67 protein-coding genes and 1 pseudogene (1 of these 68 cut by a window edge) are annotated in these 53,307 nt (G+C 70.6%); 10 read left to right on the top strand and 58 right to left on the bottom strand.

Features of this window, described 5'->3' with window-relative positions:
* The first annotated feature begins 82 nt into the window (after positions 1–82).
* The 3 genes from nth to EAO71_RS19945 are packed head-to-tail and all read left to right on the top strand — an operon-like array spanning position 83 to position 2,918.
* Positions 83–901 carry an endonuclease III gene (gene nth, locus EAO71_RS19935; RefSeq protein WP_147978940.1) on the top strand — a complete coding sequence of 273 codons (819 nt, stop codon included), beginning with the start codon at positions 83–85 and terminating at the stop codon, positions 899–901.
* A gap of 47 nt (positions 902–948) precedes the next feature.
* Positions 949–1,671: an NUDIX hydrolase gene (locus EAO71_RS19940; RefSeq protein WP_147978941.1), complete on the top strand. Its 723-nt coding sequence runs from the start codon at positions 949–951 to the stop codon at positions 1,669–1,671.
* A 47-nt stretch (positions 1,672–1,718) separates the two neighbouring features.
* Complete coding sequence (locus EAO71_RS19945; RefSeq protein ID WP_147978942.1) at positions 1,719–2,918, top strand: MarP family serine protease; 1,200 nt, start codon at positions 1,719–1,721, stop codon at positions 2,916–2,918.
* A gap of 18 nt (positions 2,919–2,936) precedes the next feature.
* Here EAO71_RS19945 and EAO71_RS38955 read toward each other — a convergent pair whose 3' ends face one another.
* The 6 genes from EAO71_RS38955 to EAO71_RS19975 form a co-directional block, all read right to left on the bottom strand.
* Positions 2,937–3,125, bottom strand: coding sequence for a hypothetical protein (locus EAO71_RS38955; RefSeq protein WP_147978943.1), 189 nt, complete (start codon positions 3,123–3,125; stop codon positions 2,937–2,939).
* A 106-nt stretch (positions 3,126–3,231) separates the two neighbouring features.
* Positions 3,232–4,167: an alpha/beta fold hydrolase gene (locus tag EAO71_RS19955; RefSeq protein ID WP_147978944.1), complete on the bottom strand. Its 936-nt coding sequence runs from the start codon at positions 4,165–4,167 to the stop codon at positions 3,232–3,234.
* Positions 4,164–4,640 carry a phage holin family protein gene (locus EAO71_RS19960; RefSeq protein WP_147978945.1) on the bottom strand — a complete coding sequence of 159 codons (477 nt, stop codon included), beginning with the start codon at positions 4,638–4,640 and terminating at the stop codon, positions 4,164–4,166. Before EAO71_RS19960 ends, EAO71_RS19955 begins: the two co-directional genes overlap by 4 nt.
* Positions 4,641–4,695: 55 nt before the next feature.
* Positions 4,696–6,093 carry a Na+/H+ antiporter NhaA gene (gene nhaA / locus EAO71_RS19965; protein WP_147978946.1) on the bottom strand — a complete coding sequence of 466 codons (1,398 nt, stop codon included), beginning with the start codon at positions 6,091–6,093 and terminating at the stop codon, positions 4,696–4,698.
* A gap of 242 nt (positions 6,094–6,335) precedes the next feature.
* On the bottom strand, positions 6,336–8,291 hold the full coding sequence (acs, locus tag EAO71_RS19970; protein WP_147978947.1) for an acetate--CoA ligase: 1,956 nt from the start codon (positions 8,289–8,291) through the stop codon (positions 6,336–6,338).
* Positions 8,292–8,485: 194 nt separating this feature from the next.
* Positions 8,486–10,864 (bottom strand): bifunctional SulP family inorganic anion transporter/carbonic anhydrase, encoded by a 2,379-nt coding sequence (locus EAO71_RS19975; protein ID WP_147978948.1) that lies wholly within the window; start codon positions 10,862–10,864, stop codon positions 8,486–8,488.
* A 352-nt stretch (positions 10,865–11,216) separates the two neighbouring features.
* Between EAO71_RS19975 and EAO71_RS19980 the strand changes: the two genes are divergently transcribed.
* A complete protein-coding gene (locus EAO71_RS19980; RefSeq protein ID WP_147978949.1) occupies positions 11,217–12,545 on the top strand; it encodes a polysaccharide deacetylase family protein in 1,329 nt (442 codons plus the stop codon).
* A 46-nt stretch (positions 12,546–12,591) separates the two neighbouring features.
* On the opposite strand, the gene EAO71_RS19985 is transcribed toward EAO71_RS19980, so the two are convergent.
* Positions 12,592–13,578: an ATP-binding protein gene (locus EAO71_RS19985; protein WP_147978950.1), complete on the bottom strand. Its 987-nt coding sequence runs from the start codon at positions 13,576–13,578 to the stop codon at positions 12,592–12,594.
* A 102-nt stretch (positions 13,579–13,680) separates the two neighbouring features.
* Here EAO71_RS19985 and EAO71_RS19990 point away from each other — a divergent pair, with 102 nt between their 5' ends.
* Positions 13,681–14,517, top strand: a complete 837-nt coding sequence (locus EAO71_RS19990; protein WP_147978951.1) for a Fic family protein — start codon at positions 13,681–13,683, stop codon at positions 14,515–14,517.
* Between the two features lie 444 nt (positions 14,518–14,961).
* Here the strand turns inward: EAO71_RS19990 and EAO71_RS19995 are convergent, their stop codons facing one another.
* Positions 14,962–15,819, bottom strand: a complete 858-nt coding sequence (locus tag EAO71_RS19995; RefSeq protein ID WP_147978952.1) for an HAD family hydrolase — start codon at positions 15,817–15,819, stop codon at positions 14,962–14,964.
* A gap of 493 nt (positions 15,820–16,312) precedes the next feature.
* Here EAO71_RS19995 and ssd point away from each other — a divergent pair, with 493 nt between their 5' ends.
* Positions 16,313–17,479: a septum site-determining protein Ssd gene (gene ssd, locus EAO71_RS20000; protein WP_147978953.1), complete on the top strand. Its 1,167-nt coding sequence runs from the start codon at positions 16,313–16,315 to the stop codon at positions 17,477–17,479.
* Positions 17,476–18,084, top strand: a pseudogene (locus EAO71_RS20005) (ATPase, T2SS/T4P/T4SS family); the annotation flags it as partial. The gene ssd and the pseudogene EAO71_RS20005, both read left to right, overlap by 4 nt.
* Positions 18,085–18,496: 412 nt before the next feature.
* On the opposite strand, the gene EAO71_RS20010 reads toward EAO71_RS20005, so the two are convergent.
* Entirely contained in the window at positions 18,497–18,970 is a 474-nt protein-coding gene (locus EAO71_RS20010; RefSeq protein ID WP_147978955.1) for a hypothetical protein, read from the bottom strand.
* 191 nt (positions 18,971–19,161) lie between these two features.
* Positions 19,162–19,623: a hypothetical protein gene (locus tag EAO71_RS20015; RefSeq protein WP_261992194.1), complete on the bottom strand. Its 462-nt coding sequence runs from the start codon at positions 19,621–19,623 to the stop codon at positions 19,162–19,164.
* 132 nt (positions 19,624–19,755) lie between these two features.
* Here EAO71_RS20015 and EAO71_RS20020 point away from each other — a divergent pair, with 132 nt between their 5' ends.
* The gene (locus EAO71_RS20020) at positions 19,756–20,874 is read left to right on the top strand and encodes a helix-turn-helix domain-containing protein (RefSeq protein ID WP_147978956.1); all 1,119 of its coding nucleotides are present in this window, start codon (positions 19,756–19,758) and stop codon (positions 20,872–20,874) included.
* Positions 20,875–20,887: 13 nt separating this feature from the next.
* Positions 20,888–21,469 carry an HD domain-containing protein gene (locus EAO71_RS20025; RefSeq protein WP_147978957.1) on the top strand — a complete coding sequence of 194 codons (582 nt, stop codon included), beginning with the start codon at positions 20,888–20,890 and terminating at the stop codon, positions 21,467–21,469.
* A gap of 51 nt (positions 21,470–21,520) precedes the next feature.
* Here the strand turns inward: EAO71_RS20025 and EAO71_RS20030 are convergent, their stop codons facing one another.
* The 47 genes from EAO71_RS20030 to EAO71_RS20240 all read right to left on the bottom strand — a co-directional run bounded on the left by EAO71_RS20030 (position 21,521) and on the right by EAO71_RS20240 (position 51,133).
* Entirely contained in the window at positions 21,521–21,844 is a 324-nt protein-coding gene (locus tag EAO71_RS20030) for a putative phage holin (protein ID WP_261992195.1), read from the bottom strand.
* Positions 21,837–22,061 (bottom strand): DUF7620 family protein, encoded by a 225-nt coding sequence (locus EAO71_RS40300; protein ID WP_459112784.1) that lies wholly within the window; start codon positions 22,059–22,061, stop codon positions 21,837–21,839. Before EAO71_RS40300 ends, EAO71_RS20030 begins: the two co-directional genes overlap by 8 nt.
* Positions 22,024–22,329: a hypothetical protein gene (locus tag EAO71_RS20035; RefSeq protein ID WP_147978958.1), complete on the bottom strand. Its 306-nt coding sequence runs from the start codon at positions 22,327–22,329 to the stop codon at positions 22,024–22,026. The genes EAO71_RS40300 and EAO71_RS20035 overlap by 38 nt, the downstream gene beginning before the upstream one ends.
* Before the next feature lie 41 nt (positions 22,330–22,370).
* Complete coding sequence (locus EAO71_RS20040; protein WP_147978959.1) at positions 22,371–22,715, bottom strand: hypothetical protein; 345 nt, start codon at positions 22,713–22,715, stop codon at positions 22,371–22,373.
* Positions 22,712–23,518, bottom strand: coding sequence for a CHAP domain-containing protein (locus tag EAO71_RS20045; RefSeq protein WP_147978960.1), 807 nt, complete (start codon positions 23,516–23,518; stop codon positions 22,712–22,714). The genes EAO71_RS20040 and EAO71_RS20045 overlap by 4 nt, the downstream gene beginning before the upstream one ends.
* A 63-nt stretch (positions 23,519–23,581) precedes the next feature.
* Positions 23,582–24,079 (bottom strand): hypothetical protein, encoded by a 498-nt coding sequence (locus EAO71_RS20050; RefSeq protein ID WP_147978961.1) that lies wholly within the window; start codon positions 24,077–24,079, stop codon positions 23,582–23,584.
* A complete protein-coding gene (locus tag EAO71_RS20055) occupies positions 24,076–24,525 on the bottom strand; it encodes a hypothetical protein (protein WP_147978962.1) in 450 nt (149 codons plus the stop codon). Before EAO71_RS20055 ends, EAO71_RS20050 begins: the two co-directional genes overlap by 4 nt.
* A 14-nt stretch (positions 24,526–24,539) precedes the next feature.
* Positions 24,540–26,405 carry a LamG domain-containing protein gene (locus EAO71_RS20060; RefSeq protein ID WP_261992196.1) on the bottom strand — a complete coding sequence of 622 codons (1,866 nt, stop codon included), beginning with the start codon at positions 26,403–26,405 and terminating at the stop codon, positions 24,540–24,542.
* Positions 26,402–29,635 carry a hypothetical protein gene (locus EAO71_RS20065; RefSeq protein ID WP_147978963.1) on the bottom strand — a complete coding sequence of 1,078 codons (3,234 nt, stop codon included), beginning with the start codon at positions 29,633–29,635 and terminating at the stop codon, positions 26,402–26,404. Before EAO71_RS20065 ends, EAO71_RS20060 begins: the two co-directional genes overlap by 4 nt.
* 135 nt (positions 29,636–29,770) lie before the next feature.
* A complete protein-coding gene (locus EAO71_RS20070) occupies positions 29,771–30,217 on the bottom strand; it encodes a hypothetical protein (protein WP_147978964.1) in 447 nt (148 codons plus the stop codon).
* 12 nt (positions 30,218–30,229) lie between these two features.
* Positions 30,230–30,748: a hypothetical protein gene (locus EAO71_RS20075; RefSeq protein ID WP_147978965.1), complete on the bottom strand. Its 519-nt coding sequence runs from the start codon at positions 30,746–30,748 to the stop codon at positions 30,230–30,232.
* A gap of 13 nt (positions 30,749–30,761) precedes the next feature.
* On the bottom strand, positions 30,762–31,748 hold the full coding sequence (locus tag EAO71_RS20080) for a phage tail tube protein (RefSeq protein WP_147978966.1): 987 nt from the start codon (positions 31,746–31,748) through the stop codon (positions 30,762–30,764).
* 2 nt (positions 31,749–31,750) lie between these two features.
* Complete coding sequence (locus tag EAO71_RS20085; RefSeq protein WP_147978967.1) at positions 31,751–31,951, bottom strand: hypothetical protein; 201 nt, start codon at positions 31,949–31,951, stop codon at positions 31,751–31,753.
* Positions 31,952–31,977: 26 nt separating this feature from the next.
* On the bottom strand, positions 31,978–32,445 hold the full coding sequence (locus EAO71_RS20090; RefSeq protein ID WP_147978968.1) for a hypothetical protein: 468 nt from the start codon (positions 32,443–32,445) through the stop codon (positions 31,978–31,980).
* Entirely contained in the window at positions 32,445–32,993 is a 549-nt protein-coding gene (locus EAO71_RS20095; protein ID WP_147978969.1) for a head-tail connector protein, read from the bottom strand. The genes EAO71_RS20090 and EAO71_RS20095 overlap by 1 nt, the downstream gene beginning before the upstream one ends.
* Positions 32,994–33,006: 13 nt before the next feature.
* Entirely contained in the window at positions 33,007–33,240 is a 234-nt protein-coding gene (locus tag EAO71_RS20100; protein ID WP_147978970.1) for a hypothetical protein, read from the bottom strand.
* Between the two features lie 67 nt (positions 33,241–33,307).
* Positions 33,308–34,522, bottom strand: a complete 1,215-nt coding sequence (locus EAO71_RS20105; protein WP_187282715.1) for a phage major capsid protein — start codon at positions 34,520–34,522, stop codon at positions 33,308–33,310.
* Between the two features lie 89 nt (positions 34,523–34,611).
* Positions 34,612–35,349, bottom strand: coding sequence for an HK97 family phage prohead protease (locus EAO71_RS20110; RefSeq protein ID WP_147978972.1), 738 nt, complete (start codon positions 35,347–35,349; stop codon positions 34,612–34,614).
* Positions 35,346–36,650 (bottom strand): phage portal protein, encoded by a 1,305-nt coding sequence (locus tag EAO71_RS20115; RefSeq protein ID WP_147978973.1) that lies wholly within the window; start codon positions 36,648–36,650, stop codon positions 35,346–35,348. Before EAO71_RS20115 ends, EAO71_RS20110 begins: the two co-directional genes overlap by 4 nt.
* A 13-nt stretch (positions 36,651–36,663) precedes the next feature.
* A complete protein-coding gene (locus EAO71_RS20120; RefSeq protein ID WP_261992197.1) occupies positions 36,664–38,151 on the bottom strand; it encodes a terminase in 1,488 nt (495 codons plus the stop codon).
* Entirely contained in the window at positions 38,135–38,416 is a 282-nt protein-coding gene (locus EAO71_RS20125) for a hypothetical protein (protein ID WP_147978974.1), read from the bottom strand. The genes EAO71_RS20120 and EAO71_RS20125 overlap by 17 nt, the downstream gene beginning before the upstream one ends.
* 253 nt (positions 38,417–38,669) lie before the next feature.
* The gene (locus EAO71_RS20130) at positions 38,670–39,116 is read right to left on the bottom strand and encodes an ATP-binding protein (protein ID WP_147978975.1); all 447 of its coding nucleotides are present in this window, start codon (positions 39,114–39,116) and stop codon (positions 38,670–38,672) included.
* Position 39,117: 1 nt separating this feature from the next.
* Positions 39,118–39,396 (bottom strand): HNH endonuclease, encoded by a 279-nt coding sequence (locus EAO71_RS20135; RefSeq protein ID WP_147978976.1) that lies wholly within the window; start codon positions 39,394–39,396, stop codon positions 39,118–39,120.
* A 15-nt stretch (positions 39,397–39,411) separates the two neighbouring features.
* Complete coding sequence (locus EAO71_RS20140; RefSeq protein ID WP_147978977.1) at positions 39,412–39,675, bottom strand: hypothetical protein; 264 nt, start codon at positions 39,673–39,675, stop codon at positions 39,412–39,414.
* A 55-nt stretch (positions 39,676–39,730) separates the two neighbouring features.
* Positions 39,731–40,723 carry a hypothetical protein gene (locus EAO71_RS37785; protein ID WP_187282716.1) on the bottom strand — a complete coding sequence of 331 codons (993 nt, stop codon included), beginning with the start codon at positions 40,721–40,723 and terminating at the stop codon, positions 39,731–39,733.
* A gap of 125 nt (positions 40,724–40,848) precedes the next feature.
* Entirely contained in the window at positions 40,849–41,070 is a 222-nt protein-coding gene (locus EAO71_RS20150) for a MerR family transcriptional regulator (protein ID WP_147978978.1), read from the bottom strand.
* 165 nt (positions 41,071–41,235) lie between these two features.
* Positions 41,236–41,880: a hypothetical protein gene (locus tag EAO71_RS20155; RefSeq protein WP_147978979.1), complete on the bottom strand. Its 645-nt coding sequence runs from the start codon at positions 41,878–41,880 to the stop codon at positions 41,236–41,238.
* 11 nt (positions 41,881–41,891) lie between these two features.
* Entirely contained in the window at positions 41,892–42,191 is a 300-nt protein-coding gene (locus tag EAO71_RS20160) for a hypothetical protein (RefSeq protein ID WP_147978980.1), read from the bottom strand.
* 11 nt (positions 42,192–42,202) lie between these two features.
* On the bottom strand, positions 42,203–42,367 hold the full coding sequence (locus EAO71_RS37790; RefSeq protein ID WP_187282717.1) for a hypothetical protein: 165 nt from the start codon (positions 42,365–42,367) through the stop codon (positions 42,203–42,205).
* Entirely contained in the window at positions 42,361–42,777 is a 417-nt protein-coding gene (locus EAO71_RS20165) for a LuxR C-terminal-related transcriptional regulator (protein ID WP_147978981.1), read from the bottom strand. Before EAO71_RS20165 ends, EAO71_RS37790 begins: the two co-directional genes overlap by 7 nt.
* A complete protein-coding gene (locus tag EAO71_RS20170; protein ID WP_147978982.1) occupies positions 42,774–43,127 on the bottom strand; it encodes a DUF6907 domain-containing protein in 354 nt (117 codons plus the stop codon). Before EAO71_RS20170 ends, EAO71_RS20165 begins: the two co-directional genes overlap by 4 nt.
* Complete coding sequence (locus tag EAO71_RS20175) at positions 43,127–43,522, bottom strand: hypothetical protein (RefSeq protein WP_147978983.1); 396 nt, start codon at positions 43,520–43,522, stop codon at positions 43,127–43,129. Before EAO71_RS20175 ends, EAO71_RS20170 begins: the two co-directional genes overlap by 1 nt.
* Positions 43,519–43,794, bottom strand: coding sequence for a hypothetical protein (locus EAO71_RS20180; RefSeq protein ID WP_147978984.1), 276 nt, complete (start codon positions 43,792–43,794; stop codon positions 43,519–43,521). Before EAO71_RS20180 ends, EAO71_RS20175 begins: the two co-directional genes overlap by 4 nt.
* Positions 43,791–43,916: a hypothetical protein gene (locus EAO71_RS38960; protein WP_261992198.1), complete on the bottom strand. Its 126-nt coding sequence runs from the start codon at positions 43,914–43,916 to the stop codon at positions 43,791–43,793. Before EAO71_RS38960 ends, EAO71_RS20180 begins: the two co-directional genes overlap by 4 nt.
* A 106-nt stretch (positions 43,917–44,022) precedes the next feature.
* Complete coding sequence (locus EAO71_RS20185) at positions 44,023–44,268, bottom strand: hypothetical protein (protein WP_147978985.1); 246 nt, start codon at positions 44,266–44,268, stop codon at positions 44,023–44,025.
* 47 nt (positions 44,269–44,315) lie between these two features.
* The gene (locus EAO71_RS20190; RefSeq protein ID WP_147978986.1) at positions 44,316–44,969 is read right to left on the bottom strand and encodes a hypothetical protein; all 654 of its coding nucleotides are present in this window, start codon (positions 44,967–44,969) and stop codon (positions 44,316–44,318) included.
* Positions 44,970–44,972: 3 nt separating this feature from the next.
* Positions 44,973–45,200, bottom strand: coding sequence for a hypothetical protein (locus EAO71_RS20195; RefSeq protein WP_147978987.1), 228 nt, complete (start codon positions 45,198–45,200; stop codon positions 44,973–44,975).
* Between the two features lie 11 nt (positions 45,201–45,211).
* The gene (locus tag EAO71_RS20200) at positions 45,212–45,751 is read right to left on the bottom strand and encodes a single-stranded DNA-binding protein (protein WP_147978988.1); all 540 of its coding nucleotides are present in this window, start codon (positions 45,749–45,751) and stop codon (positions 45,212–45,214) included.
* Between the two features lie 154 nt (positions 45,752–45,905).
* Positions 45,906–46,445, bottom strand: a complete 540-nt coding sequence (locus tag EAO71_RS20205; RefSeq protein ID WP_147978989.1) for a hypothetical protein — start codon at positions 46,443–46,445, stop codon at positions 45,906–45,908.
* 83 nt (positions 46,446–46,528) lie between these two features.
* A complete protein-coding gene (locus EAO71_RS20210; RefSeq protein WP_147978990.1) occupies positions 46,529–46,774 on the bottom strand; it encodes a hypothetical protein in 246 nt (81 codons plus the stop codon).
* Positions 46,775–46,923: 149 nt separating this feature from the next.
* Positions 46,924–48,525: a YfjI family protein gene (locus tag EAO71_RS20215; RefSeq protein WP_147978991.1), complete on the bottom strand. Its 1,602-nt coding sequence runs from the start codon at positions 48,523–48,525 to the stop codon at positions 46,924–46,926.
* Positions 48,522–49,385: a toprim domain-containing protein gene (locus tag EAO71_RS20220; protein ID WP_147978992.1), complete on the bottom strand. Its 864-nt coding sequence runs from the start codon at positions 49,383–49,385 to the stop codon at positions 48,522–48,524. Before EAO71_RS20220 ends, EAO71_RS20215 begins: the two co-directional genes overlap by 4 nt.
* Positions 49,386–49,466: 81 nt before the next feature.
* Positions 49,467–49,715: a hypothetical protein gene (locus EAO71_RS20225; RefSeq protein WP_147978993.1), complete on the bottom strand. Its 249-nt coding sequence runs from the start codon at positions 49,713–49,715 to the stop codon at positions 49,467–49,469.
* Positions 49,712–50,035 (bottom strand): hypothetical protein, encoded by a 324-nt coding sequence (locus tag EAO71_RS20230; protein WP_147978994.1) that lies wholly within the window; start codon positions 50,033–50,035, stop codon positions 49,712–49,714. Before EAO71_RS20230 ends, EAO71_RS20225 begins: the two co-directional genes overlap by 4 nt.
* Positions 50,032–50,187, bottom strand: a complete 156-nt coding sequence (locus EAO71_RS37795; protein ID WP_187282718.1) for a hypothetical protein — start codon at positions 50,185–50,187, stop codon at positions 50,032–50,034. Before EAO71_RS37795 ends, EAO71_RS20230 begins: the two co-directional genes overlap by 4 nt.
* Positions 50,184–50,822, bottom strand: a complete 639-nt coding sequence (locus EAO71_RS20235; RefSeq protein WP_147978995.1) for a DUF6907 domain-containing protein — start codon at positions 50,820–50,822, stop codon at positions 50,184–50,186. The genes EAO71_RS37795 and EAO71_RS20235 overlap by 4 nt, the downstream gene beginning before the upstream one ends.
* A gap of 20 nt (positions 50,823–50,842) precedes the next feature.
* A complete protein-coding gene (locus tag EAO71_RS20240) occupies positions 50,843–51,133 on the bottom strand; it encodes a DNA-binding protein (RefSeq protein ID WP_410093979.1) in 291 nt (96 codons plus the stop codon).
* A gap of 90 nt (positions 51,134–51,223) precedes the next feature.
* Between EAO71_RS20240 and EAO71_RS20245 the strand changes: the two genes are divergently transcribed.
* A complete protein-coding gene (locus EAO71_RS20245; protein WP_147978996.1) occupies positions 51,224–52,135 on the top strand; it encodes a helix-turn-helix domain-containing protein in 912 nt (303 codons plus the stop codon).
* A gap of 8 nt (positions 52,136–52,143) precedes the next feature.
* On the opposite strand, the gene EAO71_RS20250 is transcribed toward EAO71_RS20245, so the two are convergent.
* Positions 52,144–53,307, bottom strand: the 3' portion of a protein-coding gene (locus EAO71_RS20250) for a recombinase family protein (RefSeq protein ID WP_147978997.1). Its footprint extends 321 nt past the window's final position; the window shows 1,164 of its 1,485 coding nt (coding positions 322–1,485); its start codon lies beyond the right edge, outside the window; its stop codon occupies positions 52,144–52,146.

Consider the following 53,307-nt stretch of genomic DNA (forward strand, 5'->3'; position numbering starts at 1 on the left):
CTCCCTCCACCGGGGGGCGGGCGCCCCCGGCCCCCCGCCGTTCGGCGGCACGTCGCTGCGCTGTCCGGCGTAGCCTTCGGGCATGGCAGAGAGCAACGTCCGCACGGCGAAGCCGAAGAAGCCCGCCGCCAGGCCCGAGTCGCGGCTCGCGATGGTCCGCCGCGCCCGGAAGATCAACCGGGAACTCGCCGAGGTCTACCCCTACGCCCACCCCGAGCTGGACTTCCGCAACCCCTTCGAGCTCCTCGTCGCCACGGTGCTCTCCGCCCAGACCACCGACCTGCGGGTCAACCAGACCACGCCCGCGCTCTTCGCGAAGTACCCGACCCCCGAGGACCTGGCCGCGGCCGTCCCCGAGGAGGTGGAGGAGCTGATCCGGCCGACCGGCTTCTTCCGCGCCAAGACCAAGTCGATCATGGGGCTGGCCGCGGCCCTCAGGGACGACTTCGGCGGTGAGGTCCCCGGCCGCCTCGACGACCTGGTGAAACTGCCCGGCGTGGGCCGCAAGACCGCCTTCGTCGTCCTCGGCAACGCCTTCGGCGTGCCGGGCATCACCGTCGACACCCACTTCATGCGCCTCGTCCGCCGCTGGAAGTGGACCGAGCAGGAGGACCCGGTCAAGATCGAGGCCGAGATCGCCACGATCTTCCCCAGGAGCGAGTGGACGATGCTCTCGCACCGGGTGATCTTCCACGGCCGCCGGATCTGCCACGCCCGCAAGCCCGCCTGCGGCGCCTGCCCGATCGCCCCGCTCTGCCCGGCGTACGGCGAGGGCGAGACCGACCCCGAGAAGGCGCGCAAGCTCCTGAAGTACGAGAAGGGCGGCTATCCGGGCCAGCGGCTGAACCCGCCCCCGGACTATCCGGGCATTCCCGCCTCCCCTCTGGGAGCGGGCGCATGAGGGAACGAACCCGCACGTCGATCGCGTTGTGAACCACGGGGGTGCCTATGACGCGCACGGAAGAAGACAGGGAATCGGCCCACGGCCGGACGCACGGACCCGCGACCGCGGGCATGCTCCGGGCCGACGGGCTTCCCGACTGGCTCGCCCCGATCGACCGGATGGCCCGCACCGTCCGGCCCGAGCAGCTCAGCCGCTTCCTGCCGCCCGAGACCGGCGGCCGTCAGTCGGCCGTCCTGATCCTGTTCGGCGAGGGCGAGCAGGGCCCCGAGCTGCTCCTCATGGAGCGCTCCGGCACCCTGCGCTCGCACCCCGGCCAGCCCTCCTTCCCCGGCGGCGCCCTCGACCCCGAGGACGGCGACCCGGAGGACGGCGGCCCGCTGCGGGCCGCGCTGCGCGAGGCCGAGGAGGAGACCGGCCTCGACCCCTCCGGGGTCCAGCTCTTCGGCGTGCTGCCGCGGGTCTACATCCCGGTCAGCCGCTTCGTGGTCACCCCCGTCCTCGGCTGGTGGCACACCCCCACCCCGGTCGGGGTGGTCGACCCCGCCGAGACCGCCCGGGTCTTCACCGTCCCCGTGGCGGATCTCACGAACCCCGCCAACCGCGCCACGACGGTCCATCCGAGCGGCCACCAGGGCCCCGGATTCCTGGTCGCATCCGCTCTGGTCTGGGGTTTCACCGCCGGAGTGATCGACCGGCTGCTGCACTTCGCGGGCTGGGAGCGTCCATGGGACCGGTCCAAGCAGGTCCCGCTGGACTGGCGCTCATGACAGGCTGACCCAGGGCGACCCCGGACGAATCTGCGAGGCTATAGACGGTGAACGTGCTGGACATCCTGCTGCTGCTCGCCGCCGTGTGGTTCGCGATCATCGGCTACCGCCAGGGTTTCGTGGTCGGCATCCTGTCCGTCGTCGGCTTCCTCGGCGGCGGTCTCGTGGCCGTCTTCCTGCTCCCGGTCATCTGGGACCAGCTGACGGACAACTCGCAGGTCTCGACGACGGCGACCGTCCTCTTCGTGATCGTGGTCATCGTCTGCGCCTCGGTCGGGCAGGCGTTCACCACCCATCTCGGGAACAAGCTGCGCCGCCACATCACCTGGTCGCCGGCGCGCGCCCTGGACGCCACCGGCGGCGCGCTCGTCAACGTCGTGGCGATGCTGCTGGTCGCCTGGCTCCTCGGCTCCGCCCTGGCCGGCACCTCGATGCCCACGCTCGGCAAGGAGGTGCGCAGCTCCAAGGTGCTCCTGGGAGTGGAACAGGTGATGCCGGATCAGGCGTCCACCTGGTTCGCGAACTTCACCTCGACCCTCGCCCAGAACGGCTTCCCGCAGGTCTTCAGCCCCTTCGCCAACGAGCCCATCACCGCGGTCCGGCCGCCGGACCCGGCGCTCGCCGGCAGCCCGGTCGCCGCCCGCGCGCAGCGCTCCATCGTGAAGGTCGTCGGCACCGCGCCGACGTGCGGCAAGGTCCTGGAGGGCACCGGCTTCGTCTTCTCGGACCGCCGGGTCATGACCAACGCCCACGTCGTCGGCGGCGTCGACGAGCCGACCGTCCAGATAGGCGGAGAGGGCAAGCTCTACGACGCGAAGGTCGTCCTCTACGACTGGAAGCGCGACATCGCCGTCCTGGACGTGCCGGACCTGGACGCCACGCCTCTCCGGTTCACCGACGAGGACGCCCGCAGCGGCGACGACGCGATCGTGGCGGGCTTCCCCGAGAACGGCGCGTACGACGTCCGCTCGGCGCGGGTGCGCGGCCGCATCAACGCCAACGGCCCGGACATCTACCACCGCGGCGAGGTGCGCAGGGACGTCTACTCCCTGTTCGCGACGGTCCGCCAGGGGAACTCCGGCGGCCCGCTCCTCACCGCGGACGGCAGGGTCTACGGCGTGATCTTCGCCCGCTCGCTCGACGACCAGAACACCGGGTACGCCCTGACGGCCGACGAGATCCGGGACGACATCATCCAGGGTCGCGCGGCCGACCAGCAGGTCGACACCCAGGCCTGCGCGCTGTAGCGGAGGGGCGGACGCCGGTCAGTCGCGGGTGTGCCTGAGCCGGGCCGACACCCAGCGTGCCCGGCGGCGCAGGATGCGCGAAATGCCCATGCCCTGTACGGGATGTGAGCGGCCCTCGTCCTGCGGGCCACTCCTCTCGTGAGCGCCCGGCCCAGCGGCCGAGCGGCGGTTGCGTACCGTGTCACCGTAGTCGTGCGTCCAGCCCATACCCCGACGTCTGCCCCTGCCCCAAGGTCGGTAACCGCCCGGGGGGCCGCCAATTGGAGTATGCGCCGGGCACATGGCCGTTCGGGGAACAGGGGTTCGCGTGGGCTCAGCGGTCCGGTTCGGGGTCCTTGAGCCAGTTGACGAGCTCCGTGGAGAAGGCCACCGGATCCTCCTCATGAGGGAAGTGCCCGAGGCCGTCGAACAGCCGCCAGCGGTACGGCGCCTCCACGTACGCGCCGGACCCCGCCGCGCTGCGCGTGCGCATCACCGGGTCCGTCGAACCGTGCAGATGCAGGGTCGGTACCCGCACCGGGCGCTTCATACGCCGGTTGAACTGGATCCCGTCGGGGCGGGCGAGCGAGCGCACCATCCACCGGTACGGCTCGATCGAGCAGTGTGCCGTCGACGGGATGCACATCGCCCGCCGGTACACCTCGATCGCCTCCTCGTCCGGCAGCCCGGGGCCCGACCAGTCCCGGATCAGCTGACCGACGAGCGCCCCCTCGTCCGCGACGAGTTGACGCTCCGGCAGCCACGGCCGCTGGAAGCCCCAGATGTGCGAACCGGCCCGCGACTGCGAGAAGTCGGCGAGCATCGCCGAGCGCCAGCGCCGGGGGTGCGGCATCGAGGAGACCGCGAGCCGGCGCACCAGCTTCGGCCGCATGACGGCCGCCGTCCAGGCGAGGTACCCGCCCAGGTCGTGGCCGACCAGGGCGGCGTCCGGCTCCCCGAGGGAGCGGATCACGCCGGTGATGTCGAGCGCCAGGTTGGCGGGGTCGTAACCCCGGGGCGTACGGTCGCTTCCGCCCACGCCGCGCAGGTCCATCGCCACGGCCCGGAAGCCGGCCTCGGCGAGTGCGGGCAGCTGGTGGCGCCAGGTCCACCAGAACTGCGGGAAGCCGTGCAGGAGCAGCACGAGCGGCCCGTCGCCCATCTCGGCGATGTGGAAGCGCGCGCCGTTGGCGGCCACGTCGCGATGGGTCCAGGGCCCGTCGATGCGGACGGGACTGCCACTGCCGGTGCTGCTCTCGGGGACGGTCATGCAGACGAGCGTCCCACAGTGAGGGACTTGTCCTGGACCGACGCCGTCAGCGCCGGGCGCTCGGGCCGCGGGTGCGGCTTGGCGTTCTGCAGGACCGCGGCGGTCTGCTTGGCGGAGGCGATGGACTTCTCCGGCGGCTTGACCTTCTTGAACTTGGCGTAGGCGATCAGCCCGAGCAGGCCCGCGAGCAGCACGTTCGCCGCGAACGAGAGCAGGAAGCAGACCGAGATGTGCCAGTGGCTCCAGGCCTGGATGCCGTAGGCGAGCGCGAAGCTCAGCATCGGGAGAGAGAAGAGCAGCACGGTGGCCGCGGCCCCGCCGGCCGCGCTGCCCATGACGCCGCGCTTGACGTCCTGCCTGATCTCGGCCTTCGCCAGGGCGATCTCGTCGTGCACCAGTGCGGACATCTCGGCGGTCGCCGAGGCGACCAGCTGACCGAGGCTGCGCTCGGCTCCGTTGACCGGGTCGCTCATCGCTGCTCCCTTTTCTCTTCTACGGTCCGAATTCTCTTGTGCGTCCGACCTCAGATCATGCCGGACGGTCGGCGTCGTCGCGCGACGCCCCCGCGAGTCGGGCGCGCTCGCGGTGCTCGGCGGCCTTCCGCTCGTGGATCGCGGCCATCCGGAGGTGGTACGCCGGATCGTCCTGTTCGTACATGTCGGGGATGCCGTCCTGGTCCTCGTCGCGCTCCTCGTCCTCCAGCAGCGCCCGGTACCTGCGCACCCGCAGCTTGAGCAGGACGGTCGCGAGGAGGGCCGCGATCAGCGAGCCGATCAGGACGGCGGCCTTGACCTCGGCGGTCAGGGCGGCGTCGCCCTCGAAGGCTAGCTCGCCGATGAGCAGGGAGACGGTGAAGCCGATCCCGGCGAGGGTGGCGACGGCGAGGACGTCGGCCCAGGCCAGGTCCTGGTTGAGCTCCGCCCGGGTGAAGCGCGCGGCGAGCCACGTTCCGCCGAAGATGCCGACGGCCTTTCCGACGACCAGGCCGAGCACGACACCGAGGGTCACGGGCTGGGTGAAGACCTCGGCGACGGACTTCCCCGAGAGGCTGACCCCGGCGGAGAACAGGGCGAACAGCGGCACCGCCAGGCCCGCGGACAGGGGGCGCACCAGGTGCTCGATGTGCTCGCCGGGGGAGTGGTCCTCGCCCTCGCGCCGGGTGCAGCGCAGCATCAGGCCCATGGCGACGCCGGCGATGGTGGCGTGGACGCCGCTGTTGTACATCAGTGCCCAGATGACCAGGGCGAGGGGGATGTAGACGTACCAGCCGCGGACGTTCAGGCGCAGCAGCAGCCAGAAGACGGCCAGTCCGGCGAAGGCGCCGCCGAGGGCCGCGAAGTCGATGTCGCTGGTGAAGAAGACCGCGATGATCAGGATCGCGAAGAGGTCGTCGACGACGGCGAGGGTCAGCAGGAACGCGCGCAGCGCGGAGGGCAGCGAGGTGCCGATGACCGCGAGGACGGCGAGCGCGAAGGCGATGTCGGTGGCGGTCGGCACGGCCCAGCCGTCCATCGACCCGCCGCCGACGAGGTTCGTCAGGGCGTACACCCCGGCCGGCACGGCCATGCCGCAGAGCGCGGCGACGACCGGGAGGGCGGCGGCCTTGGGGTCGCGTAGTTCGCCCGCCACGAGCTCGCGCTTGAGCTCGATGCCGGCGACGAAGAAGAAGACCGCGAGGAATCCGTCGGCGGCCCAGTGCTCCAGGGAGAGGTCCAGGCCGAGGGCGGCGGGGCCGATGTGGACGTCCTGCGCGGAGGCGTAGCTCGCGGGGGAGGTGTTGGCCCAGACGAGCGCGGCGACGGCGGCGATGAGCAGGAGGACCCCGCCGACGGTCTCGGCCCGCAGCGCGTCGGCGAGGTACCGCCGCTCGGGCAGCGGCAGCCGGCCGAGGAACTTGCGGCCGGTGGGGGGTGCGGGCGCGGGCACGGTGTCGACCTCCGGTCGGTGGGCAGGGCGGAGCACATGCCGACCAGACTTCCCGGCGCACCTAGGTCTTCGTGTCGCGTCACTGACGCGTTCTTTACCCTACCTAACGACGCGGGGAGAGTGTCCGGTGAACGTCACCTTAGGGACAAACGGCCGCCGGGGCCCGTCGGCGGCGTCCGTTCAGACGGCGGCGCCCGCCCCGGCGATGCCGGGGCGGGCGCACGGGGAGACCGTCGGGTCGCTCAGTCCTCGCTGGAGGCGCTCGGCAGCTTCGTCTGGATCAGGTCCATGACGGACGAGTCCGTCAGCGTCGTGACGTCCCCGAGCTCGCGGTTCTCGGCCACGTCGCGCAGCAGTCGTCGCATGATCTTGCCGGAGCGGGTCTTCGGCAGCTCCGCCACCGGCAGGATCCGCTTCGGCTTGGCGATCGGCCCGAGCGTCGTGCCCACGTGGTTGCGCAGGTCCGCGACGAGGGCCTCGTCCTCGCTCGCCGTGCCCCGCAGGATGACGAAGGCGACGATGGCCTGTCCGGTGGTCTCGTCGGCGGCGCCGACCACGGCCGCCTCGGCGACGGCGGGGTGGGAGACGAGGGCCGACTCGACCTCCGTGGTGGAGATGTTGTGCCCGGAGACGAGCATGACGTCGTCGACCCGGCCCAGCAGCCAGATGTCGCCGTCCTCGTCCTTCTTCGCGCCGTCGCCGGCGAAGTACCTGCCCTCGAAGCGGGACCAGTAGGTGTCGATGAACCGCTGGTCGTCGCCCCAGATGGTGCGCAGCATCGACGGCCACGGCTCGGTCAGGACCAGGTAGCCGCCGCCGCCGTCCGGGACCTCGTTCGCCTCGTCGTCCACGACGGTCGCCGCGATGCCGGGCAGGGCGCGCTGGGCGGAGCCGGGCTTGGTCTCGGTGACGCCGGGCAGCGGCGAGATCATCATCGCGCCGGTCTCGGTCTGCCACCAGGTGTCCACGATGGGGGTCTGGCCGGCGCCGATGTGCTCGCGGTACCAGATCCAGGCCTCGGGGTTGATCGGCTCGCCGACCGAGCCCAGCAGCCGCAGGCTGGACAGGTCGAACTTCGCGGGGATGTCGTCGCCCCACTTCATGAACGTGCGGATCGCGGTGGGCGCCGTGTAGAGGATCGTGACGCCGTACTTCTGGACGATCTCCCAGAACCGGCCCTGGTGCGGCGTGTCCGGGGTGCCCTCGTACATGACCTGCGTCGCGCCGTTGGCCAGCGGGCCGTACGTGATGTACGAGTGCCCGGTCACCCAGCCGATGTCCGCGGTGCACCAGTAGACGTCGGTCTCCGGCTTGAGGTCGAAGACGGCGTGGTGGGTGTACGCGGCCTGTGTGAGGTAGCCGCCGGAGGTGTGCAGGATGCCCTTCGGCTTACCCGTCGTGCCGGAGGTGTACAGGATGAAGAGCGGGTGCTCCGCCTCGAACGCCTCGGGGGTGTGCTCGGCCGGCTGACGGGCGACGATGTCGTCCCACCAGACGTCCCGGCCCTCGGTCCAGGCCACGTCCTGGCCGGTGCGGCGTACGACGAGCACGTTGCGCACCCGCTCGACCCGCTCCAGGGCCTCGTCGACGGCCGGCTTGAGCGCGGACGGCTTGCCGCGGCGGTAGCCGCCGTCGGCGGTGATGACGAGCTTGGCGTCGGCGTCCTCGATGCGGGTCGCGATGGCGTCGGCGGAGAACCCGCCGAAGACCACGGAGTGCGCGGCGCCGATACGGGCGCAGGCCAGCATCGAGATGACGGCCTCGGGGATCATCGGGAGGTAGACCGCGACCCGGTCGCCCTTGGTGACGCCCAGCTCGGTCAGCGCGTTGGCGGCCCTGGAGACCTCGTCCTTGAGCTCCGCGTAGGTGAGGGCGCGGCTGTCGCCCGGCTCGCCCTCGAAGTGGATGGCGACACGGTCGCCGTTCCCGGCCTCCACGTGGCGGTCGACGCAGTTGTACGCGACGTTCAGCGTGCCGTCGGCGAACCACTTGGCGAACGGCGGGTTCGACCAGTCGAGCGTCTCCGTCGGCTCGGTGGCCCAGGTGAGCCGCTTCGCCTGCTCGGCCCAGAAGCCAAGCCTGTCCGCCGCGGCCTGCTCGTACGCCTCCGCCGTCACGTTGGCGTGCGCGGCCAGCTCGGTCGGCGGCGCGAACCGCCGCTCTTCCTTGAGCAGGTTGGCCAGGCTTTCGTTGCTCACGACATCTCCCTTTCCCAGGGCGTCCTATGTGCCTATGTGTCCCGCGTCATAGCTCATCAGCCCGAGGCCCGGGTGACAAGGGGCTCCGGGCAATTGGTTTAGACCTGTGTGGGCGCGGGTGTGCGGTGGCCCCCTCCTCCCGGGCGGCGGGAAGAGGGGGCCACACAGTCTCACGGACGCCCCGGCGGGTTGGTTCAGGGCGCGCTGGCGTCCGCCCGTTCCCGCGCGGCCACGGCCGAGTGCGGGGCGACCCGGTCGAAGACGTCCTCGTATCCGTGCGTGCCGGCCGGATCGGCCAGCAGGTACGCCTGGGCCTCGCCCACGTGGAAGTACATGCCGTGCAGGGTCAGCGTGCCGTCGGCGAGCCGCCGGGCCACCGCCTCGTGGGCCCGCAGGTGCTCCAGCTGCTGCACCACGTTCGTCAGGCAGAGCTGCTCGATCGCGTCGGCGGGCAGGCGTCCGGAGATGCGGGCCCAGGCGTGGCGGCGACTGGCCATCCGGTCCAGGCTGGGCAGGCCGTGCCGCAGCCAGCGGTGCAGCGGCGTCCGCGGCGCGTCCGGCCGGCTGTTGAGCAGGGCCTGCATCGCCCCGCAGCCGGAGTGCCCGCAGACGGTGATCGAGTCGACCCGCAGCACCTCCACGGCGTACTCGATCGCCGCCGCCACCGAGTCGTCGCCGCTCTCCTCGCCCGGCGGCGGCACCAGGTTGCCGACGTTCCGCACGGTGAACAGGTCGCCCGGGCCGCTCGACGTGATCATGCTCGTGACGAGCCGGGAGTCCGCGCAGGTGAGGAAGAGCTGGGAGGGCCGCTGGCCCTCCCGGGCGAGCCGCGCCAGCTCCTCGCGGACCAGCGGGGCGGTGTCGCGCTGGAACTGCCCGATGCCGCTCGCCAGCCGGTGGCCGGTCGTCGTCGGGGTCGGGGTGGCCGGCTCCTCCCCGCAGCGGTGGTTGCGCCACGGGGTCCAGGGGCGGCAGCAGGCGTGCGCCTCGGCGGCCGGTTCGGCGATCCTGGCACCGGAGGGCCCGGTCATCGCGACCGTGCCGCCGTGCCGCAGGTGGCTCGCCTGCCAGTCGTGCAGCGCCTCGTACGCGGCGTGGTCCATGAAGGAGCCGTCCAGCTCGACCACGACCCGGGAGCCCGGCGGGAGTTGGTGCAGGGCACGGCTCAGCCGGGGCACGGCGAGGAAGGTCAGCTGGCCGCGTACGTGCACCCGGTGGCCGTCCTCCCGCTCCTCGTGGGTGATGCGCGTCTTGGCCAGGCGCCGCATGGCGACGGCGACGGCGACGAGGATGCCGAGGGCGACGCCCTCCAGGATCCCGACGAGGACGACGCCGCTCAACGTGACCGCGTAGACGACGACTTCGCGGTGCCGGGTGACGCTGCGGATATGGGTGATGCTCACCATCTGGACGCCGACGACCATGACGAGCGCGGCGAGCGCGGGCAGCGGGATCAGGTCGAGCACGGGGACCAGCAGGAGGGCGGCGAGCACGACCCACAGACCGTGCAGCATCGTGGAGTTGCGGCTCACGGCGCCCGCGGAGACGTTCGCGACGCTGCGGACGGCGACGCCGGCCACCGGCAGCCCGCCGAGTGCGCCGGAGACGACGTTCGCCGCGCCCTGGCCCGCGAGTTCGCGGTCGAGCCGGGAGCGCGGGACGCCGTGGCCCCGGTCGGGCCGGGCGGCCACCAGCTTGTCGACGGCGACGGCGGAGAGCAGCGACTGCACGCTCGTGACCAGCGTGATCGTCAGGACGCCCGCCGCGATGCCGAGGACCGGCCCCTCGGGCAGGCCGGGCAGGGCGTGGCTGCTCCAGGAGGGCAGGTCGACGCGGGGGACGCCGAGACCGGTGAGCTCCACGAGCAGCGCGGCCGCCGTCACGGCGGCGAGCGCGGCCGGGATCCTCCGCACGGCACGGCCGGCGCGGCCGGGCAGGCGCGGCCACAGCAGCAGGACGGCGACGGTGAGCAGGCTCGTCACGAGCGCGGCCAGGTGCGGACTGGCCACCTGGGCGGGCAGTCCGATCGCGTTGTCCACCGCGGAGCTCTGGGGTGTTCCGCCGAGCACGATGTGAAGCTGCGCGAGGGCGATGGTGACGCCGATCCCGGCGATCATGCCGTGCACGATCGCGGGGGAGACGGCGAGGGCCGAGCGGGCCACCCTCAGCGCGGCCAGCCCCAGTTGGGCCAGTCCCGCCAGCACGGTGATGGCGCAGGTGGTGCGCCAGCCGTAGGTCTTGATCAGCTCGGCGGTGACCACGGTGAGGCCCGCGGCGGGGCCGCTGACCTGGAGCGGCGCCCCGCCGAGCCGGCCGGCGACGAGGCCGCCGACGGCTGCCGCCACCAGTCCGGCCTGGAGCGGGGCCCCGGTCGCCAGGGCGATGCCGAGGGAGAGGGGCAGGGCGATCAGGAAGACGGCGACGGAAGCGGAGACGTCGGCGCCCGCGATGCGGAAGCGGCGCCCGCCGGGCGGGCCGTGCGGCCGCTGGAGGCGGGTGCGGGCGGCGTCCGTGGTCGTGCCGTCCTCGGCGGTGGCCTGCGGGGTGGTGTTTCGGGGCGTGCAGAGAGTCATGTCTTCCCGTCTCCTCCGGGGCGGCGCGGTCGCGGCTCGTGCGGGACGAACGTGGGGGGTCGCGGCCGTGGGTCACGGCGTGCAGCGGCGGGACGTCGGCCGGGTGCCGGAGCGCCCGCCCTTCGAAGGGAGTATCAACGCTCGGTAAATGGATCGTCATGCAGAGTAAAGTCTGCGGCATTATTTTCGGGGCAAACAGGGCAATAGTTCACCTATTCCGGTGATAAGTCCGTTCAATGCCGCTTGTCGTTTCATCTTTCCGGCGGTCCTGGTGCGACGTTGACGCCGCTCGCAGAGGACGCCCGCCCGCAGAGGGCACGCGTTCGCACCGAACCGGAGGAGAGGTGGGCGGATGAACGCCGCCGGGAGAAGGACCACAGTCCACAGCAGGGCGCTCGCCGTCGGCGCCCTTGCCGTCGCCCTGGCCACCGGCCTCGCCGGCTGCTCGGGCTCGGGCGGGACGACGAAGAGCCCCGAGAAGGGCGCGCCGGCGGCCAAGAAGCCGCCCGCCGCGGCCCCGCAGAGCGCGGTGCGCCTGATCGGCGACGGTTCCACCGCCTTCACCGGCATGCAGCCCCGCCAGCCCACCTGGCAGCGGCTGAAGGCGGGCGAGAAGCCGCCGCAGTTCGTGGTCTTCTCCTGGGACGGCGCCGGCGAGGACAGCCAGAAGCTGTTCTCCCACTTCCGCAAGGTGGGCCAGAAGTACGACGCGACGATGACGTACTTCCTGAGCGGCGTGTACCTCCTGCCCGAGGACAAGCGCTCCCTGTACGACCCGCCCCAGCACGCCGTCGGCAGCTCCGACATCGGCTTCAACGACGTCGAGGGCATCCGCAGCACCGTGCGGGAGCTGCGAGGGGCGTGGCAGGAGGGCAACGAGATCGGCACGCACTTCAACGGGCACTTCTGCGGCAAGGAGGCGGGCGTCGGCAACTGGAGCGTCGAGGACTGGAAGAGCGAGATCAGCCAGGCCAAGTCGTTCGTGAAGAACTGGAAGACGAACTCGGGCCTGACCTCCGAGCAGCCGCTCCCGTTCGACTACGACAAGGAGCTGGTCGGCGCCCGCACCCCGTGCCTGGAGGGCCAGAAGAACTTCGTCGAGGCGGCGACCCAGATGGGCTTCCGCTACGACACCAGCGGCGTCAACGACCAGATCTGGCCCAAGAAGAACCAGGGGCTGTGGGATCTGTCGATGCAGCTCGTCCCGGTCCCGGGGCGCGCGTTCCAGACCCTCTCCATGGACTACAACTTCCTGGTCAACCAGTCCGGTACGACCACCCAGGGCGACCCGTCCCAGCACGTGTACTGGGGCAACCAGATGCGCGACGGCCTGCTGCAGGCGTTCAACCGGTCCTACGACGGCAACCGGGCGCCGCTGATCATCGGCAACCACTTCGAGTCCTGGAACGGCGGCACGTACATGCGGGCCATCGAGGAGACCATCGCCACGGTCTGCGTGAAGAAGGACGTGAAGTGCGTGTCCTTCCGCCAGCTCGCGGACTGGCTGGACGCCCAGGACCCGGCGGTCCTGGCCAAGATGCGCACCCTCAAGGTCGGCGAGGCGCCGCAGGGCGGCTGGACGACCTTCCTGGCCCCGCGGCCCGCGGCCCCGGCGGCCGCCCCGGCGACCGGCGGGTCGGGGGCCGGCCTGCCGGCGGCCAAGCGCGACGAGGAGGGCTGAGCGCCGGGAACCGAACCGGCGGCGCCCGGTCGGGGCGGGCGGCCGCTCAGACGGGCTGGGCCGCGCCCAGCCCCTCACTCAGCACGAATCCGGGGTCGACCTGCGCCGCCAGGTCGGCCCCGGTCTTCGCGTTGCCCCAGCTCTCCGCGTTCCTCAGATGGAAGTGGACCATCTGGCGCGTGTAGCGGTCCCAGTCGCGGTGCGCGTAGGAGTCGTCCGCCGCGTTCTGGAGGGCCTGCAGGGCCATCCGGTTGTCCGCCTCCAGGAGTTCGAAGCGGGGCGGACGGCCCTTCTCCATCGCGCGGACCCAGTTCGAGTGCCCGACCGTCACCAGCAGGTCGTCCCCGACCTCCGCGCGCAGGAAGTCGAGGTCGTCCCGGCCCTGCACCTTGTTGCCGACGACCTTGAGCGCGACGCCGAAGTCCCGCGCGTACTCCTTGTACTGGCGGTAGACGGACACGCCCTTGCGGGTCGGTTCGGCGATCAGGAACGTCATGTCGAAGCGGGTGAACATGCCGGAGGCGAACGAGTCCGAACCGGCCGTCATGTCGACGACGACGTACTCGTCCTCCCCGTCGACCAGGTGGTTCAGGCACAGCTCGACCGCGCCGACCTTCGAGTGGTAGCAGGCCACACCCAGGTCGGACTCGGTGAACGGCCCGGTCGCCATCAGCCTGATGTCACCGTCGTCCAGCGTCACGGTGCGGGCGCACGCGTCGTACACCGGGTTGTCCTCGCGGACCCGCAGCAGCCGCGACCCCTCCCCGGGCGGAGTCGTCTTGATCATCGTGTCCGCCGAGGCGATCCGCGGGTTCGAGCCCCGCAGGTACTCCTTGATCAGCGGCAGGTGCGCGCCCATCGCGGGCATCGCCGCGCACTCCGGCTCGTCGAGGCCGAGCGCGGCCCCGAGGTGCTGGTTGATGTCGGCGTCCACCGCGACCACATGGGCTTCGTTGGCGGCGAGGTGACGGATGAAGAGCGAGGACAGCGTCGTCTTCCCGCTGCCGCCCTTCCCTACGAAAGCGATCTTCATGTTCACCTAGCGTAGTGGAATCGTCGCGTCCCGTGGTCGAGGTGCGTGAAGAAGGCCACTCCGGGGTGGGGACGCGGTCCCGGACGCGTAGCCTCCGTACTTATGAGTACGCACGCCTCTGACCCCCTGGCCGCCCTCGGTTCCCTGCCGGGCGTCGCCGACTCGGTGGACTCCGTACGCAAGGCCGTCGACCGGGTCTACGGGCACCGTGTGATGCGGCGCCGCAGCCACGAGATCACCTCGGAGGCCGCCCTGCGCGGGGCGCGCGGTTCCGCCGCGCTGTCCGGTGCGGACTGGGCGCTCGAAGAGGTCCGCCGGCGCACCGACTTCGGCGGGGACGCCGAGTCGCGGACGGTCGGAGCGGCGCTGCGGCTGGGTGCCGAGGCCGGTCAGCTGCTCTCCATCTGGCGCCAGTCGCCGCTGCGGGTGCTCGCCCGGCTGCACCTGGTCGCGGTCGGCGAGGCGGGCCGTGAGCAGGGGGCGGCGGATTCGGTGGGCCGGCCCCGCCAGGCCGGCGAGAAGGTCGACGAGCCGCTGATCGAGGCGCCGCTGCCCGACCCTGCCGAGGTCGCGGGACGGCTCGACGGGCTCGCGGAGCTGATCATCGCGGGCGGTACGGCCCCGGCGCTGGTGAGCGCCGCCGTGGTGCACGGCGAGCTGCTGGCGCTGCGGCCCTTCACCTCGTACAACGGGCTGATCGCGCGGGCCGCCGAGCGGATCGTGCTGATCGGCAGCGGACTCGACCCCAAGTCGATCTGCCCGGCCGAGGTCGGCCACGCGGAGCAGGGGCGGGCGGCGTACGTCGCGGCGTTCGAGGGGTACCTCTCCGGGACCCCGGACGGCATGGCCGCCTGGATCGCCCACTGCGGCCGGGCGGTCGAGCTCGGGGTCCGCGAGTCGACGGCGGTCTGCGAGGCGCTCCAGCGGGGCGCGGCCTAGATCCTGTCCGGGTGTACCGACCCGGAGGTGGTGGGCAACAGCTCACGGCTCACGGGTGTCGGGTGACGGGTGTCCGGGCGGTTGCTCCGGCTCTCGGCCCACGCTTCAGGGGGCGCTGGCTCACGTCCTGATGGGCGGGGCGATCGGGTCCTGAAACGGGTTGCGGCGGTACCGAATCCGGTACCGCCGCTGGCACGTCCGCCCAGTTACCATGCGTCCTCGATATGTGCCCATCAGGCGGGGAACTTTGCCCATCGCCTGGTGCGGCTGGCCCGTAATCGACGGGTCGACGTCGCGTGGGTGCTCAGCTTCTGTGCGAGGTCCGTGGGGCCTTCTTGCTCAACAGGTGATCCTCTCGGATGTCCCAGGTCTCGCGGGCCTGATTCCTTTCTACTCCTGTCGGAGGGGAAGCGAAAGTCCTGGTTCCACTTCTTTGCCCGTGACTCAGATCCGGGCCAAGCGATCGGCGAGGGCGGCGTTCTGGCGGCGGCGGGCCGCGTACCAGACGAGTCCGGCGGTCGCGGCCGCCGCTCCCACCGCCGCCGCCGCGACGAGCGCGGGGCGCGGCGGCATCCGGAACCCGGGAAGCCGCTGCTTGAGCCGGACCGGCTTCTCGAAGGAGAGGATGGGCCAGTCCCGGGTGGTGGCCTCGCGGCGCAGGGCCCGGTCGGGATTCACCGCGTACGGGTGGCCCACGGCCTCCAGCATCGGTACGTCGGTCGCCGAGTCGCTGTAGGCGTAACAGCGTGAGAGGTCGTACCCCTCCGACTCCGCGAGCTCCCGGATCGCCTCCGCCTTGGTGGGCCCGTAGGCGTAGTACTCCACCTCGCCGGTGAAGCATCCGTCGTCGCCGACGACCATGCGGGTCGCCACGACCCGGTCGGCTCCGAGCATCTCGCCGATGGGCTCGACCACCTCGGCGCCGGAGGTCGAGACGATCACGACGTCCCGGCCGGCGGTGTGGTGCTCCTCGATGAGGGAGGCGGCCTCGTCGTAGATGAGCGGATCGATCAGGTCGTGCAGGGTCTGGGCGACGAGCTCCTTGACCTGCGAGACGTTCCAGCCTTTGCAGAGCGCGGAGAGGTATTCGCGCATCCGCTCCATCTGGTCGTGGTCGGCGCCGCCCACGAGGAAGACGAACTGGATGTAGGCCGTCCGCAGGACGGCGCGGCGGTTGATCAGTCCCCCTTGGTAGAAGGACTTGCTGAAGGTCAGCGTCGAGGACTTCGCAATGACCGTCTTGTCCAGGTCAAAGAAGGCGGCTGTGCGCGGCAAGGAGTGGTTTTCCACAAGCCAGAGCATAGGTGCCCGCCATTCGGCGTACGCTGGGGCGCGTGGGTTTGCCTGAGAAGGCTCTCGGGTACACCATGGAAGTCACGGATCGTTCGCGACCGTGCTAACCCGGTCCGGCTCCTCCCCCCCCGAGTCGGCCGGAAAGACGACCCCCGCTCTCCCCCCCGGCGGGGGTCGTCGCATGTCCGGACGTGTTTTCGCCCGCCGGATCCCCATGTGTCCCCCTCTCGACGGCCGTCGGGCCGCGGCAGCGTGATCCCTTCATTTCGTCACCGAGCGTAACCGTCGCGCTGCTCTCCGGGAAGCCCCGGTAAGGGGCATGGAGTTATTCACAACCGGTGAGTTGTCCACAGTTTTCGAGCAAGATCCACACGATTTCCCGGATGGTCCCACCGTGATTCCTGCCGCGAAGTTCGCGGACGGCAGGAATCACCGATCCCGGCCCGCGTGACCGATGCGGGCGGGATCACACGGACAGGGAGCGTGTGCTGTGGCGGGAACCATGACTTCCGGCGCTTCGCGGACTTTCGGCGGGGGCCGGCGGGACGGCGGACCCACCCGGGCCGCAGGGGCGGCCAGGGCCCGAGGAGCCGGTGCGGCCGGCGAGGGCGCGGAGCGGGCCGGACCGCTGATCGTGACCGAGGACCTCGCGCTGCTCGACGATCTGCTCCGGCTGTGCGCCGCCGCGGGTGCCGAGCCACAGGTGCACCACACCGTGCCCGACCGCCGCGTCTGGGCCGAGGCCCCGCTCGTCCTGATCGGTGACGACGTGGCCGCCCGCTGCCGCGGGGTGGCGCGACGGCAGGACGTGCTGCTGGTGGGGCGCGAGCCCGACGACCCGGACGTGTGGCGGACGGCCGTCGAGATCGGGGCGGACGGCGTCCTGCGGCTGCCGGACGCCGAAGGGCGGCTCGTCGGCCGGATCGCCGACGCGACCGAGGGCGTGGGGCGTCAGGCGCTGACCGTCGGCGTCATCGGCGGACGCGGCGGGGCCGGCGCCTCGACACTGGCCTGCGCCCTCGCCCTGGCCGCCGCCAGGACCGGCCGGCGCACCCTGCTCGTGGACGGCGACCCCCTCGGCGGCGGACTCGACGTCCTGCTCGGGGGTGAGCGGGCCGAGGGCAGACGCTGGCCCGACTTCGCCGAGTCGAAGGGGCGCGTGGCCGGCGGAGCGCTGGAGGAGTCCCTGCCCTCGGTGCGCGGCCTGCGGGTGCTCAGCTGGGACCGGGGCGACGCGGTCGCCGTGCCGCCCGAGGCCATGCGGGCGGTGCTCGCCGCGGCGCGGCGCCGGGGCGGGGTCGTCGTGGTGGACCTGCCCCGCCGACTCGACGAGGCGGTGACCGAGGCGCTGGCACAGCTCGACCTCGGCCTCCTCGTCGTCCCCGGCGAACTGCGGGCCGTCGCCGCGGCCCACCGGGTCGCCTCGCTGGCCGGACTGGTGCTCACGGACCTGCGCGTGGTGGTGCGCGGCCCGTACGCGGCGGGTCTGGACGAACAGTGGGTCGCCGACGCCCTGCGGCTGCCGCTCGCCGGCGAACTTCCGCACGATCCGGACCTCCTGGCCGCCCAGGACGCGGGGCAGCCGCCCGGCGCCGAGTCCCGCGCACCGCTCGGCCGCTTCTGCTCGGCGTTCTGGGAGCGGGTCCTCACGCCCGGCGGTGCGCGGTGAGCGCCGTGCGGGGCGCCGGAGGGGGCGCCGGGACGGGCCTCCTGGAGGCCGTGCGTCAGCGGCTCGCGGAGAGCGGGGCCGAGCCGACGCCGGCGCGGGTGGCGGCGGCCCTGCGCGCGCAGGGGCGGCTGCTCGGCGACACGGAGGTGCTGGGCGCCGCCGAGGCGTTGCGGTGCGAACTGGTCGGCACCGGACCGCTGGAGCCCCTGCTCGCCGACCCCGAGGTCACCGACGTGCTCGTCTCGGCGCCGGACCGGGTGTGGGTGGACCGGGGCGCCGGCCTGGAACTGACCGACGTCGCCTTCGCCGACGCGGCCGCCGTGCGCCGGCTGGCGCAGCGACTCGCGGCGGTGGCCGGGCGGCGCCTCGACGACGCCCGGCCCTGGGTGGACGCCCGCCTTCCGGACGGGACCCGGATGCATGCCGTGCTGCCGCCGGTGGCCGTCGGCTCGACGTGCCTGTCGCTGCGGGTGGTGCGCCCGCGGGCCTTCTCCGTCGCGGAGTTGACCGCCGCGGGCACGGTTCCGCCAGGCGGGGAGGGCGTGCTGCGGGCACTGATCGACGCCCGTGTGTCGTATCTGATCAGCGGCGGCACCGGCTGCGGGAACCCCAACCACCGCCTAAGACACCCCTAATCGAAGATCACTTTCGAGGAGCCTCGAAAGCGATTCGACAGGGCCCTGACCTGCACCTTTCCCGCCAGTGGGGGCCGATATCGGAGGTGCCTTGGAATCGAAGGCAGACGCAGAAGAGCCCCGGCCGGCGCGGACGGCGCTGGCCGGGGCAGTCGTTCGGGCGGCTAGACCGCCGGGGCTCCGGAGCCCGGGCAGGTCTCAGTTCCAGTGCCGTTGCGCTGATGCATCGTGGTCGGCGAGCCGGGCGGGGAGCCCACGCCGGCACCGCAGACGGGGCAGTTCCCTTCAACGCGGGCAGGGTCGAACCGCATATCAGTCCTCCAGTGAGTGGGTGGTACCTGATAGGGGTGGTGCTACCCGCCCCGCGCCGGGGGCGGGAGTCTCAGACGGCGTCCTGCAGGTCGAACGCGCGGCCGCCGACGCTCTGCCCAGGCCGGGCAGTGTGGTGGAACAGGCAGAAGGCCTGCGCCCCACTGTGGAAGATCACACCGAATCCCGGGTACTGCGCCTCGCTGCTGTACCGATCTGCCGAGGCGATCTCCTTCGACCCGCTGTTCGCGATCGCCGCAGCGAAGTAGGCCTGAGCCCGTTCCGGCGTGGCCTTCCCGCCCTCGAACAGTTCCGGGTAGGGAATCTCGGCCGGCGGCTCGCCCTCGACAGGGATCTCCGGACCTTCCCACTTGTCGCCCGAGGCGGCGGCAGCAGTGACGCCGATCCAAAACTGGGCGCCGGTGGTCAGCGTCACATGGATGCCGCGCAGGTGCTCGGCTCCTCGATCCCACGGCTGAGCGGACTGGACATCGGGTGCTGCAGCCAGTGCTGAGAGAGCGAACTGGTGGAACGTGTCGAGTCGCATTTGTGTACTTTCGGTCGGTGGCAGCCGAGCCAGTCTAGGCCCGTCCGTGCGGGGCCCGGGTTGGCTTCACAGAGGAGCTCCGCGCGGCAACACGGTGTGACAGGGGGATGCTCATGTGGTGATGCCGAGTGCCAGCGTGGCGAGCATGCCGACGACGATCACGAGGTAGATCGCCTGGCGCTGCCAGTCCCTCACCGGGCACCGGGGGGCAGTGGCGGGAGGCCGGGGCGTCCGGTGAATGCAGCCTTGCGGCGGTGGTCATGGATCTCTTCCAGCATGTCGCGGGCGGCGAGCGCTAGGTGGCGGGTGTAGGACCACGGGCCCAGGGGGCCATCTGCAGGGCCGTCGTCCTTGAGTTGCGTCCAGGTCTCCAGGACCACGGCGCCGCGCGGGGAGCGAGCGCCCACGGGGATTTGCCCGACCCCAACGGCGAGCGTCGCGCAGTGCGTCAGCATCTGGTCCGTCATCCGGGCCAGCTCCACGATGTCGGGGTGGTGCCGCAGCTTCAGGGCGCGTGCGATGTCGAGGCTTGCGGCCAGCTCGACATGCTCCTCGATGGCATCTGCGGCCAGCTCCAGGAGCGGGCCGAGATGCACCTCCGTGGTGGGGCTGGGGCCACCCGAATCCTGAGGAGTCAGTTCGATAGCGTCCACGACGGCGCCCTTCCTACTACGCTGAGTTGCCCGATCGGCACTGCGAGTACGAAGGTAGAAGCCGGGCGTTGCCGCCAGTAGTGACCGCCGGTACCGGTACGCGGGGCCAGCCATCGCGCAGAGGGGGACACCATGGACAGCCACCCGCGCACCACCCGGACCACCGGTCAGGGTTCCCTACCTCGACCGCGCGGTGGGGTGGTCTCCGGGTACGTGTTCCGTCTGATCCGGGAGCAACTCGGTCGCACGCAAGAGGAGTTAGCCGAGGAGTTCCGGGTCTCGTCCGACACCATCGCCGGATGGGAGTCGGGCCGCCGCCCCTTAACGTCCACGCCTGTCGGGCAGATGCTCGTGCACCGACACCGGCTTCTCCAGCTCGGCGCCGTTCCAGCGCTGCTACTCGCCCTGGAACGCGCCATGGAGGCAGACGTGCTGCTGGCCAGCGCGCTGGACGAGGAGGCGCCTGCATCGGCCAATCCCATGGGGGCTTGGGTGATGCAACGGGACCTGGTGGAGGTCCTCGCGTGGCCGTTGAGCGGCGTCGCCCCCACGCCGCTGCGGGACCTTCCGCCGCCACCTCGCCCTCGACGAGGCCCCGTCCCCACAGCGCCGGAGCTGCCGGCCGGAGAACGCGCGCGGTTCTTCACTCGCATGAGACGCACAGCTGAGCAGGCCCGCAGCGATGACGACTTCCTCCTGCGGCGCCAGGCCCTGTACCTGGCGGGATACGACGACGCGCCGGACACCACGCGGTGGCTCGCCGCCCAGCAGCGCACGGCGCGGCCGGAAGACTGGCTCACCCGGTGGCTCAACGAGCGATCGGTCGCCGCCGTCGCTGCCCGCCAGGGGGACCAGGACCGCATGGGCCACTTCATCGCCACGACCCTGGCGGACAACGATGCGAGCGAAGCCGCGAACCTCAACTACTGGGCGTACTGGATCGGCGAGGCGCCACACATCCAGCTGTCCGACGACTTCATCGCCTCCCCCAAGCCAGGTCCATGGCAGGGCGACAAGCTGATGGAGCACCTGGTCCGAGGGCTCACCCCTCGTCACGGCTTCTTCGACCTGAACGTCCACACCCTGTGGGCGCTTCTGGCCGCCCGGCCGGGGTTGCTCCGCCCGACCTCCGCCGCCGGCCGTACTCTGCGCGCCCGGCTCCCTGTGATGTTGGATAGCCGGGAGCTGTCGACGCGATCGCGCCGTGAGCTCGAAGGCATCCGGTACGCGATCCGCCTCGCCGAGGCGTGAGAGGAGACGGACGGTGGCAGACGACCTGTCCGCGGTGGCCCACTTCCTGTACGAGGCGGGCACACTCAAGCACGCCCGCCGCACGGGATGGTGGATGGCCGGCGTCCGGGACCCTGAGAGCGTCGCCGAGCACTCGTGGCGCACCTCGTTGATCGCCTCCATCATCGCCAAGCTCGAGGGCGCCGACCCTGCCCGTGCCGCCTTCCTTGCCGTCTGGCATGACACCCAGGAGACTCGCACTGGGGATGTGAACTACCTCGGCAAGAAGTACGCCAGCAGCGCCGATCCTCGCGAGGTAACTGCAGACCAGACACGCGGCATGCCCGAGGTGCTGGCCGCGACCGTGCGGGAACTGGTCGCTGAGTATGAAGCCAAGGAATCCGCCGAGGCCCTCTGCGCCCGTGACGCAGACAAACTGGAGTGCATGCTGCAGGGCATCGAGTACAAGGCACAGGGGCACGAGAACGCCCAGCGCTGGATCGACAACAGCCGCGCGCGGCTGACGACCGAGACGGGCCAGCGCCTTGCGGACGAGCTTCTCGCGCACGGCTCTCTGGACTGGCTTCGCTCCATCCTCGGCGAGACGCCGTCCTGATCGAGCATGACGAAGACGCCCCCTCCACCCGAAGGCAGAGGGGGCGTGGGGTCAGCGGCCGGGGCCGCGGGGGATGGCCTGCGCGCGGATGACGAGCCGGGTGCGCTGCACCATGAGCACGGCGATCGAGAGCAGCAGCGCGGTGCGGACGCCGCGGAGGACGGTCGCGGGGCAGCCGGTCGGCCACAGTGTGATGAGCACGGTGTAGAGACAGAGGCCGCCGACGGCGCCGGCGAACAGCATCAGGTTGCGGCCGACGGCCGAGCGCCACCAGGGCGCGCGGACGTGGTAGACGACAGCGAACGTCGCGCACATCAGGAACGCGGCGCAGGACGCTGCCGTGTTGATCCACTGGTCTACAGCCAGGTCAGGCATGGGGCACTCCCCGGTACGCCGCGGCGATCCTCTCCGCGAAATGGTTCTCGTAGCGGGCCAGTCGGAGCACCTCCGCCGCGGCCTCGACCTCGGGCCGCCGGGCCTCGGCTGCGATTCGGTCCCGCTGTGCGCGAGCGAGCGCGCCGCCGGCCGCGCGCTGGCCGGCCGTTGGGTGGCGCCTACCGATCAGACGCATCAGCCAGATCCGCATCCGCATCCGCTCCCACCTCCCCCGATTTCGGCAGGGAGGTGAGGACGTGGCCAGCCGTGCGCGACAGTTCGAGCAGCTCGGTGACCTGCTCGCGTTCCGCCTGCCGCGCCGCTTCGGACTCGATGTGCGCGGCGCGCCACGTGTCCCGCTCCTCCCGCATGTCGAGCAGGGTGGAGCGGGGCACGAGTCGGCCCGTCAAGATCAGTAAAACCACTAGCCCCATGAGCCCAGTCAGGCCCAGGTCGGTCGGGGTGAAGCCGAGAATGTCGGTCACGACGGTCTCGCCCCCTTGAGTCGGGTCGGGCACGGGCAAGGTCAGGCGCCCGCCTGCGAGCGAGGGGCAGCCGGGCTGACCTGCCCGCGGGTGATGAGCCCGAGGACGGCGAGGACCACGGCATTCAGCGCGCCGACGGTCTCGGCCGATACGTTGAGCCCGTAGGCGGCGAGCAGCGCGACGCCGGCGGCGACGAGGCCGGTGAAGGCGCTGGGCGCGATCGGCCGGGTCACGGCCGCCGTGGCTGCGGCGAACACCGCGGACACGACGGCGACGAGTGCGCCAGCCTGCTCGGCGGACAGGCCGAAGTTGAAGCTGACGATCAGCGACAGGGCTGCGCTGACGGCGGCGATGATGAGCGCCGGCTCACGTCCGAACGTCCTCACGACTGGGCCTCCTTGAGGGAAGCGACCTCGGCCTTGACCTCGTCCACAGCGGCCAGGATGTCTGCGGTGTTCTGGTCGGCCCACCGGATGAAGGTCGACAGACGGCGGGTCGGGTCCGTGCCGGGCGCTGCGGTCGGGCTCTCCAGCCTGGTGTTGAGCAGCCGCTCGGTGACCTTGGTGGCGATGCGGTCCATCTCGTACTCGGTGAGCGTCACGGGCGTCTCCTTCGGGGGTGTGGTGGTCGTGGTCGGGGGGGTAGTGGTGGACGTCTTCTTGGGGACGGATGCTGCCTTGGTGCCGCCGAGAGCGGGGTCGGCGCTGATGGTGCCCTCGTCGAACTGGGGGATGCCGTAGCCGTAGGGGCTTCCGGCGCCGCGGCGGGGGCGCTTGCGCTCGTACACGCCATCCCCTTGGTACGAGCCGCCCGAGTTGGTGTTGCCTTCGACCGTCCAGATCCAGTCGGCGTCGTAGGCGGTGACGACGCCGACGTGGTCTTGGCCTGCGCTGCCGAGGTAGAAGGGCCCACCGAGGACGGGGTACTCGGTCCAGCGGCCGGCCTTCTTCCACCACTGGACGGCGGTGTAGCAGGACGCGGTGATGGGCCACAGCGAGCGGGCGCCGAGCTTGTTGGCGCCCCAGGCGGTGAAGGTCGCGCACCACGCCTGCCAGTCGCTCCACTCCAGGCCGGGCGTCTCGTCACTGAACTTCTGGTCGTTGTTCCAGTTGCCGGACGGATCGCGGCCCTCGTGGTACCCGGTCTGGGATCTGAGGAGGTTCACGAACGCGGTACGAGAGAAGCCCATGCAGGCCTCCAGACATGAGGAAGGCCCCGGCCGGCGGCGCGGGGCGGACGAGGTGGGGCGGCGTCAGGCGGCGGCCTCGTAGGTGAGCGTGCATCTGAGGATGTTGGTGTTCGCCCAGGTGAACGGCACCGTCGCAGTGCAGGCCGACAGGTTGGACACCGCGGTGGTGGCGGGGAACCAGATACCGAACGTGGTCGCGTTGTTGTTCACGGTCGTGTGGCCGGCGGCCCGGATTGAACCGGACGCCTGTGCGGTGCCGATCCGGATACCGGGCGAGGTCGTCGAGGCGGCGGGCAGGCTCATCGACCACTGCCCGGAGCCGTAGGTCGTGGTGCTGCCCGCGGTCATCTCCGCGTGGACCTGCACGGTCCGGCCCAGCTTCATGTACAGGCCGGCGATGCTGCCGTTGTTCAGCACCGGGTTGGTGGTAGCCGCGGTCCACGCCGGCGTGTACGACGTCCAGGCCGCCAACATGCTGGAGATCTGGTCGCGGATCTCCTGGTTGAGTAGGGCGGCGGTCACGACCTCGCCGACCACCCAGGTCCGGGGAGCGAACGTCATCGGGTCATCTCCTGCCGGGCTCGGGGCACACTGCGCTTCACCACGGGTGTGGGCAGCGTCGGGCTGGCCTCGGGGGCGTCGGCGTTGTCCCAGTTCCGCAGGTGCGGCAGCTCCTCGAGGACCGCGGTCTCCGCCGCGGCGACGTCCTCGGGGAACTCGACGACGATCCAGCCGTAGCCGCATTCTGTGCAGGCCATCCGGGGGTCGTCGGGGGTGACGACCTGCGCGGAGCCGCACGGGCAGTCCGCGACCCAGCGGCCGTGGTTGATGCGGGCCCAGACCTGCTGTCCCAGGATGTAGCCGTCGGGCGGGATGAGGTGCCGCTGCTGGCGCTGCTCGACCCAGCGCCAGACCCGCTCGGCCGGCGGTACCAGGTCCCAGTCGGTGGGCGGCTGGTCGGGCGGCGGGGTGTAGAACGTCTCGGCCCGCGTGATCGGGATCGGCACGAGGTCGTCTCCTCTCAGTAGGCGAGCCGGGTGGTGGACCCGAGGACGGAGTAGGTGGCGTCGTCCAGGACCCACACGGCGTCCGTGTACGTCCTCGACGTGTGGAAGTTGAGCAGGTGGCGGGACTGGCCGATGGCCTCGGTGTAGCCCTCGACGGTGACGGTCGCCGTGCTGCTCGGCGCGGTCGCCGGCATGCTGGCCACGGCCAGGACGGTGGAGATGTCAGCGTTCATCAGGGCCTGGTAGGTGGCGTCCGGCATCGAGTAGGCGTCGATCGGGACCTGCCGGATCTCCGATCGGCTCTCGCCGTAGCGGGAGACCAGCCAGTACGCCGCGTCGAGAACCTGCAGATCGCTCGTCTTCAGCAGCTCCAGTTCCTGGCGGCGCGGCCCGAAAGCCTCGCGGCTCTCGGCGCTGGCCACCCGCTGCGTCGCACCGCCGGGCCTGGACGCGGTGACGGTGTTGATGAGCTTCTGGGTGTCGGTGGCCGAGGAGACGCCGCCGGTCTCCAGGTCGGCGTAGGTGAGGGTGATCGCGGGGGTGGGGTTGTAGCGGACGGTCCGGGACTGGAAGACCAGACTCGCGCTGCCGCGGTGGGTGGCGAGCTTGCCGCCCTCGGTGGTCTCGACCTGCCGCATCATCTCCAGCGCGGTCCGGCCGCCCTCGCCCTGCGAGGCGACCGGGCTGAACGTGCCGGAGGTGACCAGGCCGCCGATGCCGGTGTAGCCGGCCAGCCGCAGCACCCTGTCGTCCGCGTCCTCCCCAGAGAACCCAGTGGCACCGGCCGCGTAGTGCGCCATGAACAGGGGCGCGGACAGCACGCCCGCGGGGGCGTGCAGGGCGACGTGCGAGATGCTGCCCGACCACAGCCGGTCGCTCGCGTGGCCGCCGATGCTCAGGTGCCGGAGCTCCACCATGCCGTCGACCAGGACCGCGTAGCCGGTGCCGCCGTCCACGTAGATGTAGCCGCCCTGCTCGTCGTAGACGATGTGATGCGGCACGCCGTCGGCCAGGTTCGGGCTGGTGGTGACGACGTCGATGTACCCGGACAGCGGCCCGCCGACGATGGTCGTCTGGATGCGGAGTTTCCCGGTGCCGTCGAGGCTGATGATGATCTGGTAGAGCCCGCTGTCGGACCGCAGCGAGAACAGCACCCTCCCGGCGGTCGAGGTGGTGAACCACGCCTCCAAGAACAGGTAGGCCAGGCTCGATGCGTCAGCGAAGCCAGTCCCCAGGTCCGCGGTCAGGATCTTCCCTGCGGTGGCGGACGCCGGGGTGAACACCGGGGCGGTCAGGCCGTCGGCCGGCGGGCCTGCGTCCTCCCCGAATGTGAGCGTGCCGCCGCTGCCGACCTGGGTGATGGCCAGCGCCCCGGTCCCGGAACCGGCGATGTCGCCCGCGGTGGTGGAGTCGGCCGGCTCGGACAGCGGGTAGTAGGCCAGCGGCCCGAGCTGCAGGATCTCCTCGACGAGCATGGGCTGCAGCGCGTCGTCGCCCTGGAGCAGGTTGAACAGGTCGGCCGCGGTGACGGTGACCGTGTCCTCCAGTCCGTTCCACCCCTGGATCCAGTCCGTGACCGCGCCGTAGAACCGCCGGTAGGTGACACCGGCGACGATGACGCTGACGCGGATGGGGCAGCTCGGCCGAATGAACGGGTAGTACGGGCTGGAGGCGTTGCCCTCGGTGAACCGTCCGTCCCGGTTGTCCAGCATCAGGCTGCAGGTTCCGGGCTGGATCTGAGACAGCTCATCCGAGGCGCCGCGCGTGATCCGGATCTGCGACCGGGCCACGTCGGCCCACTGCGTGATGTCCGTCCAGGTGATGGCGGAGCCGGCCGGGGCGTACCCGAACCCGGCCTCCACCAGGATTGTCGACGTCACTGCATGATCACCCCCGTCGGGTAGCCGTACCGTCGGTTCAGGCTCACGAGCAGAGTGCGCACCTGCTCGGCCGTGGCGATGGGGTCGATCGCTCCCTGGATCGTGACGTTCACGGTCATCCCTCCCCGCCCGCCGGACACGCCGCCTGCGGCCGCCAGTGCCCGCGGCGCAGCGGGCTGCAGTGCCGACATGCGGGCGCCGACCGCGTCCACTGCCCGGCCCACCATCGGCAGCGAGGCGAGCGTGCCGCCCGCGATGCTGCCGCCGAAGTTGTGGCCTACGCCGTGGCCGACCCGGCTCGGGCTCCGGATGCCCAGGGCCTTCTTGATCGCCCGCTCCATGCCCCGGGCGATCGCCACCATCTGCTGTTCGATGGCCTTCTGCTGGGAGGCGAGGCCGGTCAGGAACCCGCGCCCCGCGTTCTTCCCGGCGTCGTACATGACGTCGGCGCCGGCAGCGCCAAGTGCGTCCGTCGCCTTGTCGAGGTCGGTCTGCGTGCGGTTGATCGACGACAGGCCGGACATCGACATGCCCGCCAGAGCGGAGGCGTAGGCGTACCCGGACTCCGGGCCCATGGCCAGGATCTGCCGCAGCAGGCTCTTGGACAGGCCGCGCTTGCCGAGGACCTGGATGTAGCTGGCGAACTGCTTGACCCTGGCCAGCTTCTGGGAGAGGCCGGACTGGATGCTGCTGCCGCTGACCTGCTCGGCATCCAGACCGAGACTGCTCAGGCCGGACTGCTCACGCGCTGCCGAGGTGAGCTCGCCACGATACTTGTTCGCCTCGGCGATCCGGGCAGCGAGCGCGTCCCGCTGGGAGGCGAGGGACTGCAGGCGCTTGGTGTCCCGGTCCACCATCCGCACCAGGGTGGTGTCCTTGGTTGACCGGGTGCCTTCCCACGCCTTCCAGATGTCCTTGGCCAGGTCCTTCGCCGTGGCGGCGATGGCCGCCTTCGACCCGGTCAGGCCCTTGACGACGCCGGCCCTCAGGTCCTGCATGAGGGCGATCGCCTTCTTGGACGGGGAGGCGATCTGCAGCTCGGTCCGGATGCCCTGCGGGATCCCGGCCGCCATGTGCTGTGCAGCCTGGTCGACCGCGCCACGGGACTTCAGCATGCCCGCGACCAGGCCGCGGGCCGCGTCCTGCCCGAGGCCGGTCGTCTGGCCGCCCATGGCCGGCAGGGACGGAGCCCCGGCCATCGCGGTCGGCGCTCCCGAGGATCCGGGAGTGGCGCCCACGCGGCCGGCGTTCAGCGCGTCCATGAACGCCAGGCCGTACTTCGACACGGAGGATGCCTTGACGACGTACTCGCCGTCGGACGCCCACAGCGGGATGCTGTCCGACGTCGAGGTGCCGGGCCCGAAGACCGGGCCACCGCGTGCCCGCTCCCGGCCGCCGGATCCCTTCGGGTGGCCGACGGTTCCGTGCGCCGTGCGGAACACGGTCTGGACGTAGGTGGTGGACGTCTTGCCGTTCAGCTGGTCCAGCTCGCGTCGGGCCTGCAGGATCTTCTCGTGCAGGTCGGCGATGTTCGCCCGGAGCTTGGCCTGCCGCTCCGGAGGCAGGCCCGCCATCTTGGACTTGGCGGTGGCGATCTGGCTCGTCCAGTTGTCGATGTTCAGCTTCAGCTTGCCGGCCTGCAGCTTCGGCGCCGCCGACTGGGCGAACTCTCGGGTCTTCTGCTCGGCTGTCAGCAGGCCCTGGACGTAGGAGTCCTTGAACTGGCCGAACTCCCGCTCCGCCGTGCGCAGCTTGTCGCCGATCCCCGGGATCCAGCCGAACGACTTGGAGGCGCCCCACAGGATGACGCCCAGGGCGTTGAGCACGCCGGTGGACATGATCCGGAACAGGGCGATCACTCGCGGCAGGTTCTCCAGGGCGATGCCCGTCATGTCGATGACGACGCCGCCGAAGATCCGGCTGGCCTCCTGGATGCCCTGCTTGTTCCGCTCGATGGCCTCGGACAGGCGCTGGAACGGGCCGCGCATCTTGTCGACCTCACCGGCCGAGGGCAGCAGCGCGCCGAAGATCGCCGACGCGACGCCCTCGATGGTGGGCTTGATGATGGCCAGGACCTGGTTCACGGACTTCACCGCGAACATGACGTCCTTGAACACGGGGCTGAGGAAGGTCAGGGCCTTGCCCAGCGCGTCGAGGACGTTCGACGTGAGCGAGCCCATGAGCTTCATCGACTCGCCGAAGACGGGCCCGAAGGTCTTGGCGACCGCGCCGGAGAACCGGCCGATCGCGGGCAGCAGGGTGTTGAGCGAGGTGAAGAACCCGTTGAGGAATGCGGCGCTGCCGCCGATCCCGGACTTGAGTCCTTCGAACATGCCGGGCAGGCCCTTGCCGAGCAGGCCGCTGATGCCGGTGGAGAACGCCTTGAGCGTCGGCCCGGAGGCGGCGCCGAAGCTGAACAGGCTGCGAACGAAGGGACCCATGCTGCGGGTCATGTCCTGGACGAACGTATTGCCGAGCTTGAGGGTGGAGTTGAAGTCCTTCTGGAAGCCGGAGTCCTTCATCAGCCGGCCGACGCCGCGGGCAGCGTTGCCGAACCTGCGGCCCATCTCGGTCATGGCCTTGCCGAGGATGTCGACGACCGGCTTGGAGTCCTTCAGCGCCTGGGTGAAGCCGGGCAGCATCGCCTTCTGGATCTGCGGGGCGAACGCCGTGAACTGGCCCTTCAACCCGACCAGGGCCTTGGTGAACTCCCGCGCCTCCGGGCTGAGCTTCTTCAGCGCGGCGGCGTACTTCTTCTTGTCCTCGCCCGCCAGGGCGGCCGCCTCGCCGACGCCCTTGAACCCGAGCGCCAGGGTTCCGGCCGCGACGCCGAGGCCGGCCATCATGGGCACGAGAGCCCCGATCGCCGGCAGCAGTGTCAGGACGACGATGGCGGCGATGGCGCCCAGCACTCCGGACAGGCCGCCGCCCGCGCTGCCGAGCTCGGCGCTCGCGCTTCCGGCCGAGGAACCGACCCGGCGCAGCATGGGCGACAGCCCGTTCGCGTCGTCCCCGAGCAGGCGGGCGGCCTCGCCTGCCGAGAGGAACCGGCCGCGCAGGTCGCGCAGCCGGCCGTTGGCATCCTGGGTGAACTGCCGCACGCTGGCGTTGCTGCCGGTCATCGAGTCGTCGATGCGGCGGTGCAGCCGGGCGGCAGAGTCGCCCGCGTTGTTCAGCACGCGGGTGAGGTTGTCCCGGCCGTCCAGGGTGAAGGTCATCCGCTCAGCCATCGCCTTGCACCGCCTTACTCGCTTGGGCCTGGTGCTCGTCGATCCAGGCGGTGAGGACCTCGAACTGCTCGACGGTCAGGTTCTCGACGACCTCAGGGGTGTAGCCGAGGAGATGGCCGAACAGCCCGAGGTAGGTCAGGACCCGGACTTCGAGGTCTTGCTCTTGGAGGAGGCCGGCTCTTTTGGGCCGCCCTCCCGGAACTTGGCGATGTACTCCGCGGCGGCCTCCGGGTCCGCGGCATGGCGCGCGGCCTCGTCGTAGGCGGCGTCGATCTCCTCCTCGGTGCCGGGGGCCTTGGAGATCTGCTCGCAGAAGTCGGCGACCTCGCGCGCGTCGAACCGGGAGACGAGCTCCTCAACCTCCGGGTCGAAGTCCCCGTACCGCAGGGTCGGCTCGGTGCGCTTCTTGATGACCCAGGCGATGGCCCGCATGGCCTCAGGGTCCCCGTCGAGCAGCCCGGCCTTGACCTGTGCCCAGCTCATGTCTGTGGTGCGGGAGACGATCTGCGCCTCCGAGGTCTTGATCTTGCGGGCGTCGAAGCGCTCTTCGTCGCCCTCGGCGGGGCGGTGGATCACGATCAAGGCGGGGTCCTCTCAGTCCAGCCAGCGCCGGACGTCGTTCAGGGTGCGCTCCACTTCGGCGCGCATCCGGGGGGTGTGCTGTTGGACTGTCTTGTCCCACCACAGCGGGGTGGTCCAGTTGTTGGCCCAGCGCTTGCGGTTGCCGAACACCTGGTGCCTGATCCGGCCGTTCGCGTTGTTCATGACCCACGGCATCGTCTTGAGGTCGGACGGCAGCGCGGACCGGTCTACCCAGACACGGGCGCCGGGGTTGCCCGAGGTGCGGACCGAGAGGCGCACGGCCTCGGCGATCGTCGCTCGCAGCGGCCGGGTGGTCGGTGACGAGCCGCCCCGGCTCCCGGCCTTGCGGGGCTCTGCCCTGATCGGCAGGTCCCGGATGGTGCGCTGCAGGTCGGTGTACAGCGGCTCGGCCGCGCGGCGGATCCGACGCTGCATGTTCTGCCGGAGCCGGGACCCGCCTGCCGCATTCAGTCGGCGGGCCAGGTCCAGGAGTTGGCCGGTGCCGTGAATCTGTACGGAGCCGACAGCCATGGGAGCACCTCCGTCACAGCGTGACGTCCGTGGACATGAACTCGATGGCCGTCAGGTTGGTTCCGTCGTACAGACCGGTGAAGGAGAACGTGGGTTTCACGACTCCCGGCCCGTCTACCTGCGGCGGTGCGTCATCGAACTTGATCGCAGGCACCTTGATCCGGAACGTCTCGGCGTAAGTACTTGCGATGATCGGCCCGATGAACTCCCACACCAGGCTGGTTGCACCGTCGCTGGTGTGGAGGTCGTCGATCGTGGTCGCGACGTAGTCCATCTCGATGGAGCCGGTGATCTTGACGAGGTCGTTGGAGATCGGCTCAGCCTTCAGCGCAGTGCTGTTGGCGTAGAAGCGGTCAGTCGCCTGCGGCCGCTCGATCTTCACGGACACCTTGCGGACGCCGTCGAGCGCAGTCTCCGCCCCGAAGCTGCCGGTCTTCAGGCCCATCTGCCCGAAGTGGAACGGCGACATGTTGGAGTACGAGGCGGCAGCCAGCGTCTGGGTCTCGTCCGAGTTCTTCCCGTCGAACTCGAACGAGACGGTCAGCATGCCGCCGACCTCGCACGAGAACTCAGCCGAGATGATCTTGCAGCCGACGAGCGACTTGTCGGTGACGGTGCCGGTCGTCATCGGGATCCCAACCTGGATCGAGAGAGACTTGCCCCAGGTATCGGCCAGCGTGTGGGTCTGCAGGTAGGCAGTCGTGACCGCCTGCTGGACGGGCGTGACCGTGGTCCCCATCAGCGCCTGGAGGAACAGCCCCATGGCCTTGTTGGTGACCTCCATCTCGATGGAGCCGGTCACCTCCTTCTGGGTCACCACACGCCGCGAAGACAGAGCCACCAGGCGCCCGGCGGCCATGCCGGCGCTCTGTGCTGTGGTCTTCTTCAGGGCGAGGCTTTCCTTGGTGAACTCGACGAACTTCGTCGGAGCCACGAACGTCCCGTAGGTCGACTCGGCCGCGATGCCGATCTGTGCGCCGAGTCCGGATCCGATCGCCATGATCAGGCCTCCTTCGTTGCGGACTTGGCCGCGGTCTTCTTCGCGGCACCCGGTTCCTCGACCGGCTCCCACGTCGTGGTCTGGCAGACGTAGCCGTCGAACCGGGCATCCGGTACCTCGACGAGCTCGTCGGGCTGGATCTCTCGGCCGCCGAGCTCCGGCACGGTGACCGGCTCCGGGCCGATGTAGCGCACACGCGCCATCGCTAACTCCTCAGGGGTTGGGTGGGTCAGATACGGGCGTGGTACGCCACGGTGAACACGAGGCCGGCCAGGGCCTCGGTGTCCGAGGACTCCTGGATGAGGGACCCGGTAGTCAGCTGCGCCCACAGGACCGTGCCGTTCAGGGTCGGCGCCTCCGGGGCTGCGTCCGTGGCGCGCAGTGCGTCCTCGACGGCGGCCACGATCCCGAAGGCGCGGCCCCGCCGCAGGGACATGTCCTTGTCGCCGGCGCGGGTCTCGGCGTAGCAGGAGATCAGCCCCTCCTCGTCCCGGCGCCTGGCGCCCGCGGAAGCGAAGGACTGCTGGATGTCCACCGCCTGCTCGCCGTTCGGCGACCAGCCGACGTACACCCGGTGCCTCTCGGTCATGTTGTTCGAGGGCGGGCCGTCGATGACCCGGACGCCGCCCAGGCCGGGCGCGGCGCGCAGGATCGCGAGCAGGGCATCGACGGCGGCCGGTGCCGCGGAGGTGGCCATCACGCCACCGCCGGGGCGATCTTGTACGGCTCCAGCAGCTGCAGGACCCGGTTCGGGATGGCGTATCCCCAGCCGGGGGCGGGCTCGTTCACGTCGAAGTCGTCGGCCCTGCCGGCACCGCGCGCCGCGCCGTACTGGGTTCGCCACAGGTGCTGCAGCAGGATGAGCGCCGCGGTCTTGATGGTCGCGGGAATCTCTCCCCGGCCGGCCGTGTACGTCACCGTCCACAGCCCGCCGCGGAACGTGCCGCCGTCCAGCCGCCGAACGATGCCCGTGGCGCCGTCGAGGTGCACGCTGCTGACGTCGACCGCCTGCCCGCTCGTCAGCACGGGCAGGATCGAGGTCAGCGCCACGGCGGGCACGCTCGTCAGGCACAGGGTCGGTGACCGGCCCTCCAGTACCTCGGCCACGGACCGATTGAGCACGGGTCCGACGTGGCGCTCGATGCTGGCGGTCAGGGCGTTGACGTAGCCAGTCAGCTCGGTGTCGTGGTCAGTGGATTCGATGTCGAGCTGGGCCTTGGCCTCGGCCAGCGTCAGCAGCGCCATGGCGACCCCCTTGCTACTTCTGGGTGGCCGGCTTGGCTGCGGGCTTGGCCCGGCCGGCAGCCTTCTCCGGCTCGCCCGGCGCGACCGCGTTCTCCTCGCCGGGGGCCTCGCCGTCGTCCTCCTCGGCCAGACCGCCGGCGAGCAGCTGCTTCGCCTCGTCTTCCGGGAGCTCGAGTGTGCCGCCGCGCTCTGGCCAGGCCTGGCCGTCGCGGGTGCCGGAGATGGTGACCTTCATGCGAACTCGCATTGCTGCGTCCTCCTACAGGGGTACGGCCGGGCGGCCGCCGAGGGCAGCCGCCCGTCTCGGTGATGGCTCAGGTCGCGGCGCCGGCGAACACCTTCAGCGCGCCGGTCTGGTCGACGGTCAGGCCGTCCGCGCGGATGATCGCCCGGAACGTCGTGAGGTCGGAGTTGAACGCGTAGTCGTCGGAGCGCTCGAACCGGACGCCGCCCGCCATGCGGACGAAGTACGCGGAGAAGTCACCGAAGATCACGGACTTCGCCGTCGTCGCGACAGCGGCCACGTTCGGGTCGGTGTACACCGGCTTACCGAGCAGGGTGTCCGGGGCGCCGACCTGGATGGAGGGCTGCCACAGGTACTGGTTCTGGCTGTCCTTCAGCTTCCGCACCGCGCCGAGGGTGGCGTCCCGCATCATCCAGCCGCACGACTGGCTGTTGCGGTACGGGGCGATGACGCTGAAGTACAGGTCGATCAGGTTGTCCGCGGTGAACGCGCCCGCGACACCGGTGCCGCCGGTCACGCCGGTCGACGCCGAGGTGACGATGCCGGTCGGCTTGGACGAGCCGTCACCGGTGATGGCGTGGACGCCGAACGCGTTGCCCAGCGCGCGGCCGGCCTGCATGGCCAGGTAGCCCTCGAGGTCGACGCCCGTGTCGGACAGCAGCTCGGACGACGCCTGCAGCAGGACGCCGTACTTGTAGGCGCCCAGGGACCGCTTGGCGAACGCGGGGTCGGACTCGGTGATGGTCGCGGCCTCGGCGGTCAGCGCCGCGGAGGAGTGCGCCGTGGTGACCGGGACCTCGATGGTCTCGCCCGAGCTGGTGTTGAGGACGGTCGGGCCGGCCATCATCACGCCCGACACCTCGATGAGGTGGGCCATCAGCTGGCCGTAGAACGTGGTGGGGACGGTGTTGCCGCCGGCGGTCGCCGTGCCCTTGGTCAGGTCACGGAAGCTGGCGCCGGTGGGGACGGCGATGTCGATGCTGCGCATCTCGCCGCGGGCCCAGCGCCGCAGGTCGCTGTCCTTCTTCTCGCCGACCGGGCCGGACTGGGGCTTGGCCAGCAGCCCGGAGAACGCCGCCTCGGCGTCCTTGGCGCGCTGCTCGGCGTCGACCATGTCCTTCACGCGCAGGTCGATCTGGTCGATCTCGCTGTTGATGCGCTGGTAGGTCTGCTCCTCCTCGGCGGTCAGGTCGCGCTTGTCGGCCTCGGCCGCGTCGAGCAGCGCCTTGGCCTGCTCCCAGGCAGCGTTGCGCCGCTCCTGGATCTGCTGAATGAACCTGCTCACGGGTGCCCTCCTGGGCAAGACGACGACACCCGCGGCCTGGTGCCGGGGTGCCTGATGGGATGGGGTGTCGAGGTGGGTGTCGCCCTGCCTCAGGGGGTGCGGCGCTGAAGGAGCTCGGCGCGTCGCTGCCGTACCGCGAGGACCGGGTGGGGGTCGCCCTGCCCGTCTTGCGGAGTCTGTGTGGTGGCCTGGCGGACGGCCTGTGCCAGCGCCGCCGGGTCCGCCTTGATGTCGATGACGACCTGGTGCTTCGGCGTCGCGAGGAACTGCTGCAGGTCGCCGGCCTCGGCGGCGGCCCGGATCTCCTCCAGCTCGGCGCCTGCCTTGTCGGCGAGGGACCGCAGCCCGGTGGAGGTGTCGAGGTAGGCCGGGGTGTTGACCGGGGCCACGTCGACCAGCTGCCCGGACAGCAGCGTCCGGACCGGGAAGCCCTGCTCGGTCATGCCCCAGTCGTCGGCGAACGTGTAGAACGCGAAGCTGGACCGGCGGACGTCGCCGCGCTGGACGAGCTCGTACACGTCCTCACGGGACGCGGGCACGTCCACGCTGTAGTCCAGACCGGTGCCGTCCGTGACCAGCCGCAGCGTCTTCGCGTCGGTTGTGCCCAGCAGGCGGTTGTCGTCGTGGTTGTAGCGGGCCAGCGCCTCGGGCCAGCCGTCGCCCTCCGACTTGGCGAAGAAGGCCGGGTCGATCCGTTCGACGAACCCACCCAGGTTCCGCGACAACGTGTTGAACTTCGCGGCGTACCCGCCGATCGTCCTCGCACCGCCGGCCGCCCGGACCTCCACGAGGCCGCGGGTGAACCGGCGTTCCTGCTGCTCGGTCATGGTTCCTCCGGGGCCACGGGGGCCTGGTAGTGGCCGGTGAGCTTCGCCCCGGCCTGGTTGAGGATCGCCCGCGCCTCGTCGGCGGTGAGCATGACGCCCACACCCGAACCGACCTTCTGGATCATCTCGACGATGTTGCGGGCGTTGGCCTGCTCCGGGTCGAGGCTGACCGACATCGCCGACGACAGCGGCAGGTACGTCTGGCCCAGGCCGCCGGGCAGCGGCGCCTCGTTCTCGATGGCGCGGACCTCGTCCCGGTTGCGCCAGCCCTGGTCCAGGGCCATGCCGTGCGCCTCGTAGCGCGACTTGAGGTCGGTGCGGATCATCGCGTCGGCGTTGAACGTGACCTCCTCGACCGGCGGCCGCAGCAGGGAGAACGCCTGCTCCAGGCGAGCCAGCCATGGGCGGAAGGTCCAGGTGGCCAGGTCGATGCTGTTCTGCTCGACCGTGTTGTACGTCAGGGACCCGCCGGTCTCGCCGCCGACCTTCTCCGGTGGCACCCCGTACCAGGCGGCGATCTGGTTGGCCGTGGCCTTGATCGTCTCCAGGAACTGGGACTCGTCGGCCGGCACGCTGATCGGCCGGTACTTCACCCCGCCGCCCAGGGCCACCACGTCGCGCGCGGCGGCGGCCTCCTTGAACCTCGCCTTCAAGATTCCGGCCGCTTCCTTCGACACCTCCTGGTCGGTCTCCAGGACCGCGGCCGGGGTCGAGCCGTTGGCGAACCAGTCACGGCCGAACTGCTGGGCCAGCAGCCCCGTCTCCGTCGTCACCATCAGGTAGCCGATGGGGGACAGGCCGAGGATCTGACCAGGCAGCGTGTACGCCGGGATGTGGAACATCTGCTCGGCCTCGAGACGCCGGCCCTTGTAGTACCAGACCGGGACGGCGGAGAAGTTGTCCTCGATGCTGACGTCGTCGGGGTGCAGCCACTCGATCTGTGAGGGCCAGCCGGCAGCGTCCGTGGCGACGATCAGGCCGTAGGCGTTGCCCCGCAGCGTCAGCGACGTGACCGCGCGATGCAGCCAGTCGTAGCGCGTGCCGACCGCGGACGGCCGCCGGAACAACGGGGGCAGCGGGGTGGGTCTGCGCTCCTCTCCGACGGCCACGAACGTCTTCATGGGCAGGGATGCCACCGAGTCCGCCAGCAGCCGTGTAGCGGCGTACACGGGCGCCAGTCGCAGGGCCCGCTCCTGCGAGCCGCCCCGCAGCACTGCGGGGTCGCCGCCCGATCCCCAGACGTCTTGGTACGTGATCGCACGCTGCTGCTGCCTGCGGCGGAAGGGCCACCACCAGCTCATGCCGATTCCCCTCTCACCACACGTTGCTCAGGATGTCCTTGGGCTTCTCTTCGACCTCGGCGGTCATGCCCCACTTCGCGAGGGTGGCCGCCACCAGGGGGCTGATGTCCATGCCGACGTTGCGGCGGGCCCAGGCCCAGGCGTCGCCCAGCGGCCGCGTCTGGGCGCCCGCCAAGGCCACCGCGAGGGACGGCTCGTCAAGGTGGGACAGGGACTGGTCGGCGACCGCGTCGTAGAACTGGCCGCAGGCTTGGGCGATCTGCCGGGCCTTGGGCTGCACCACCGTGATGCCCAGCCGATCCTCCAGGGCAGGGATCAGGGAGCCGGCCGGGCCACCGCCGTCGATGACCCAGCACCGCGGCGACCACTTCGCGTGCAGCTCGGCTGCCCGGTCCACCACCCAGCCCAGGCCGGGGCGGTGCTCCGGCACCTCGATGTGTGTGCCGCCCCGCCAGGGGGTGGCCGTGGCGATGGCGGCGTGCGAGCGCTCCGGGGTGGCGTCGATGGCGAAGACCACCGTGTCGCCCGGCTTGGCGGGGGGCTTGGCGTCCGCCAGGGCCCGCCAGGCGTCCTCGCCGATGACCTGCCAGGTGTCGGCCTCGTCGCTCGGGTACGTGCCCACACCGAGCCGCTCACGCTCGAAGATGCCGGACGTCCCCAGAGAGGCCCGCTCGTTGCGGACGAACTCATGGGAGATCAGGTAGCCCAGCGAGGGGTTCGCCTTCGCCCACGACGCCGGGTCGTCGGAGTCGTCGTGCGCCGTGCAGTCGGCCCGGCACTCGTCCACGTGCGGGTCCACCGACCACTCGAAGTACGCCAGCGACGGGTCCGGGACGCCGGCCTCGAGGGCCGCCAGCGCGCGACGCCTGAGACGGCCAAGCTGCACCGAGGGGGCGCCGATGCCAGCGCTGCCGTAGTACCAGAGCTGGGGGTTCTCGATCGCGGACATGGTGGGCATCAGGGCGCCCATGGCGTCGTCGCCCAACGCCATGGCCTCGTCGAGGATGTTGCAGTCGCCCGTCCACCCTCGACCGGACCCGCCGGAGCGGGCGATGAACTGCAGGGACTGCCCGGTCGTCAGCGTGATGGACGTCTCGGTGGTGTTGTTCAGCATCCGCTTGACGCGTTTCCGCAGGTCAGGGGTGCCGAGGATGAGGGACTGGACCCGCTGGAACGCCACCCGGCTCGTCTTGAACTCGTGAGCGGAGTGGATGATCAGCCGCTCGCCCAGCAGGTACAGGCCGGCCAGCTCGCGGGCCTCGATCAAACCGCCCTTGCCGTTCTGCCTCGGGACGTTCACGCAGCACTCGAAGGCGGCCCACTTGCCGTCCTTCCGCTCCCGCATGCCGACGTCCAGGACGTGCTGCTGCCAGGGGAAGAGATCCAGGCCGGCCAGCGCAGCCAGCTCCACGGCCTCCTGTGCCGCCGAGGACGTGAAGGCGGGCGGCGCGGTGTACAGCCGGGGCGTCTGGGCGCCCCGCGGCTCAGGCGCGGCGGGCACGGACAAGGCCGTCCCCCCGTCTCTTCGCGGCCAGCTCGTCACTCAGGGCGGTCACGGCGTCCTTCTCCTGGGCCAGCGGCGCCAGCTTCCGGAGGGCTTCGAGCACGGTGCGTAGCTCACGGGCGGCGTTCGACTGCGCGGTCACGTTGCCCGGGTTGTCAACCGCAGCGGCAAGCGAGAGTGCAAGTTGCGCAAGGCCAGGAGCTGACTCGCCGATACGGAGGTGATCGATCTCGGCCTGGGTCGCCTCGACGTTGCTCGCCATGATCACCCCCGCTTCGTGACTCAAAGTGACGGTTACGGAGAGTCGCTATTTACCCGAAATGACAGATCGGGTGATTAGCGAGCGATGGGCCCCGTGTAAAAAACCGGGCGACAAGAGCTTTTGGGTCGCCCGCCCCCCTGCTTAAAGAACGGATCACCCCCCGAGGGGCTCTTGATCATCACGGCTCGGGTGTGCAGGCTGGCCGGCCCCGATGGCGGTGGTCGGCCAGGCCGGCGAACCGGTCAACGGAGGGTCACCATCGGCCGGTCGACTGGGGCATCGCGCTGCGTGAGGCGCCCTTGAGGGTGTGCTGCTGCCGGTACCAGAGGCTGGCCACGCGCTTCATCTCGGGGGAGCGCATCGCTTCGATCCGTGCCATGACGACGTCTTGGCCGGGGTCGACAGCGACGATCCTGGCCTTCAGTCGCTTGTACTTGGCCAGGGCCTTGGCCTTGGGCAGTGTGTGGATCAGGTAGACGTCGACCTTGTCGAGGTGCTGCTCGGCCTCGGCGATGGCCGCGTACCGGGCCTTCTGCGCTACGCGCTGGGCGATCGGGTCGTGGTTCCACCCGGGTGCGCCGGGCCCGGTGAGGGCGCGGGTGATGAGGTCCAGGTCGATGACGATGTCCCGCGCGGTGGCGTGCGCCTGGATCCAGGAGCTCTTGCCGGCGGCCGGCGGGCCGGTGACGACGTACAGCACGTCACCACCTCCGTGAGGCGCGCTGTTGGGGTCGTGGGGCGGTGCGGTTGCCCTTGCTGCTGTTGCAGGCGCGGTGCGCTGGGCGGGCGTTGGCCCGGTCGAGGAGCAGGTCGGGCCGCTTCGACACGGGCAGGACGTGGTCGAGGGTGAACGACAGGCGGTGCCGGGTGTCCAGCCGCGGGTTGATGGGGTGGCCGCAGATCCAGCAGGGCAGGCCCTTGGCCTTCAGCTCGGCCACCATGCGGCGGTAGGGGCGCCCGTTGCGGGGGTTGCCGGCCACGGGCGCCTCCGATGGTCAGGGGGTGGCCGTCGGCTGCAGCTGGGTGCTGTCGATGACCTCGGCTGTGACTTCGCCGGCGAGGCGTTCCAGGGTCTTGGTGTCGACGCCGTCGCAGGCTGCGGGGCGCGAGCCTTCCGGGGCGTTCGCTCCTGCGGCCATGGTGTCCCGGAGCTGCTTGCCCATAGCGGCCTTGCAGGCGGCGACGTCGGGCTCGGAGCCGCAGCCGGTGAGGGAGAGGAGGAGAGCGGCGGCCGCGGCCGCGGTGGTGTATCTGCGCATCGCGCCAGGGTGGCGGACGGCGAGGGGCCGCCGAGGGGTTGTTGCCGTCTCGTGACTACGCGGGCTCAGCGCCCCAGTTGGCGAGATCCATGATCCACGGATACCCGACGAAGGCGTACACCCTGCCCGAGCTGGTGCCCTGGTTGACGAGAGCCACTGTGACCATGCCGCCGCTGATGTGCCCTGCGCTGACGGTGAACCGAGCGGGGCCCGCAACGCGAGGGAACGAGGTGTTGTAGTAGATCCACGGCGAGCCTTCGGCAGACGGGCTGGCGGTGCCGGAGCTGCTGTAGATGGCGATGGCGCCGCCGCTGGTGAGCAGGGCGAGGTCGTAGAACCGGGTGCCGCTCATGAGCATGGAGACGTCGGCGGTGATCCGGTCGCCGGCTGCAGCGGCGATGGAGCACTGGAGTGGGGTGCCGACTGAGGTTGTGGCGATCGTCCAGGCGGGGGCCGAGGGGAGGTCCTGTACGGCTCCGTTGCTGATGCGGGCTTGTGCCCAGCGGATGTTGGCGCCGGAGGATCCGGCGGGTCCGGTCGCGCCTGTGGCTCCTGTCGCGCCTGTGGCGCCTGCTGGCCCGGTCGGTCCGGCGGGGCCGGTGGCTCCAGTCGGGCCGGCCGGTCCTGTTGCTCCGGTCGGCCCTGCCGGGCCTGTCGGTCCTGTCGGTCCTGCCGGACCCTGGGCGCCTGTGCCGGTGCCGCCGCCGGGGGAGGGGATGGGTGTCAGGTCGGAGACGTCGACGGTGCCGCTGCCGGTGATCGCGGCGGAGAACTGAACGTGGGAGCCGCCGGTGGGCTCGATGCTGAGGTCCCAGACCCAGCCGGTGGGTGTGACGCCCGGGGTGTCGGTGGGGAGGATGACCGCGGTCCAGGCGCCGTTGATGATGTCGACTGCGCCGCCGCCGGCGTAGAGGCGGTTCCCGGTGGTGTCGACGAGGTAGCCGGAGGACGGCGTGAGGGAGACGCGGCCGCCGTAGCCGGTGCCTGCGACGGCGGAGGACACGGTGCCGGTGAGGGTGATGGTGGTGGTGCCGTCGGGGAAGGGCACGTGGGCACCTCCGGGCATGACGAAGGCCCCGTCGCGGTGGCGATCGGGGCCTGTGTCGAGTCGTTGGTCAGCCTGCGTGTGGGCATGGCTGTACTCGCAAATCGTGGCGCACGAGTTGTCGCACGTCAAGCGGCCTTGACGGCGCGCTGTCCGGGCCGGTTGGGCTTGGCGGCGGTGCGGGCGGCCTGGACGTCGGTGATGCGGTAGACGGGGCGCTTGGGGGTGCCGCCGCTGCGGGTGAGGATGCCGCGCCGGACCCAGTCGCGGATGGTGGCGGGCTGGACCCCGGCGGCGAGTGCGGCCATGGATGTGGTGAGGGTGCCGGCCGGGGGCGTCAGGTACTCCATGAGGCCAGTGTGCCAAGGGTCTCCACTCCGGAGACCCTTGGTCTCGTCAGTGTCCGCAGCCGGGCTTGGTCCACCAGCCGCAGGCAGCGCAGTACTCGCCGGAGCGGGCTCGGAGGGCTCGGATCAGGTGCTTCATGGCGGTCTCCAGGTGGTCTACGGGCTGTTCTACGCGGGGTCTACAGCCGCTTCTGTGGCGGGCTGACCTGCGTCTACAGGCTCGGAAGGGGCGTCTACGGGCGCGGGGGAGAGGAGGGTGGCGATGTCGGCGGCCTTGATGCCGCTGCGTCCGGTCTGGGAGCCGATGCGGAGGCTCTTGTGGATGGGGATGCCGCAGTGGACGAGGACGGCGCGGAGGCGCGCGTCGTCCAGGTGCGCGGCGGCCGGCCGGGCCTGGAACTCGGTGTAGAGGTCGCGGAGATGGATGCCGGGCCGGTCGCCGATGAGCTCCTGGACGCCGAGGAGGACCCGGCGGCGAAGCTCGTCTTCGGTGGGTGGGATGGGGCGGCCGGCGCGCCAGGCGGCGATGGCGTAGGCGCCGGCCGCGATGGCGAGGAGCCGGGGCTGCTCGTTCGCGGTGCGCCAGGTCATGAGTGCGCCGAGCGCGAGGCCGGAGGCGCGGGCGGCGATGGCCTTGCCGCGGGTGGGGTGTTGCTCGGCGCGGGCCCAGCCGCGGAGCCTGCCGTAGAGCTTGAGGTGGCCGACGCTGATGCGGCGGGGGTGGATGCGCTGGGCGGCCCACCGGGGCCTCCCGTGCCCGAAGGCGGGTACGGGAGGCAGTTCGAGGGTGGGCGCCTCGGGGTCGGTCGGCACGGGCGGGCGGGTCAGGCGCTGCCGACGAACGTGGCGAGCATGTTGCCGACGCTCCCGAAGAGCTGGCCGATCATCGCGCCGAGCTGGGTGCCGGAGAGCGACAGGCCGAGGCCGAGGCAGACGAACCCGGGGAGCAGGTGGAGCTTCTTGGTGTCCTTGCCGTGCTTGTGCATCTGCCAGGCCCAGATGCTGAGGACGATGATCAGGAGGACGGAGATGGGGACGGAGCCGCCGGGGGCGCCGGCCGCGGGCGGGGCGGCCATGGTGCGGGCGGTCGCGGTGTCGATGGCGGCGAGCAGGCTGGGCTTCACGGGGCGGTCCTTCAGTACGAGAGCAGCACGATGGCTGCGATGAGGGAGAGGGCGGCGAGGGCGGTGCCGGCGGCCATGCGCCGGGCCCGCGAGCCGGGCGGCAGCAGGCGCGCCAGGACGAGCGCCACGGGGACGCCGAACAGGCCGTAGTAGCCGAGCGCGTGGTAGGTCAGCACGGGGCGACCGCCTCGGTGGCGCAGGGCTCGGCCTCGGGCGCGCCATTGGTGGCGCACGGCGTGAGGGCGGGGTGGTCGGCGAACTGGTCGGCGAGCGCCACCAGCTGCTCGGCGGCGGCGCGCAGCTGCTCGTGCCAGCGCCGGGCGGTCTCGGCGTCGGTCGGGACGTAGGCCGGCCGCATGTCGGCGGCGCTCTGAGCTGCGGCGCATGCCTGGCGCACGGCCTCGTCGGTGTGCGCCACGCGCTGCGCCACCCGCTCGGCGAGCGGAAGGTCGAGCCACTCGCGGTCGCGGCGGACGGTGTCCTTGCTGATGCCGAGCTCCTCGCCGATGGCGCGGTTGCTGAGGCCCTGCGCCACGAGGCGGCGCACGTTTCCGCGGCGCTGCGCCACGGCCACGGGAGAGGTCATCGCCCGGCCTCCTCGATGGCGGCCAGCTGCTCGGCGAGGGTCCGCAGGTGCATGGCGTGGACGGTGAGCGCGGCGGCGAGATGGCGCAGCCGGGTGGGGTCGAGGGTCGCGGCATAGCCGGTCTGTTCGACGTACACGCCGGTGTCGCGACTCGCGTGCTCGGCGCAGGGGTACTGCGAGAGCATCGCGATCATGAGGACGCTGTCGCCGAAGGCGAAGCGGTGCTCGGGGCCGGTGTGGTTGATGCCGGTCCGGTCGCCGACGCGGTGAACGGCATGACCGGTGCACCATCTGGGCTCGGGCACCGTGACGTCGCCGTGGTCGGTGGTGGGGAGGGTGACGGTGCGCATCACGCCTCCTCGGTGCCGGCGAGGCGGCCGAGGGCGGCGGTGTACGAGCCGAGGCGGGTGAGCGCGGCGCTTGCGGCACCGACCTCGCGCCGGGCGGCCGCGGTGAGACGCTGCAGCTCGTCCTGACCGGGCGCCATGCGGCGCTCTGCCGGGTCTAGGGGCTGAGCGGGGTCCTCGACCTCGACGGTGACGCGCMCGGTCAGGGGGCCGACGGGGAGCGCCCGGGAGGAGCGCATGGGGGCGTCCACGGCGATCATGCCGCGCTCGACGCGGGCGGCCAGGTTGTACGCAAGAGCGAGGATGGTGCCTGCGGCGTCGTCCTCGGCGATGCGCATCTCTTGGCGCAGGACGCGGGGGCTGCCGGCCATGTAGTCGGGCAGGCGGTTGGCGCTCACGCTGTCACCCCCTGGGCGAGGAGCCTGAGGAGGGCGGCGTACTCGCCGCGGGTCTGCTCGTCTCGGACGGCGGGGAGCGCGGCGAGGAGGGTCTGCTCGGCTTCGTAGGCGGCCTCGGTGATGCCGTGCAGCTGCTCGGCGAGGACGAGAGCCTGGCCGAGGCGGATGCCCTCGGCCATGGCGGCGGTCGGGCGGAGCGCGTCCAGCTTGTCGGCGAGCCGGAGCAGTAACAGGCGGGTGTCGTCGCTGAGGACGGGCGTGGGGTTCGTCATCGCTGGCCGCCCTTCTGGGCGGTGGCGCGGACGCGGCGGAGCGCCTCGTTCATGTCGGGGTCGCTGTCGCCGGTGTACGGCGGGGCTACGCGCGCCTGGGCGCACGTGAAATGATCGGCCATAGCCGAGCCTCCTGGTTGAGTCAGGATGTGGCTTGGTCAGGGGGTCGGGCGACGCGGCCGCTCCTGGGTGTTCCACCACCCGGGGAGCTGTCGTCCGGCCCCTGCCTTATGCGTTTGTCGCGCGGCCTGTTCCACCAGGCCGACGCTTCTGGTCCTGCTTCTTGATCGCCTTGTCGATGGCGTTCCAGCTCTTCCCCAGCGCGCGGGCGACTTCCGCCACGGTGCCGAGTTCGTCTACGCCTTCGCGCAAGGCTTCTGCTCGCCGTTCGGCGGACTGGGATACCTGGAGTTGGAGCTGTTCCACCAGCTCGTCTTCCTCGCGCACCCGGTCCCGCCAGGGTTTCGCTTCCATCCCCCCAAGCGTATCCAACCCAGGGTTGGATGACAATGTCTCGGGCGTCAACTCGCCAACTCCATCGGCGGGTTGTCCTCGTCGCGGTCGATCCACTCGCGGAGGCCGGCCCACTCGTGCGGCTCGAACGAGCAGCCGCACCACTTGCAGGTGACGGCGCGCTGGCCGGGGAAGTGGCGCAGGATCGCGCCGCAGATCGCGCCGGACGAGTCGACCGCCGGGCACTTGCCGAGCCGGGTGCCGCGCTCCTCGGCGAGCCGGGGGTGGACGACACTGGCGGCCGCGTTGTGGGCGTCTCGGATCTCGCGGGCCATGTCTCCGGCCGCCGGCCAGTAGCGGGCGATCCAGTCGACCGAGGACTGCAGTCCGGCCGCGGCTGCCGCTACGCGGTCGCGCAGCTCGTATCGGGCGACCGGCGCCGGCCAGCGACGCGCGTCATGGAGTGCCTCGCGCCAGGACTCCAGTGTGGTGACCATGCCGCCGGGGCCGCGGAGGTCGAGCACGTGCTCATCGACGGGCAGCGGCGCGTCCACAGGGTGTGTACGGCCGCCGTGGTTGCCACGCTGGGCGGGCTGCAGGAACGCGCCGAGCGCGCGGTACAGCTGCGGGATGCGCTGGAGCCGCTCGGCCAGGGCCTGGGTGTCGCCGGGGCAGAGGTAGCCGTGCTCGAGCTGGCCTTCGCACATGCCGCAGGTGTCCATCGGTCACTCCTTCCCGGGACGCTTGAGGGCGGCGCGGATGTCGCCGGCCCGCACCATCCAGTTGTCGTCGTCGCAGTCGGACAGCTCCTGATGCACGCGGTCGATGGCGTCGGTCAGTTCACCGACCCAGCCCATCGCATTCAGGTACCACTGGCCGAGGCCGTCACGTTCGCGTCGGAGCTGGGCGACCTCGGCCTCCAGCGCCTGCAGCTTCGCGTCGCTCTCACTCACCGCTCGGCCCGTCAGAAGGGAGGCTCGTCGGATGAGGCGCCGGCCGGTGCCGCGGCTGCCGCGGGCTGCTGCCCGCCGCCCCACCCGTCGCCGGCGGGGGGCTGCTGCCGGGCCGGACGTGCATTACGCACGTCCGGCTCCCAGGGGCCTGCGTTCGGCGCACCCCCTTGCTGGTGTCCGCCGCCAGCCGGGTTCTTGGTGACGGTGGCCGAGGCACGGAGGAGCGAGGGGCCGACTTCGTCGACGTCGATCTCGTACACGGTGCGCTTCACCTGCTCGCGGTCCTCGTAACTGCGCTGCTTGAGGCGGCCGGTGACGATGACCCGCGTGCCCTTGGCGAGGGATTCGGCGACGTTCTCGGCGGCCTGGCGCCAGACCGAGCAGGTGAGGAACAGGCCTTCGCCGTCCTTCCACTCGTTGGTCTGGCGGTCGAAGACTCGGGGGGTGGAGGCGATGCGGAACTTGGCGACGGCGACGCCGGCGGGGGTGAAGCGGAGCTCGGGGTCGTCGACGAGGTTGCCAACGATCGTGATCGTGGTCTCTCCGGCCATCAGTGGCCTCCTTCGGGGTTGATCACTTTGTCGGTGCCGACAAAGTGAATGCGGTTCTCACTAGGCGGGTGTCCGCAAAGTGATCAGGACGGTGTGCTGTGCTGTACGGGTGGCCGGGCCCGATGTCCGCGGGCCCGGCCGACGTGCGCGCGGGTCAGGCGTCCTCGCCGGTGCCGTTGGCTCCGTCGAGGTCCTCGACGACGTCCAGGTCGAGGGTGGCGGCGATGCTGCCGAGGGCCGCGTAGGTGTCCTCGTCGAGCTTGTCGATGAGGAACTCGGCGACCTGGTTGATGGCTGCGGCGGCGTAGGCGCGACCGCAATTGTTGAGCACCACGTTGAGGGCGTACCGGTGAGCTTCCTCGCCTTCGAGATCCAGGTAGACCTCGGCTGCGTGCTGCCCCTGCATGTACTCCTCGACGGCCCTAGCGTGGACGCGCTTGTACGCGAGTTCGCTGTAGGGACCCGTGTGCTCGTTGAGGACGTACCGAGTGATGTCCGCACCGCACTCGAGGTGGTCGGCGATGTGGTCGCCGGCCTTGAGGCCGCAGGCGCAGCACTGGAGGAAGTTGCCGCCCTTCTTCGTCTCCAGGTTCCAGTAGCTGCCGAAGTGGACGAACTCTGTGGTCCCGCAGTCCTGGCAGTTGGTGGGGCCGGTGTGTCCATGGGCGCGGGCGATGTCGTCGGTGGTGGTCACGGTGTCTCCTTCTCGGGATTGGCGAAGCCGGGGGCAACTCGGGTGGGCAGCCAGCCTTCGAGCGGGCGCCTCGCGGTGTGGGGTCAGGCGGGGTCCGCGTACATCGCGCCGCTGAGGATGTCCTCCGCCATGGACTGGATGACGTTCCGGCGCGAAAGCGATCCGTCGGCGGCGGGGGCGGGGTAGTCGGCGGGGAGGTCGCGCTCGACGGCGTCGACGATGTCCTCAACCTTGAAGGTGATGCCGGTGTGTGCCGAGAGGCCGGCGACCTGCTCCACTGCCCGCTCGGTACGGGCGATCAGATCCATGGCGAGGGCCTGGTAGCTCATGACTTTCCTCCATTAATTCCATGCGTCGTGGACGTGCAGGTTGTGGCCGTGGGACGCGTGCGGTGACTCTGGGATATCTGTGGTTACAGAGAGTTAGAGTTAGTTGAAAATGGGCTTACGGGGGATCCTGGAAGTAATGCTGTGCACTCTCAGGCGGCACCCCGAGGCATGGAATTAATGGAGATAACCCGCCTCTCCACGCCCTGAACGTCCGGATGTGAGACGAAGCGAGGCTTCTGCGGGCGCCCGCGCTGCCCCTCCGGTCGCTCGGGCGGATCGATCTGCCGGACCCATCCGGATCGCAGGAGCACGTCGAGCGCGTCGTCGACGTCGGCCATCTCCGTGCACCACGCTTGGCCGCGCACGCCCTTCTCGACCTCGCCGGCAGAGAACCGGCCCTCGACTCCTTTGCGCCGCAGCCAGTCGAGTACGGCACGGGCGGGGCCGAGCTTCGACTGCCGCTCCGCCGACATGAGATCGGACACCAGGCGGGCATGGGCGATCAGGTAGGGCACCAGAGAGACGGCATCGTCCATCACGTCGACGGGCACGACCTCTGCGGAGGGGTTGTCGAGCAGTGTCAGGACGGCGGCGATGCGCAGGACCTGACCGGGGAGCTTCTTGGCCCAGCCTTCGATCGAGGCCAGGTCACCGTGAGCCTTGTGCCTAGGCTCGAGCGCCTCCCAGAACGCGCGGAATGACGCCTTCGCTTGGGCATCGAGCTGCAGCTCGCGGCATTCATCGTCGTCCCAGATGGCGGCCATCATCGCTTTGACCTGATCGCCCCAGGCCTGACTGGTGGATGCTGGGATCGGGTCCGTGTCGTAGACCCTCTCGCCTACTCGGCTGGCCGGCATCGAGAAGATGAACCGAGCCATCAGACCGCGGGCTTCGAAGACGTCGCCTGTCTCGCCCATGCCTGTGAGGAACCCCGGCTGTACGGCGAGACCGAGCGACAGGTTCGGTCGCTCGAGGAGGAGCGGCCGGCCGCTCTTCCGGTTCACGGCGTGCGGCTCGTGACTCCAAGCCTTGAGCACGATCTCCGGGTTGGCGTTCTTGCTGTACCGGCCGCCAACGTTGCCGAGGAACGAGCTCTCGGTGGAGAGCACGGCCAGTCGCTCACCCTGCTCGGCGATCACATCGGTCGCCGCCTCGGGAGTGGTGTCGTCGGCGATCAACTGCGTGAAGACCTTCGGCTCGCCGAGCATCTCCAGGTCGTCGCGCGCCGCGTCGAGCAGTGCGCGCATCGACTTTCGCTTGTCCGGGTCGCTGGCCTTGATGACCTTTGACTCGGCGTCGGACACGCAGGCTTCGGCAATCCGCCGATCCTGCTGGTCACGGGCGACGGCCAGCTTGTCTTCCTCGCGCCGCCGCTTCTGCTCTTCGAAGATCGGCTTGGCCATGAGGGAGAGGGCGGGAGACTTCATCTCGCCGGGCGCGGCGACGGGCATCGTGTAGAGGGTCACGGGCTCGGACCAGTCAGGCTTCGGGCTGACGCTGCGGCGCCCTCCGATGGCCGTGGATGCGACAGCCATGCCGAGCCAGGCCGGGAGGTCGACGGGGACCTGGAGGCTGTCGGCTACGGCCTGGGCCATGCGCCCCACACCTCGAAGCCGGGTGGCATCGAGCGGCGGTGCGGGCGGGGGGTCCAGGGGCATGGGTTCGTCCCAGCCCTTGGCATCCTCCGGGTGCACTCCGGTCTCCCACGAAGGTGCTTCGATGTTCGGCTTCCACTGGGGTGCGCTCGTCACTGCGCCACCACCGCGGCGTCGCCGGGGTGAGGAACGGGCGCCCACACCTGGTCGAAGTCGGCGTCCCGGTGGCCGGCACCGAAGTGGTCGGCCGCGTCCTTCCCCGTGCGGGCCTGCACCACGTAGACGGAGCGGGCCACCCCGCGCAGGGAGTCGACGACCTGGACTGCGTGCTTCTGTCCGGGCTCGTCGCGGTCGGCGACGACAGTGACGTCGGCGCCCTCGAGGAACTGGGCATGCTCCGCAGTCCAGCGGCCGGCCCCGGCGGCATTGCACGTGGCGACCAGGCCGTGGTCGACGAGGGCGTGCACATCCTTCTCGCCTTCGGCGATCCAGATGACCCGGTCGGCGAGCTTTGCTGCGAGCAGCTCCGGCAGCCGGTACGGAACGGTCCGGACGAGTCGGTTCCCCTGCTTGTCGTTGAGGGACCAGCGGCGCCCGGACTTGGCGTCACTGTCAGGGCGCCACTGCGCGAAGCACTTGTGGTTGCAGCGGGTCACGCCGTGGATGGTCAGGCGGTTCTCGTCCTGGTAGAGGTACTGGGCCACGCGCCGGTGGCCCCGCTCCTGGCACGGGATCCAGATGTCGTTCTCGGGGTGATCGCGCGGCCGCTCTGCGAGCGGTTCGTCGAACAGGTCCGCTGCGGTCCAGCCGATGGCGGCGAGGAAGTCGGCGTTGCCCTGGCACTTGTGGCAGTACACGCCGACGCCGTTGGCGATGCGCTTGATAGCGACGGTGTCCGGCGAGTCGCCTCCGTGGCACAGACCGCGGGTGCGGAGCACGCCGCCGGTGTAGCGGGTGCGCTCGCCCATGCTGCCGAGGAGATCGGCGAGCCGGTTGAAGGCAATGGTGTCGGTCACGAACGGAGCTCTCTTCTTCGAGCAGGTACTGGTGTCCGTGTCGGGCGGGCACCGCGTGGGGATGCGGTGCCCGCCGTGTGACTAGCCGGCCTTCTTCAGGGCCGCCGCGACCTCGTCGGCCATGGCGGTGATGGCGTCCTTCCAACGGCGGGCCGCGCCGAGGACGGCCATCGGGGACGGCTGCTCCTCGAGGTCTGCGCGGACAGAACCGAGGACGACATGGAAGCGGGCCTGCGCCGCGACGAGCGCGAGGTGGGCGGCGCCCTGCGGGTCATCTGCCTCGAGGTCTGCCGGCTCGGGGACGGGCCACTGGCCCGGGACGCGAGTCACTCGGCACCGTCCAGGTCGGTCTCGATCCAGCGGACCATGTCGCTGAACGTCGCGGGGGCAGTGCCGGTGGCGAGCTCGTACAGGGTGCGCATGCTGATCTCGAACTCGACGGCGTTCCGGGACGCCGCGTCCGGGGAAGCACCCCGTCCGGACAGGTAGCGCTCCGCGGCGAAGGGCTCGGCTTGGGCCCACGGCGCTGGGTTCTGCGCGACCACCTCGACGGCGAGTCGGAACGCGGCATCTCGAACCGTGTCGCCGTGGCCGATGTCATGGACAGCGGCGAAGAACTTGGCACGTTCGGTGTGCGTCAGCGGGTTCACGCCGCCTCCTTGGTGACGTTGGGCTGGTGGAAGATCACGCGGATCTTGGCTCGCTGGCTGTCGGTGAGGGGCGGGGCCTGCCGGACGATCCGGTCGATGCGGTCCCAGTAGCCGGGGGGCCGAGGCGGGCGGCTTGCGCTACCGGAGGTCACTTGGCCTTCTCCTGGTCCAGCTGGCGGCGCATGGCGCGCAGACCGTCGAGGAATGTGTCGAGGTCACTGATCACCGTGTCGAGCTCGGCCGCTTCGAGGCAGATGCCGTTTCCGCCGGAGTTGAACGTGACCGTCGGCGTTCCGGAAAACTCTTCGAGGGCGACGAGCTCGGCGGAGAGAAGCTGGTCGTTCCGGCAGCTCATCTCCGCAGGGACGGTCATGTCGATCTTCGGCCCGACGTGCGAGACGTAGGGCTCACCGTCCTCGAAGTGGCGGGTGGCGCAGTCGCCAGTCCGGCACCAAGGGAAATGGCCGGGTTCCGCGTAAACCTGTGCGGCCTGCTGCTTCTCGATCAGGTCCACGAGGGGCTTGATCGGCTTCTGCTCGGTGATTCGCTTGATGACCTCGGCGTTGATCGCGGCCACGGGCTTGAGGTCCTCGAGGCCCAGCTCGTTGACCGCCCGCGCCCAGACGTCGTAGACGTATCCGGTGGCGAGGACCTGCCGAGCATGCTGAAGGGTGGCGCCGTCGATGCCGGACAGGGCGAGGACCGTCAGCACGGTGTCATACAGGTCACCGCGGGACTGGCCGACGTTCGCCTTGGTCGTGGGCTGCGAGTCTGAAACAATGCTCATGGCCGTTGCCTTTCGTGTCTTCACGGGTTCGAGGGGGTGCGGTCGCTCGAAGCCGCTGCGGTTGCCTCCGCGGCGGCTTCGCTGTTTTCCGGGGTGATGTGGAGTACCCGGAGAAGATCGGCGGTGATCGCCCTGTAGGAATTGCCCGCCCTGATGACGTGGCAGGGGAAGGCGCCGCTGCGTGCCAGCGCGTATGCCGTAGTGCGCCCCACTCCGAATGCTCGGCCGGCGGTGACGATGTCGACGCTCGCCGGCAAAGACAGCAGCTCTTCACGTGTCATCGCGTGTCGCTGTCTGTCGTTCTGTGTCATGGATGACCGCCAGTGCTCAGAGTTGCGCTGCTGAAGCACAGCGTGCTCCAGTGTCTTGCCGCGTGTCAAGCGGTGTCGTACTGTGCTGTCATGACACAACAGGATTGGGCTTCGCGTCTGGCTCAGATCACGGCCAGTCAGGTGCGCCGATACCGCGAGCTGCGGGAGATGAGTGCGCAGCAATTGGCGGAAGCCTGCGCGGATCTTGGGCACCCCATCCAGCGCTCGGTGATCGCAAACCTGGAGAACGGCAGGCGTGGCCAAGTTTCGGTTGCCGAGGTCATCGTTCTTGCAGTGGCGCTGAAGGTGCCGCCCATCTACCTCATCTACCCGTGCGGCCTCGTAGAGGACATGGAGGGGGCGCCGGGGTTGGTGTCTGACCCGTATGAGTGGGCGCTCTGGTTTTCTGGAGAGTTCAGGGATGCGGTTCAGGGGCAGGTGCAAGCGTCAAACGAAGAGATGCCGCTCGACTACATGCGCGACCTGATCCCTGTGCTGCAGACTCTTCGGGAACTGCGAGGTGAGATCAAGAAATTTGAGGATCAGAATGAGTACGAGCTAACCGCTTACGACGAAGCTGAGAGGCTTTCTCGAGCTGCAGCTGAGCGGTACGAGATCAGCGTGCGGCAGCAGCATGACCTGCTGGATAGCCTCCAGTTGATCCCGTTCGGTTCCGACGAGTACCAGCAGGTCCGGGAGGAGATGGAGAAGGCGAAGGAGGAATTGGATCGCGCTCGGTCGGCTTCGGATGTGGCGCGAGCGAGGCTTTCTAAGCTTGTGACTGCACGCGCCATGTACGACAGGATGCAGCAAGAACGAATTGCGGAGGAGATGAGGGTGCACTACCTCGTGGATAGCATGAGGAAGCAGCGCTGGAGCATCCCAGACTTCGGAGAGGAATTCGCCGAAGTCATGAAGGAGGGTGCCGAGATCGTCCCGCCGAAGCGAACAGTTCGAAGGCCACGCAAGCGAGGTGGTGGATCGGTAGAGATTGGCGGTTGACCCTCCATCTATCGGCGCTTCCACCGGACGTCGATCGTTTCGTAGTCGAAGTACCCGCCGTCGGGCATGCGTCCCGGACGGGCCGGCCGCACTGTGACCTCGAGCAGCTCGCGCAGCACTGCGCGTCGTTGCTGCAGCTGCATGTCCTCCCACGCCTTACGGACGTCCGGCGCCCCGACGAGGGGCACGAGGGGATCGATCCTTGCGGCGGCGGCCAGCCGGTTGTTCACGCTCTCCAGCTGGGCCCGCGCCACATCCGACCCCGCGGTGAACTGCGGCAGCATGATCTGCCCAGCGCCGAACGCGGCGGCCAGGTCCGTGAGTCGCCGCCGGATCTGTTCGCTCTCCACCTGCAGCGCGGCCACGTCCGCATCGTTCGGCCCCGGCAGTAGGAGGTCGGCCGCGTCCGGCCGAGATAGACGCTCGACGATCAGGTCCTGGATGTACTCGTCCAGCTTGTCGCCCCGCCGGCCGCCGCCGTGCCGGGTACTGCACCGGTAGCTCGGCAGCCGAGATCCTCCCGACTGGCTGCAGATCATTCCCTCGCCGCAGCCGGGCAGACCGCACTTGTAGATCAGCGAGCCGAACCACTTCGGCTCGGGGCCGGGAGTGGTGCGCCGGGTCGGGTCGCCCAGGATCGACACGACGGCCCTGTGCTTTGCCTCGGAGACGAGCGGCTCCCAGTTGCCCGTGCCGATCTCCTCGCCCTTGTAGATGGCCAGGCCGGCGTTTCTCGGGCGGAGTAGCAGGTCGCGGGCCGCGGTCTCGCCGATCGGGTTGCCCTGCGTGGATGTGAATCCCTTATCGGCCAGCCACCGGACCCAGCCGCGGAGCGATCCGCCGGCGAGCAGCTGGTCATGCCCGGCCTCGATGGCGGCGGCCTCTTCGGGAACGGCCTGGTTCATGTCGAGCACGGGTACCTCGACGTCGCCGGCCCCTCGGTCAACCTTGATCCTCGTCTCGCCCGTCGGCACACCCCACCCGAACGGGCGAAGTCCGCCGCCCCATTCGCCCGCCTGCGCCTTCTGTAGCCGGGCCCGGGCGACACGCTCAGCCTTGTGTTCCGACTCGTGGCGCGCGACAGCGCCGTGGATCCGGGCGGTCATCCGGCCGGACGGAGTCGAGAGATCCAGGTGACCGGCCTGCACGGTGTGAGTGGAGACGCCGTGCCG

The organism is Streptomyces sp. MS191 (genome assembly GCF_008042125.1).
Classification (GTDB): domain Bacteria; phylum Actinomycetota; class Actinomycetes; order Streptomycetales; family Streptomycetaceae; genus Streptomyces.

Excerpts from the sequence above, each read along its gene's own strand:
- nth (WP_147978940.1), top strand. The coding sequence starts at position 83 with ATGGCAGAGAGCAACGTCCGCACGGCGAAGCCGAAGAAGCCCGCCGCC.
- EAO71_RS19940 (WP_147978941.1), top strand. The coding sequence starts at position 949 with ATGACGCGCACGGAAGAAGACAGGGAATCGGCCCACGGCCGGACGCAC.
- EAO71_RS38955 (WP_147978943.1), bottom strand. The coding sequence starts at position 3,125 with ATGGGCTGGACGCACGACTACGGTGACACGGTACGCAACCGCCGCTCG.
- EAO71_RS19955 (WP_147978944.1), bottom strand. The coding sequence starts at position 4,167 with ATGACCGTCCCCGAGAGCAGCACCGGCAGTGGCAGTCCCGTCCGCATC.
- EAO71_RS19960 (WP_147978945.1), bottom strand. The coding sequence starts at position 4,640 with ATGAGCGACCCGGTCAACGGAGCCGAGCGCAGCCTCGGTCAGCTGGTC.
- EAO71_RS19975 (WP_147978948.1), bottom strand. The coding sequence starts at position 10,864 with ATGACTCTCTGCACGCCCCGAAACACCACCCCGCAGGCCACCGCCGAG.
- EAO71_RS19980 (WP_147978949.1), top strand. The coding sequence starts at position 11,217 with ATGAACGCCGCCGGGAGAAGGACCACAGTCCACAGCAGGGCGCTCGCC.
- EAO71_RS19985 (WP_147978950.1), bottom strand. The coding sequence starts at position 13,578 with ATGAAGATCGCTTTCGTAGGGAAGGGCGGCAGCGGGAAGACGACGCTG.
- EAO71_RS19990 (WP_147978951.1), top strand. The coding sequence starts at position 13,681 with ATGAGTACGCACGCCTCTGACCCCCTGGCCGCCCTCGGTTCCCTGCCG.
- EAO71_RS19995 (WP_147978952.1), bottom strand. The coding sequence starts at position 15,819 with ATGCTCTGGCTTGTGGAAAACCACTCCTTGCCGCGCACAGCCGCCTTC.
- ssd (WP_147978953.1), top strand. The coding sequence starts at position 16,313 with ATGACTTCCGGCGCTTCGCGGACTTTCGGCGGGGGCCGGCGGGACGGC.
- EAO71_RS20010 (WP_147978955.1), bottom strand. The coding sequence starts at position 18,970 with ATGCGACTCGACACGTTCCACCAGTTCGCTCTCTCAGCACTGGCTGCA.
- EAO71_RS20020 (WP_147978956.1), top strand. The coding sequence starts at position 19,756 with ATGGACAGCCACCCGCGCACCACCCGGACCACCGGTCAGGGTTCCCTA.
- EAO71_RS20030 (WP_261992195.1), bottom strand. The coding sequence starts at position 21,844 with ATGCCTGACCTGGCTGTAGACCAGTGGATCAACACGGCAGCGTCCTGC.
- EAO71_RS40300 (WP_459112784.1), bottom strand. The coding sequence starts at position 22,061 with ATGCGGATGCGGATCTGGCTGATGCGTCTGATCGGTAGGCGCCACCCA.
- EAO71_RS20045 (WP_147978960.1), bottom strand. The coding sequence starts at position 23,518 with ATGGGCTTCTCTCGTACCGCGTTCGTGAACCTCCTCAGATCCCAGACC.
- EAO71_RS20050 (WP_147978961.1), bottom strand. The coding sequence starts at position 24,079 with ATGACGTTCGCTCCCCGGACCTGGGTGGTCGGCGAGGTCGTGACCGCC.
- EAO71_RS20065 (WP_147978963.1), bottom strand. The coding sequence starts at position 29,635 with ATGGCTGAGCGGATGACCTTCACCCTGGACGGCCGGGACAACCTCACC.
- EAO71_RS20075 (WP_147978965.1), bottom strand. The coding sequence starts at position 30,748 with ATGGCTGTCGGCTCCGTACAGATTCACGGCACCGGCCAACTCCTGGAC.
- EAO71_RS20080 (WP_147978966.1), bottom strand. The coding sequence starts at position 31,748 with ATGGCGATCGGATCCGGACTCGGCGCACAGATCGGCATCGCGGCCGAG.
- EAO71_RS20085 (WP_147978967.1), bottom strand. The coding sequence starts at position 31,951 with ATGGCGCGTGTGCGCTACATCGGCCCGGAGCCGGTCACCGTGCCGGAG.
- EAO71_RS20090 (WP_147978968.1), bottom strand. The coding sequence starts at position 32,445 with ATGGCCACCTCCGCGGCACCGGCCGCCGTCGATGCCCTGCTCGCGATC.
- EAO71_RS20095 (WP_147978969.1), bottom strand. The coding sequence starts at position 32,993 with ATGGCGCTGCTGACGCTGGCCGAGGCCAAGGCCCAGCTCGACATCGAA.
- EAO71_RS20100 (WP_147978970.1), bottom strand. The coding sequence starts at position 33,240 with ATGCGAGTTCGCATGAAGGTCACCATCTCCGGCACCCGCGACGGCCAG.
- EAO71_RS20110 (WP_147978972.1), bottom strand. The coding sequence starts at position 35,349 with ATGACCGAGCAGCAGGAACGCCGGTTCACCCGCGGCCTCGTGGAGGTC.
- EAO71_RS20115 (WP_147978973.1), bottom strand. The coding sequence starts at position 36,650 with ATGAGCTGGTGGTGGCCCTTCCGCCGCAGGCAGCAGCAGCGTGCGATC.
- EAO71_RS20125 (WP_147978974.1), bottom strand. The coding sequence starts at position 38,416 with ATGGCGAGCAACGTCGAGGCGACCCAGGCCGAGATCGATCACCTCCGT.
- EAO71_RS20140 (WP_147978977.1), bottom strand. The coding sequence starts at position 39,675 with ATGCGCAGATACACCACCGCGGCCGCGGCCGCCGCTCTCCTCCTCTCC.
- EAO71_RS20150 (WP_147978978.1), bottom strand. The coding sequence starts at position 41,070 with ATGGAGTACCTGACGCCCCCGGCCGGCACCCTCACCACATCCATGGCC.
- EAO71_RS20165 (WP_147978981.1), bottom strand. The coding sequence starts at position 42,777 with ATGACCTCTCCCGTGGCCGTGGCGCAGCGCCGCGGAAACGTGCGCCGC.
- EAO71_RS20170 (WP_147978982.1), bottom strand. The coding sequence starts at position 43,127 with ATGCGCACCGTCACCCTCCCCACCACCGACCACGGCGACGTCACGGTG.
- EAO71_RS20180 (WP_147978984.1), bottom strand. The coding sequence starts at position 43,794 with ATGACGAACCCCACGCCCGTCCTCAGCGACGACACCCGCCTGTTACTG.
- EAO71_RS38960 (WP_261992198.1), bottom strand. The coding sequence starts at position 43,916 with ATGGCCGATCATTTCACGTGCGCCCAGGCGCGCGTAGCCCCGCCGTAC.
- EAO71_RS20185 (WP_147978985.1), bottom strand. The coding sequence starts at position 44,268 with ATGGAAGCGAAACCCTGGCGGGACCGGGTGCGCGAGGAAGACGAGCTG.
- EAO71_RS20190 (WP_147978986.1), bottom strand. The coding sequence starts at position 44,969 with ATGGACACCTGCGGCATGTGCGAAGGCCAGCTCGAGCACGGCTACCTC.
- EAO71_RS20200 (WP_147978988.1), bottom strand. The coding sequence starts at position 45,751 with ATGGCCGGAGAGACCACGATCACGATCGTTGGCAACCTCGTCGACGAC.
- EAO71_RS20210 (WP_147978990.1), bottom strand. The coding sequence starts at position 46,774 with ATGAGCTACCAGGCCCTCGCCATGGATCTGATCGCCCGTACCGAGCGG.
- EAO71_RS20235 (WP_147978995.1), bottom strand. The coding sequence starts at position 50,822 with ATGAGCATTGTTTCAGACTCGCAGCCCACGACCAAGGCGAACGTCGGC.
- EAO71_RS20240 (WP_410093979.1), bottom strand. The coding sequence starts at position 51,133 with ATGACACAGAACGACAGACAGCGACACGCGATGACACGTGAAGAGCTG.
- EAO71_RS20245 (WP_147978996.1), top strand. The coding sequence starts at position 51,224 with ATGACACAACAGGATTGGGCTTCGCGTCTGGCTCAGATCACGGCCAGT.